Raw genomic sequence first — 55,317 nt, forward strand, 5'->3', positions numbered from 1 at the left:
TTAAACTGGATGATCTTGGCCTTGGATTACGTAATGACGACTAATTGTAAAACATCTTAGATTTGGAACAAGGCGCACGTTTCGAACATGACGCTGGCGCAAATGTTCAACAATAATTGTTACGAGATAATGTAATTAGTTCCTAGCAACTCAGAAAAGGGAGGGATAGTCCATGGCTAGAAAACTAGGTCGTACAACAGACCACCGCATGGCATTACTTCGCAACCTTGCCTCTGATTTAATTATTCACGAACGAATTGAAACAACAGAAGCAAAAGCGAAGGAATTGAAATCAGTTGTAGAGAAAATGATTACACTTGGAAAACGCGGCGATCTTCATGCACGTCGTCAAGCTGCATCATTTTTATATAATCAGGAAGCAAACGAAAACGAAAATGTTGTTCAAAAACTTTTTGATGACGTCGCTGCACGTTACGAAGATCGCCAAGGTGGATATACACGCGTTCTTAAATTAGGTGAACGTCAAGGCGATGGCGCCAAAATGGCAATCATTGAACTCGTTTAAGCAACATGCACAATGCTAAGGGCAGGACTGAATCTCTTCCACGAGGTGAATCCAAGCCCTTTTTTGTTAGAAAGAAAAATGCAGCGGGCTGCTCAGCGACGTTTGGTAAATTGAGCGAATATCGACATGAATATCGCATATTTTTAAGTGGGCATCGACCGAAAGCAATGTATCATCGACCCAGCAAGGTAAACATCGACCAAAAATGGAGCAGTATCGACCCAGCAAGGTAAACATCGACCGAAAACGCAGCAGTATCAACCCAGCAAGGTGAACATCGCCCGAAAACGCAGCAGTATCGACCCAGCAAGGTGAACATCGCCCAAAAACGGAGCAGTATCGACCCAGAGAAGTGAACATCGCCCGAAAACGCAGCAGTATCAACCCGGGCACGAGTAGATCAACCGAAACAAGATATCAGTCCAATTACATTGTGCAACCATACGAATACATATTATGATGCCAACGAAGGAGGATCCCATATCATGCAGCGACAAAAGATGATTGAATTTAACCATGTATCGTTCCGTTATGATGAAGATCAGCCATGGGTGTTAAAAAACTGCTCGTTTGCAGTCTATGAAAATGAGAGCTTGGCCATCATCGGTCATAACGGTTCAGGCAAGTCAACAATCGCCAAGCTGATGAATGGCCTCCTATTTCCGCAAGAAGGGGAAATTATCATTCGTGGGCGTCCTGTAAACGAGGAAACCATTTGGGATGTCCGCAAAGATGTTGGGATGGTTTTTCAGAATCCTGACAATCAATTTGTTGGCACGACGGTACAGGATGATGTGGCGTTTGGCATGGAAAACCGAAGCGTGCCAAGAAAAGAGATGGAGAAACGAGTTGATAAGAGTTTAACGGCAGTAGGAATGCAGGATTATCGGCTGACTGAGCCGCATCGACTTTCAGGTGGTCAAAAGCAGCGAGTGGCGATTGCTGGAGTATTAGCTGTTTCTCCTAATGTGCTTATTTTGGATGAGGCAACAGCAATGCTGGATCCTAAAGGACGTCTGGAAATTATGAATACTGTTTCAGACGTAAAACAAAAGAATAAGCTTTCCTTAATTACGATTACACATGATTTGCAAGAAGTGGTACAAGCTGACCGAGTGATTGTCATGAACAATGGTGAGATCTGGGATGAGGCCACACCGAGAATGATATTTTCAAAGAAAGATGCCTTACGTGAGATTGGGCTGGATGTGCCGTTTGTGGCCATTTTAACGGATGAACTGAAGAAAAATGGCTTAGGTATAGCTCAAGAACCGTTAAACCAAGAGGAATTGCTGGAGGAACTATGGACATTACATTCGAGAACGTAAGCTATATCTATCAACAAGGGAGTCCGTTTGCTCACAAGGCGATCGACGATTTGTCCTTGCATATTCCATCTGGGTCGTTTACAGCAATTATCGGCCATACGGGTTCTGGTAAATCGACGTTAATTCAGCATTTAAATGGACTGGTTCTGCCAACCGCTGGAACGGTAACCATTGGTGATTACCGCCTTACACATGATAAAAAGCCAAAAAACATAAAAGAATTACGGAGCAGGGTTGGTATCGTTTTCCAGTATCCGGAGCATCAGCTATTTGAAGAAACGGTGGAAAAGGATATCGCCTTTGGGCCGGAGAATTTTGGTGTGCCGAAAAACAGCATTAACCAGCGGATACAGGAAATCATTCCGGCGGTAGGGTTATCGAAGGAATTGTTAAAACGCTCTCCATTTGACCTCAGTGGTGGCCAAATGCGTCGGGTGGCGATTGCTGGAGTATTGGCTGTTAACCCAGATGTACTTGTCTTAGACGAACCGACAGCTGGATTAGACCCACGCGGACAAAAAGAAATGATGAACATGTTCTATGACTTGCATCAGCGACGAGGAATGACAACGGTGCTTGTGACACACAGTATGGAGGATGCGGTCACCTATGCAGATCAGGTGATTATTTTAAATAAAGGTAAGAAGTACATGGAAGGCAAGCCGGAAGATGTTTTCACCAAGCAAGCGGCATTAAAGCAAGTACAATTGGATGTTCCAGAGGCGGTACAATTTTTGAACCGATTTAATGAACGGTTCGGTGCGACAATTCCATTTCAGCGTCAAACAACAGAGGAAATTGCCAAAGAGGTTGGACGCTATCTAAAAGGGGGACAAGAGATAAATGAGTGACAAGCTGATTATTGGTCAATATGTCCCGGGAAATTCCCTCGTCCACCGTTTGGATCCACGGACCAAAATCACGGTGATTTTTTTCTTTGTTATTGTCGTATTCTTTGCCAACTCTTTCATCAGTTATGCGGTTCTGACCATTTTTGCAATAGCTTGTGTCATGACAACAAAGATTCCGATTCCGTTTATTATCAAGGGGTTAACGCCAATCTGGTTCTTAGTTATATTTACGTTTTTATTGCATTTATTTGTAACGAAAGAAGGAACCGTTTTATTCGAAATCCTCTCATTTAAACTGTATTCCGGAGCGATTATTCAAGGGATTGCTATTTCGATGCGCTTTTTCTTGCTGATTTTAATTACATCTCTATTAACTTTAACAACGACACCAATTGAAATTACTGATGCGATTGAGGATATGCTGCACCCGCTAAAAAGAATTAAGTTCCCCGTTCATGAGTTGGCACTGATGATGTCGATTTCACTGCGGTTTATCCCCACTCTAATGCAGGAAACGGAGAAAATTTCACGGGCACAGGCATCACGCGGGGTGGATTTTAGGACCGGTCCAGTAAAAGAACGTATTAAAGCGGTAGTACCTCTGCTGGTTCCACTATTTGTAAGTGCCTTTAAACGTGCAGAAGAGCTGGCAATGGCGATGGAAGCACGCGGATATCAAGGTGGAGAAGGCAGGACAAAATTACGGGAACTGCGCATTAAAAAAAGAGATATAGCGATTTACGTATTATTTATTTGTGTAATTGCAGCGTTATTTTTGACGCGCGATTATTAGGAGGGCTGGACGGAAGTGGAGAAGATTAAATGTATCATTAGCTACGACGGCGCTAATTTCTGCGGGTTTCAAATCCAGCCTCACAAACGTACTGTACATGGCGAATTAGAGCGGGCATTAATGAAAATACATAAAGGGGAATCCATTCGCCTTCATCCGTCTGGAAGGACCGATAAAGGAGTGCATGCAAAGGGTCAGACCATCCATTTTGAAACTCCCTTTACCATCCCCGAAACCAATTGGAAGCAGGCGCTTAACACACTTTTGCCGGGAGATCTCTACGTCAACAAGGTGGAAAAGGTCTCAGCAACGTTCCATGCAAGATACGATGTACGGGAGAAAGAATATCGCTATTATGTTTGGAATGAACGGGAAGTCGATGTGTTTAAACGAAATTATGCCTACCAATTTCCCTATGGATTGGATATACAAGCCATGCAGCAGGCTTGCAGCTATTTAGAGGGGGAACATGACTTTACTACATTTTCCTCGGCAAAAGCTACGACGAAAGGGAGCAAAGTACGAACGCTCTACCAGGTAACATGTGAAAAACGCGGAAGTGAGATTGAATTTATTTTCCGGGGGAGCGGCTTTTTATATAACATGGTACGGATTATGGTTGGTGTCTTGCTTGATATTGGGCAAGGCCGACGCACAGCCGATGATATTCCGGATCTTCTGGCGCAAAGGGACCGGCAGCTTGTCGGGGAAACGATACCACCTCAGGGGTTGTATTTGTGGAAGGTTACGTATTAATAGCAACTAATTCAAATGAAGCCGATTTTACCGGCTTTATTTTTTGGCAAGCCTAATTGTGTTATAATTTAAAATAGTAGTTATGTTTTATAAAACATCTCAATGCACAAGGTGCCATCATCTTTAGAAGGCTGTGCTCAGGATCGTGCATCGATATGTAGGGGGAAAGCTCATGGCGAGAAGGAAAAAGCGCAAAAGCGAATTGGTGCCAGCGTTGATAGCCATTGCGATTGTCTTGGCACTTTCCAGCTTTTTTGCACCGTTTGTATTTATTACCATTGTGCAAGATGCGTTTCATCAGCAAGTAAACGGGATTTGGATGTTTGCGGCACCGTTATCCAGTTATATTGTTGGAGGTGCAGCGTTACTTTATTTAGCTTTGGTTGTAGTAATATTGGCATTTTATCAATCAAAGGTGAAAGGAAAAAAGCTGCGCAAGGCAGTTGGTACCTTCGTTGCGTTTGTCCCCGGCATCATTTTTATTTACTTAAGCATGAACCAGTATTTTTATTTCACGGATCGAGGCATTTATCAAAATCATTTATTCGCCATGCACGAACATTTTTATCCTTGGAGTGAGATGGAGCAAGCACAAGCGGTTTCGAAAAATAAAGACGGGCAAGTTTCATTAGCGAGACTGGAATTAACAACAAAACAACACAAGGTGCTTCATTATCGCTATACTACGGATCTAATACATATTCAGCGTGACATTCGCGATGCATTGGATGAATATGATGTTGGACTGGAACAGAAATTGGAGGGAAAGGAAGCAGAATAGTGTTATCCTTACTCTCGATATACGAATAAAAGGTGCAAAATATCCGTTTTAACTTGACATTTACCCCACAATTGGTATACTATGATCTATGGCATTTTATTTCTAAAACCATGATTAGCCCCGGAAACTAATTATGTTGACTATAGGAATAACAACGGAAACGAATGAATATGGAGGGAAATCATCATGCGCACAACTTTCATGGCGAATGAAGCAAATATTGAACGCAAATGGCTTGTTGTGGATGCGGAAGGTGAGCGTCTTGGACGTTTAGCTAGTGAAGTTGCTGCAATCCTTCGTGGAAAGCACAAACCAACGTATACACCACATGCTGATACAGGTGATAATGTGATCATTATCAATGCTGAGAAGATCGAACTTACAGGAAATAAGATAAATGACAAGAAATACTACCGTCATTCAGGTTATGTTGGCGGCTTAAAAGAACGTAATGCATACGAAATGCGGACAAAGTACCCTGAGCAAATGCTTGAGCTTGCCATTAAAGGTATGCTTCCAAAAGGTCCACTAGGCCGTAAAATGGGTAAAAAACTGCACGTATATAGAGGTTCTGAACACAATCATCAAGCACAAAAACCTGAAAGCTATACGCTTCGTGGATAATTAAGAGGAGGTTAAACAATTGGCACAAGTACAATACTACGGCACAGGACGTCGTAAGAAATCAACTGCACGTGTACGCTTAGTTCCAGGAACTGGCCGTGTGGTAATTAATGGCCGTGACGCCCAAGAATATTTTCCATATGAAACACAATTATTAATTTTGAACCAGCCACTTGTCGCTACAGAAACACAAGGCACTTACGATGTGTTGGTAAAGGTTCATGGTGGAGGCTTTACTGGCCAAGCCGGTGCTATCCGCCACGGTATCGCTCGTGCGCTTTTAGAAGCGGATCCGGAATATCGCACTTCGCTTAAACGTGAAGGATACCTTACTCGTGACCCGCGTGCGAAAGAGCGTTATAAATACGGTCTTAAAAAAGCCCGTCGTGCGCCACAATTCTCAAAACGGTAAGATATTACAAATTACAAAACCCTCAACCTCGCATGGTTGGGGGTTTTTACTATTTATGCGGACGTTTAAAGGTGTCCAAAATCGCACACGTAATATACAGGTAATACACGGGTAATATACACAGATTTTAAAAGAAAGACAGCTTATTCAAGCGTATCTATCGCTATCAGAAGCTGCTCTATATCTTTGTGCGTGTAAACTTTATCCGTTATGTCTTTGCCAGCGTGACCCATGATGCGCTTGATGGAAAGTTTGTTTGCTCCAGCGTTGTCCATTAGAGTTGCAAATGTGTGCCTGCAATCGTGCGGTCTATGATTCAACTCCAATTGCTCCATGATCCTTTTCCATCTTTCGTGATAGTAGGTGTAATAGCTCATTTGAGTTCCCTCGTAGGTCGATATTAGGTACTCGTTGTTTAAACTCATCCGTCTTTCTATAAGATTATGTATTTTTTTATGGATAGGAATCACTCTGTTCGTTCCGGCTTCGGTCTTAAATCCACCTCTTAAAAATCTTTTATCAAGCTGCACTTTGTTTGTCTTGATTTCGACCAATTCTCCAGGTCTCAATCCGGTATAAATCATAATTAATGCGGAATCTATATCGTCCAATCTATCTACGTTTTCCCAAAGCAGATTAATTTCATTCATGGTGAATGGCTTTCTTGAACTTTTAGTATTATCCCGTGGTAGCTCAACGAATTTTGCATAGTCTTTATGTGTAAGGTCGTTTTCCATGGCATATTTGTATAATTGATTAAACAATACCCTGATTTTTCTTTTCGTTCCATGTGATTTTTCACAGTTGTCAATTATCGCCTGCATATGGGCTTTTCTTATCTCAATAAACTTCAAATTATGCAAAGACTCGGAGCGATTAAATGCCATTCTATATCCACTTTGGCTTGATTCTGTCATTTTAGGAAACTTCTCTTTTGAAAATCTCTCATACATTTCTTTGAATGTAATTTTTCCAGAAGACAGATCATAAGGATTGCTGTTATAGTCAGCCAATGCCATCATTGCTTTTTGTCTGGATGGGAAATACCCCAAATATTCATAAGTCTGTTTACCGTCATCACCCCATCCTGTTGTTATTCTAACTGCAAATGGATTTCGTCTATTACCCGATAGCTTGAATATGGATCCGTACCCATTTGGATTTTTCATGTATAAACCCCCATAGGAATGTATGTTCTTTTGTTGTTTATAAAAAGAGGCGCATGATCGCCGCGCCGCATTTATTAATTAGTCACGTTGGACACTGTCTCAAATCCTTTTGACGTATCACCGGGGACAAAAGGCAGTCCATTGAGTGCTTTATCTTTTATATTTTGATAAACGGACGGGTGCATCCAGTATCCGTTTGAAACTTCATAAAAACGACTAGGTTCCGTATAAACTTGGCCTGTGAAGTTTTTGAAATTAATATCATCATAGTTATCTTTGTCAAAATAAGTGATCATTGTTCTTTCAACGGATTCGTTTCCTTTTTTATCTGTCATATCCATCATTTGAACAAAGCCAATTCCGTTTATATTTTTATTACCTTTAAGTTCTTTCATAATAGAGGTTGAATCAATCGCGAAATCTTTAAACGCGGATGTCTCTGACCAAAAAGAACCATTAGAATAAACCACAATCGCAATCTCATTTTCTAATAAAACATTCTCGATTTGATCATAGTCCTTTTTCAGAAGAGTTGAGATGGAATCGGCACCCTTAGCATTACTCAAGTTTTCTTTTGGCGTTTCTTTTTTGTCCAGTTTATCTGCAGCAACATCAGTATCTTTTTTCTTGTTATCCTGTTTTTTCGGATTATCATCCTGCTTTTCTTTCTTTTTCTCTTTCTTTTTATCGTTACTAGGAATAGATTCTTTCTCTTTTTCCGAATTCTTTTCTTCTTTTTCCTTATTCTCTGCGACCGCCTTTTTCTTGTCTGCAATTTTTTGTTTTTCTTTTTCTTCTTGCTTAGCAATTGCGGCCTGTTCCTTTTCTGCTTTTCTTTGCTCGATTTCCGCCTTTTGCTCAGGTGATAATTCAGGAGCAGTAACAAGTCCAAGGATAAACAATATAAAAATAGCAGGTATTCCATAAGCCAAGACTCTTTTGCGGGATTTCATTCGAATTATTTTCGGACTTACTAAACCGATTACCAATATGATAAATGACAAAATTAACAATAAAGATATAATGACTATCAAGCTATCACTCCTGACGTAGAACTAGCGCTTATTCCTTAACTAAATGATTAATTTTTTTAAAGTGACTCATTTCTTCGGGTATTCCATATATTTGCGCTGCTTCTTTAAGTGTAGCACTTGTATCTTTATATTCATAAATATATTCGTCCGGAAGGAGTAGCTCAACCGCGAATGTATTAGCTTCTATTTCAATTTTCTTTGTCGAAAAAAGTGTTTTTCGTTTTAAAAACGGAGTGTTCTCATCTTTATGCAATAACGCGTGTCCTAATTCGTGAGCGCAAACAAATTTTCGTAATCTCTCATCAAGATCATTGTTTATATGAATAAATTGAATCCTTTTATAGCAATTGTAGTATCCCAAAGCACCCCCCAGAGCTTCATAAATAATAGAGATACCTTTCTGTTCCGCGATTTCAAAAGGACAATTGGATTCATATGTTTTAATGAGTTTGATTGCTGTGTTTTTTGGCATAGGCTGGCACCCTTTAAACAGACCGTTACCTTCTGTACTTCTTGGGGGTGAATTTTTGTTTTGCCATTCTCTTGGCCAATCGGAGAGAGTTTTCTAACGAAGCTTTCAACAACTCCCTGTCCTCCTCGTCCATTTCATCAATGTCCCGGCCATCAAATGCTGCATATCCGTCTTTAGAATTTAAGTTATTTAACATTTCTTCCAAATCTTTAGCGATATCCCGTTCGTCTTTCTCGGTCAGTTCTGGTAATTCGGGTTTTTCGCTATCGATATAACCGGCCACTTCCATAAGTTCTTGATACGGTATTTTTAACCCTTTAGCCAATTTTTTTAAAACATCGGGAGTAGGCGTTCCTCTATTTTCGCTCTCAATTTGAGATATGTACCCGGGAGACACCTCTGAATACAAAGCAAGTTGCCTTATAGACAGCTTTCTTTCCTTTCTTTTTTCAGTTATATATTCGGAAAACTTCATAATTAATCCCCTCATATGATTACAATTGATAACAATATCATAACATGTGTAAACACTCCGGATAGAAAAAATCAAAAGAATTTCATAAAAAGTGTTTGCAATTGGAAACGAACCGTGTTATTATGTTTACAGTAGCAAACAGAAAGGAGCGAGAAACTTTGATTATCAAAATAAAAGCAGATGAATTTAAAGCAACTCGAATCAAAAAAGGTTTCTCTCAAAGAGGATTAGGAAGAGCTGCTAATTTAAGCGGCGCCTTGATCAACCAGATTGAGAACAGTGAGAGAAATCCTAGTCCAGATTCAGCTAAAAAGATTTGTGATGCATTAGGCGTAGAATTTGATGTTATTTTTTTTACCGAAAGTGTTTGCAGTAGCAAACAAAAAGAACAGGTTATTTAATTAACGCCACATCACATCCGAGCATGAGTGCTTAAATCGAGCGGAGTACGCCAAGACCTGCTAATTGCAGCAGTGAGCGACAGCAATAGCCAATCGCCATGACGTTTAAGCGTTGATACTTGGATGTGATTACAAAAATGGCGAAAGAAAGGAGCGATCAATAATGGAAAACTTCTACTTCACTTTCGGAATTGGACATGCCTTTGGAGACAAATTCCAACCAATAGTTGCAGATGACATGGAACAAGCGAGAGACACAATGTGTAACGCATACGGTCATTCGTGGGCTTTTGGTTATACCCAACAAGAATTTCAGCAGTCCATAAATAACGGATTCTTCTTAAACCTAAAGCCACTTGAGCCAATCTATTCAAAGGAGGTTGTCTAATGAATCAATTAGTTTTTATTCAAAACAATAATGTTGTCACCGACACCCTAACGGTATCAGAGGTATTCGACAAACCGCATGACAAGGTTGTTCGGGACGTAAAAGTCCAAATCGCAAAATTATATGAAGCGAATGAGAAGGAATGGAGTGCCGCCAACTTTGGCGAAACCCAATACCAACATTCGCAGAACAAGCAGTGGTACACAAAGTTCGATTTAACAGAAGATGCATTCGCTATTATTGCAATGTCTTATACAACCCCGGAAGCAATGAGAATGAAAATAAAATTCTTGGATGAATTTAAAAAAATGAAAGAAAGTCTACAGCAACCGAGAGTTTTATCTGAAAAAGAACAATTAAAGGCATCTATGAAATTATCGCTTGAAGCTAGTGAGACATTGGAAAAGCATGACAACCGAATTTCCCATTTAGAAGAAACTATGCGCATTGACGGTGTGCAAGAATTTCAAATCAGGAAACTCGCAAACAAAAAAGTAGTAAAAGCACTTGGCGGTAAAAAGACTGCAGCATATAAAAATCTAAGCAACAAAGCGTTCTCAAGGTTTTGGCGTGATTTCAAAGAACATTTCACAATACCGCGTTATGGCGAATTGCCAAAAGTTAAATTTGGCGAGGCAATAAAATTTATCAACGCTTGGCAACCGGACACGACCACAAGATTAGAAATATCATCTGCGAATGAACAGCAGAACAACGTGAGAGGGGTGATCTAATGCCTGCGATTGAAACCAAGCAAGAACAAGACTTAAACATAAAGGTATCTGATGCAGCAAGAATTTTAGGTAAGTCAGAACAATTTGTTCGAGTGGGTCTACAAAGAAACATATTGCCCATCGGAACAGCTGTTCAAATGTCCAGCAAGTGGACGTACCATATTTCTCCTAAGTTGCTGCAGGAATATACAGGAATGAAAATCAGCGTTTAATTATCATCTTATGAATCTATCATACTGCAAATTTAGGTGCTAAGGGGTTTCAAAAATAGGACAAAGGAGGATTTAGAAATGAGCTTTGGGAAATCGTTAAAAAGTGTTAGGGAACGCAAAGAACTTTCGCAAAGCAATGTCGCGAATGACTTATTTGTAAACCAAACAATGATTTCTAAGATTGAAAAGGGCCAGAGAAATATGTCTGATGATCTGGCTCGGGCAAGTTCATCTTTATATGATGATGCGCAATACGGGTTTGAAGTTGCTAGGGAGATTTCAAAAGACTATATTACTCCACTTGTTACGGCAGAAAAAGCTGTGGAATTACACAGATTGGCGCTAGAAGAGGTTTTCAAACGCGAGGCAACAGAAGCAATAAACAAATTCAATGAGGTAAGCCTTGTCAAGCCGCCGCAGTATGTTGATGACACAGAAAAAGAACAGATTGCACAAGGAATAGGGGAGCTTTTGGACGTGCAAGCAGTAATGAATTCCTTTCTCATGAGGCTGGAACAAGAATACGGAATATCCATTAAAGCCTGCATGAGACAGAGAACTCCTAAATGGAAAGCAATGGGGTGGATTGAGTAATGGCCAAAATACCAACAGAAATCGCAACCGACAGATATTGGAAAGGTGTAATTCACTTATTTCAGAACCACTATAAATTACAACCATTGTTTACGACAAAATATTTCGATATGAAGAGTGGATCAATTAAAACCACAGCATTAAAAAGAATCGCTGCATCTTGGAGCCAAACAGAAAAATTCATGCTTTATCTAGCTTTGCACCTTTATAACGAAAGCAATAAAGTAAATCTCAGCGATATGGATTATTTAGATAATTATAACAAAAAGATAGCCATGGAGGCTATAACATTAAGGTTTTTATAGGAGTGTAGTTTATGGAAACTGAAAGATTCAAGGTTTGGTACAGGGCGAATGGAAAACCCATATCTGTTTATGTTGATGCAACTAGCTTTGTGGAAGCTTCACTGACTGCCAAAAGACGACTTAATGCGGAAATCATAAAAATCATTCACTGTGACAGCGGATTGGAAGATAGTCAGCTAGATAGGTACATGGAAATTCAAGCAAAGTGTTACGAAGCCCGTTGGTTCGGTGATGAAGAAAAAAGAAGCCAATCTTTAAAAGAAAGGGTCGACTTTGAATATCTGAACATGCCGAAACTGGAGTTCACTAACATCATTCAAGAGCAAATTTATATACCACCGTATCGAGACGAGTTGTTGCCCGATAACCTAAAAGAAGTCGTAGAAAGGCATTCATAAAAAGGAGGTAAAACCATGAGGGACTATGATGGCATTTATAGAGAAATGGACAAGCTGTCCAGCTTTGAAAAGAGTATGCTGCTGATGTCTATCTTCCATGAATTTGAAATATCAGAGCAGTGGGAAATGGAGTACACGCCCAAAAGATTTTTTGAAAACACCATACCGGAAGAATTAAATAGAAAAACAAAAAGCCACTCGTCGGAGAGTGACTAGTCGCAAAACCATCTTATAGGTTCATTATAACAACATCCATAGGTTAGGACAAGTTAGTCCTACCTTTGTGGGTGGGAACGGTATTCATCTCCCTCTGCCATGTTTGGCCGTTCCTGCTTACAAAGGTGTGACTGACACCCAAATTAATACACAGCATTAAAGAAAGGAGGAACTCATCATGATGATCAAAGCGGGAACTTGGAACAGTTTAAGTTCCGAAGAAAAAATGGACTTACTTATTCATTTTTCATATCACAATCCTATGAAACCTGCAGCAAAAGAAAAAGATCGCACGGCAATGCGATCAGTTGTTCAAAAAATATCTTAATTACATCCATTTTATCGCAAATGGGTGTGATTGACAAATGGAGGCAAGAAAGTATGGATCATCCAATGGTAGTGGACATCATGCGCACCGGTTATCCTGCGCATGTAAAAGAACCAGAACCCTATGGTGATGACGCTCTCGGAAATGAAGTGTTTAAAGGTGATGAAATATACGTTTTTGATGATGAGTTCTTTTTAAAAGAAACATTAATGCAAGAATCTATTGAGTTGCTTGAAGTAATCGGAGCCACGCTAACCGAAGCATAAAACTGACAGGAGGAATATCAATGAGTAATCAACAAAATCAGGTAGCAATTTTGGGGGAAAACGAAGTATTTATTCGCAGGAGTGCAAAAGGGAATATCAAGGCTGTTAAGGGTAAAGTGAACCTTTTGGAATCCAAAGGACATTTGGCAGAAATCCAAAACAAAGTGATGATCACGGAAGCTGGGTTTCGTGAAATGAACAAAATAGCCGGAATTTCCATCATCACACCGGAAACATTAACGCTTCCAGATGGAAATGTTGTTGTTAATCCTTATCCCATTGTTGACCCAGAATCCGGAACTATTTCTAAGGTATGGGTTAAGAAGGTGGGCGTTGGTTATTCACCTATCGGAAACATGGTTATCACGTCGTCAACCCTGCTTTATGACATTCAGATGTATCTTATTCAGGACTTGGCCAAAAAAGCGCAATACAACAAAGACCTTGGTCGTTTGTGCATGGAGCAAATGCTTACGGATGAGGATAAAAAGAAAGGCGCATTTTTCAAGATTGAAGGATCCATGGGGGTTTGGGTTGACTTAAGTCACAAGGACGTGATTAAAGCCTTTGACACCTACATCAATAACAAACTGTTTGCTGAACGGAAAGCGCAGACGATTTGCGAAAGAAACGTTTTGAAAAAGCACCCTGCATTATCAACAACCTATGTAGAGCCTAATGGAAATAAAGGAAATAGAAATGGGAAGGTAACTGTAATTGGTTTCACTACTGATTTATCAAAAGAAGAATTGATGCACATTGCTGAACAAGCAGAACGCGGCAAGGAAATATCAGTAGACAATGAAAAAGTCGAAGTTATCGACCATATGGATGAAATATCAGAAGAGGATATTGCTGCATCAACGGATGATGACGAGGTATCGCAGGGGGCGCCGGACAATAATTCCGCGCAACAAGGCAACCCGGATGAAAGCACATTATTCGATAGTGAGGTGAGGTTCTAATGGCTATTAAAAAAGTTGTGATTGAAAACGTAAAAGGAACTTCCGTTAAACAAGAATTAACAGGAGCTGACATTTTTGTCGGATCGAATGGAATAGGAAAAAGCACCAGAATTGAAGCGCTAGGGACAGCCCTTTTGGGTTATGTTCCCGGTGCTGGAAAGACACCATCTGAGACATTTAAATTGTCGTCAGATAACGATTCTATGAAGGTCGGATTAGAACTGGATGAGTTCAACTTCATTCGCACGTTCAGTCGAAATGAGCGCAAGAAAAAAGGTACAGGGGAAACCGAAGTAGGGTTTTCAGAGGCGGTCAATGTTTCTCCGTCAAAAGGAGAAAAAACCAACACGAAAAAGAAAGCGAGAATTGAACAGGAGGTTGGTTCATTTCCGGTAATGCTAGATTTTGAGCAATTCCTTGGCCTTAGTGATAGTAAAAGGCGCGATTTTATTTACTCATTATCAAGCAACAACGATTCATGGAATAAAGAACGGCTGCAGCACTTTCTTGAAGATGAGCTGTTAACGACTGAAATAGAAGTTAATGACCCAGATTATTATGAAACGTTACAAGAAATCATAAATGAATCGCTAGAACAGTTCCCGGATAGTTTTTCTTTTGAAGATGGCCTGACGGCTTTAAGTGATTACATTGACGACCAATTGAAGTACTGGAACAAAAATAAAAAGGACACAGAAGGTGCTGTTCGCTCATTGGCCGATTTAAAAAACCAAGAGAGAGAAACGGATCGCAACGCTCGGCAAAATAAAGATGAATTGAAAAAACTTCGTGAAAAACACATGGACTTAAAGGAGCAGTTGGCCAAAGACACTGTTAAAAAACAAGCCCATGACAAAAAAATGGCTCGTATGGAAACGTTAAAGTCTGAAATATCAAAGCTGAGAAGCGCTCCTAAACATTCGAATGAGGAATTCGAGAAACAGGTTGTAGAACTTCAGGAAAAAATGAAAGATGTTCCGGAAAGTAATTCTGCCAACTACATGGAGGAAGCAGATTGCCTTTCTAAGCAAAGCGAACAAGCCAAACAAGAGGCATGGAACTTCAAATCAGAGTACCAAAAATTAGAATCTCGACGTGATCAAATACAATCCACCGTGAACACAATCAATGAAAATAAAGGTGTTTGTGTTATTCAAAAGCAGATATCTTGTCACAAAGATTTTACGCCGTATGTTGAGCACGCGACTAAACAAATTGCGGAACTTGACGGGCGAATGAACGAACTTGAATCCCAAGGAATTAAGAAGCAGGAAGAATCACAAAAGTTTCAAGATGAAGCACAGAAAAAGCGTTTGGAAGCTCAAAAGGATAACAACCAATTCCGTGAAGTAGTCAATTTCAATAAACAGGTTACTGACCAGATCAATGCAATAAAAGAGGAAATATCCGCAAACAATCGCAAGAACGAAAACTTGCAAAACAACATTGACCAGTTGGAAAAGGAATTGACTGAACTAGAAAATGAACCGGTTGATGCTATCGCCCCACTTGATGTGCTAGAAAAACAGCAGAGCAGTGTTGCTGCACAAATAAGCGAGCTGGAAGAAAAAGTTCAGGAGCAGGAAAAAGTTAAGAACAAGCTCCAAACATTACGTCAAACAATGTTCGAAGGTAAAAAGGCGGCCATGAAGGCAGATTCTTACAAGGATATTAAAGCACAACTCGGTGCCAATGGCGTTCGTGGTCTGATTGTCAAAGAGCAACTGGAACCAATTAAGAAGGATATTGAAGCGAATCTAAAAATCATGGGAATTGATTACGAGGTCTTTTTCCAAACAACTAGCGATAGCGGTCAGGAAGTTTTCCAGTTCGGTTGGATCAAGGAAAGAAAAACAAACTTCGATTCCTTGTCTACAGGAGAAAAGCTTATCTATCTGATTGCATTCATGGTCACCATTTTAGAACGAGCAAATCCGGAATTGAAAGTGCTGGCTATCGACAATATCGAAAACCTTGACAAAGGCAACTTTAAAAACGCACTCGAGGGATTGATTAAACTGTCTGACAAGCTGGACAACATCATCTTGGCGGGTGTTGTTGATGCCCCAAATGTTGATGGTTGGAAAGTTTGGGACTTGAATGCTACTGCAGGTGGTGAAAAAGAACATGCAATTGCTTGAGGGATTAAACAAATCGCAGCACGAAGCAGTTATATCTGAATCTGACGTCATTCTTTGTTTAGCTGGTGCCGGTACGGGCAAGACGCGGGTTTTAACCCATAGAATTGCTCATTTACATCACGAGCACCGTGTAGGTACCAGCAATATGCTTGCAATGACATTTACAAGGTTGGCAGGAAAAGAAATGAAAGAACGGATTATGGATTTGGTTGGTGAAGCAGAAGGGAAGAAACTCTTCTGCAACACCTTCCATGCATTCTGTGTCCAGCTATTAAAAGAATACGGCCACAGAATCGGCATCGACCCAGCATTTATGATCTATGACCAATCAGATCGTGACAGCATTATCAAAAGAATCATATCGGAATATCACTATGATACCTCTCTAAACAAGGTGCTAAATGAAGCTAAAGAACCCTCAGGAAGGGATAACACAGAGAAGGACGTCTTGACCGAACTAAACTACCGTTTGAAACAAAATAATGCGGTTGACTTTGATGGATTGTTAAATAAAACAGAACAGCTATTAGCGGAATTCGAGGATGTTCGTCTGCATTATAAAAACTTGTATAAATACGTGTTTGTGGATGAATTTCAGGACACATCAGACGTTCAATTGAGGATTGTGCAGCTTATTAACCCAGACAATCTATTCGTCGTTGGTGATGACTTTCAAGCTATTTACGGATGGCGTGGTGCGGAGGTTAGAAATATTGTCGATTTCCCAAGCCATTTCCCGGGATGCAAAACTATTAAACTAACACGCAATTATCGTTCCACCTTTCCAATCGTTGATGCTTCAAATAGTTTAATAAAATACAACCCAAATCAGACAGACAAAGAACTGAATACAGATGTTCCCGGGGCATTGGTCGAGTTTGAGGAATATGATTCAGAGGACTTCGAAGCTGCAGGCATTGTTCAAAAAATAAAGAATATCGGCACTGACAGTTTATCCGACATAGCAATACTTGGCAGAACCAATAGACAAATTAAAAACATGGCCAATCATTTAAAAGAAAACGACATACCGTGTGTGGTTTTATCCAACAGCAATGACCCATTAAGAAACAGCGTTGTTCAGTCGGTTATTGGATTCATTGAATTGGCTGTAAATGAAAAGGATTCATGGAAAATAAAGCGGTTGGTTAACTTTCCGGAAAACAGATTACGGCCAATGCAGATAGAAGAAATAGAGCTTAATAGCGTGATGGAAGATCAGACGTATCTGGAGGCATTGGAAGACTATAAGAAAAAGGAACCGAAGCTAAATGATTTCTTTGAGGTGTTGTCAAAATTGCGTACCCAAATTAGTGATTTAGATGCCCATACAGCGTTTCGGGCTACAGTGCATACATTAGGTCTTATTCCTACTTATCAACGCATGGGGCTAGATAATAGGGTTCAGGACTTAGCGATTGCGAGAGACACTATAGAACGCTGGTGTCGAATCCAAAGGAGTTTAGGCGAAAGCGACAAATCAGATGCATTTCTAAGATATCTCGTCACTAAGGACATTCAAGAAAAAATGATGGAAGATATCGACGCTGTAAAATTGATGACCATTCATGGATCCAAGGGATTGGAATTTGAAAAAGTATTCATTGTTGGTGCGAATGAGGAGGTGTTCCCTAATCTAAGGGGCGACATTGAGGAGGAAAGGCGGTTGATGTATGTGGCTGCTACAAGAGCAAAAGATAAGCTGTTTATATCGAGACCCATTTTTGTTAAAGGTTATGGCGGCAACGAAGATATGAAAATGAGGAGTCGTTTTATCAGTGAGTTGGGATTGAATTGATAGACGAAAAAGACTTACACAGGGTTTTAATCAAAAAGGAATTATGGGACTTGCAACACCATGACGTTGAGAAGTTCAAAAAAGAAGTTAAGGCGTATCTTGAAAAAGGTTATCCGGGATATATTCCAGTCAGGGCCAGCAAAGGATTCATCCTGTGTAGGGTAGATAGGAGGTTACGGTAAATGGGAAACATCAAATGGATAAAGCTCAGTACCAATATGTTTGAAGATGAAAAAATAAGGCTCATTGAGAAGATGCCTGACGCAGATACAATATTAATCATTTGGGTAAAACTGCTTTCACAGGCAGGAAAAACAAACGCCAGCGGTTATATTTACCTAAGTGAAAATATCCCTTACACGGATGAAATGCTGGCCACTATTTTCAACAGACCTGTTTCGACAGTCAGATTGGCACTAAAAACATTTGAACAATTTGGAATGATTTCCATAGATGATGAACATTTTATAGCTATTGAAAATTGGGAGAAACACCAAAACGTCGAAGGGATGGAACGAATTAGAAAGCAGACGAGAGAACGAGTTAAGCGTCATAGAGAAAGGAAAAAACTTGAAGAAAACGGAGATGTAACGTTACCAGTAACGGAAGGTAACGCAACAGAAGAAGAACTAGAACTAGAAGAAGAACTAGATAAAGAAAGAGATAAAGATAAACCCGACAATCGCATTCGCGATTTATTCAATCACTATCTCTCAAAAAATATTATCAAACATAAAAAGATGACGAGTCCAATGAGGACTGCAGCAAATGCAAGATTAAGAGATTACCCATACGAGCAATTGATACAAGCTATTGATAACTATGCGGTTGTGTATCAAGGAAAGGAGTATTGGTTTTCTACGAAATACGGATTCGCCGATTTAATGCGGGATAAAGACATTAGAAAATTCATAGATGACGCGGATCCATTAAATAACTTTTTAGAAAGGGGTTTTAAAAACAATGGGGTTCACGGACATCGGAACGGCCATGCAGGAAGTGCTTCAGCGGGCACAAGCTATGAGCAAGCAATGCGAGAACTCGACGCAGCCAAGCGAGCGGTCGGACGTTGAATGCAAAGAATGCGACGACACCGGGCTTATCATTACTAGGGTTGAGCAGGAAATTGAAAAAAACGGGAAGCCGACAAAAGTATATAAGGATTTCGGCAGACCCTGTCCCTGCCAAGAAAGAAAAGCGTTGAAAAGTCGATTTAAAAACGCGTTAATTCCCAATGAATTTCAAAATGCCCGGTTTGATAACTACCAGCTGCATAACGAAACATCTGAAACGTTATATGAATCTACTAAAAGTTATCTGACAGCACTACAAAATATGCTTTACGAGCGAACAGAACACAATAGTTTAGGGTTTATCGCAGTGGTTGGGGAGACTCGCATTCGTGCTATGCAGGGAGAATCCCGGTACACGGCCAAGGCGAAACATAACAGCTTTGGCCTCGGGAAAACTCATTTGCAAATGGCTGCAGCAAAGTGGATTTTGAACAACATTAGAATTTACGACGAAATTGCTCCAGGGCAAAGGTCAACGTTCGACAGAGGGTGCAAGGTGTTGTGTGTCTCGGATATAACTTTTATGGACGACCTCACTAATGCACGCATGGCTGGTGATGGCGGAGAATCGTTAAACAGATTACTTGAGAGTGCTATAAAATCTGACGTTCTTGTGTGGGATGATCTGGGAAAAGCAAAGTGGTCGGAATCGAAAGAAGGGCTTTATTACAAAATTATAAACGAACGATACCTGCAGCAAAAGCCCATCATATTTTCTTCAAACGAGGATGAGGGCACGTTATCAGAAAAAATAGGGTACGCTGCGGCAAGTAGATTGTTCGGAATGTGCGGAGACAACCTACATGAGGTTGAAGGAAGAGACTACAGATTGAGAAAGGATGCATAGCAGTGCTAACCGATAAAGAAAAGAGTGTTTTGAGTGGCATGAAAAGCGTAATGGTGTTTGATCCAGATGATTCGCAGGAGGAAACAGAGCGGAAATGGGTTGAATGGAATTTACATAAAAGTTCAGTCCAAGACAAGGCTGTTCCTAATGCAGAAGAAACTAGAAAATATTTGCAAAAGTATGAGGTGAAATCCGTATGAGGAAACAATCAATCGGGATTGAATTGGCGGAAGAAATAGAAACAATGAAGCAACAAATGCCTTTAATTATTCAACAGGTCGTGCTGCAGGCGGAATTAAAGCATAAGTATTTCCGAGCTTTAGTTACAAATGGTTTTACCGAGGAACAAGCGTTGGAAATTATTAAATCGGAGGGTAATTAAAAATGAGTTTAAACAGAGTCGTTTTAGTCGGTCGTCTTACAAAGGATCCAGAACTTAGATATACGGCGAACGGAGTGGCAGTAGCAAACTTCACTATTGCTGCCAATCGTCCGTTTAAACAAGACGGTCAACAACAGGCTGATTTTGTCAATTGTGTCACTTGGAGGGGAACAGCTGAAAACCTTGCAAATTACATGAAAAAAGGCAGCCAAATCGGTGTAGATGGACGAATTCAAACAAGGACTTTTGAAGGGAAAGACGGCAAGACGGTATTTGTTACAGAGGTACTTGCAGAGAGTGTTCAATTTTTGGAAACAAAAGGATCATCAAGCGGAAATGGCCAAGGTTCGTCCAGCCAGCAAAACTACAACCGAAGTCAGAATCAAAATAGCAATTATACACAAAACCAAAGTGATGGGAACCAAGGTAATTCCACATCTGGACAACCCATCGATATTCAGGATGACGATCTCCCCTTTTAGCCAGCGGGTTAATTACAGATGTAAAAAACGACAGGAGGGCAATAAATGTTTACGGACAATAAAGATTTTTATCCGACGCCGCATAGCCTTTATAGGTTGTTGGTCAAAGGGAATCGTTATATATCGCACGGAAAAATACTAGAACCATCTGCAGGTAAAGGTAACTTGATAGATTACCTGCAGGAGGGCAATCGTAACCGGAAAGTTAAGGTAGACGCAATTGAGAAAGATTCATCACTGGCAAATGATCTCATGGCCAAAGGAATCAACGTGGTTTGGGATGACTTCCTAACATTTAGCACATACAAGGAATATGACGTCATTATCATGAATCCCCCTTTTTCGAGCGGGGTAGACCATTTGCTTAAAGCGATAGAACTGGCAGAAAACCAAATAAGCAATTGTGATATTTACGCTATTTTGAACAAAAATACGCTTGATAACACCTACACAGACAAAAGGAAAAGCTTGCTAAATAAACTAGATAGATACAATGCGGACGTTGAATATGTGCAAGATGGATTTGCGAACGCTGAGCGAAAGACAGGTGTTGAGGTAGCGCTAATCCGAATAAACATAACCTCCTATAAAGAACGAGGAAAAAGCATATATGACAGTATTCCATTTGTCGACTTTGCAAAAAATGATGCGGAACTATCTACAGCGTTATCTAATTATGTCAAATCTAGAAGCATTGAAGAGAAAATGAACGACATTGAACGATATGTTCTTGAATATGAGAAAGCGTGCGAGCTTACAAAAAATCACTTTGAAGCCTATCAAGAAAAACAGTCATTCTTGGACTATATCGGAAAAGTTAATCAAAGCAACGGGATCCTTTCGGATAAATTCACCCATGTCATTCGACATAAATATAGCAATGATGACATGAATGAAGAATTGAACAGGATTCGCCTTAAGTACTGGGAACTGATTCTTGATACCGATTCGTTCAGAGAAATATTAACGAATGAGGGTATTCAGCAGTTGAACAAGAGGTTATCTGCAGCAGAAGGTCTGGAGGTTAATCTAGCAAACATTAGAATGCTTTTGACTGCAATGGGTGTAAATAAAAATGACATGCTTATTGAATCCATTGTAAATATATTCAAAAAGATTACAGGGTACCACATGAATCAATACAGTACCAACATTCATTATTATGACGGTTGGAAAACGAATGATGCATATAAAATAAACAAGAAAATTATCATTCCCATAAAATATTCACCATTCGACGTGTGGGATTTGAAAGAAGAATACAGCAAGCTCAGCTTTGAAGTGAAAAATTTCATTGAGGACTTGGTCAAGGCGTTCCAAATGATTGACCCAAGGTTTAATAACGAATTCGAAACAGTCGGGAAATACGAGTTCGAGAATACGCTTTTGCGGTTCAAAATGTTTAAGAACGGCAACATCCATATTTGGTTCAATGATCTGGACGCTCTGAAAAAGATGAATTATATATGTGGCCAACATTTTAATTGGATCCCGTCAGATGATGAAATCAAAGCGAATAAAAAAGCCAGAGAGTTTGTGGTTAAAGAGTTTGGTGATTTTGATACAACAATCAAGCTTGCTGTATAGAAAATTTTAAAAAGCAGAGGAGGTATATACATGACTGAAATAATCATGAAAGAAGGTCTTGAGTACACGGCTTCAAACAACCGCATGAGATATAACCCTGAGTTTCACGAGAATCACGGAAACCCGTGGACTGTACAAGAATTGATATATTTATGCTCCAGTTGGGATGGAATGCATAAAGCGGATATCGCGGCAGCTCTCGGAAGGACACACAGCACTGTTTTATCAAAGGCTTACGAATTAAGGAGAGATGGTGAATTTAATTACTACAAAGAAATGGGGTGAATGACATGCCGGAGGTCGATAAAAACTCAAAAATATGTATTGAATGTAAGGAAAAGGTTGTCTATTTTCACCTCAGTTATTTCTGCGAAGACTGCATACGTGACTTTTTTAACCATTATGAAAAAAGCAGAGAGGGAAAGGAAAATGAACTTTAGGAAAATGTTAAAAATTCAAAGCGGATTAGATAACTATATTGGCCAATCAAAAAACATTGATATGGAGCAATACAAAACAGAAAGAATTATAGCTTTGCAAGTGGAGTTTAATGAACTGCTCAATGAGTTGCCGTTTTTATTTAAATATTGGAGCAACAAGGGAATGAATCGGAAGGCTGCATTAGAAGAATATGTTGATGGACTCCACTTTATTTTATCTATAGGAAATGATTTAGGTATAGAAAATTACCATTATACAGAACCATCTGTACATGACATGCGGAAACTTGTGTTAGGACTCAACAACATGATTAGTAGGCTAAATGGAGGTTCTTACAAAGAACTAGTAGATCACTTCATCCTGTTCGGGGAAAAATTAGGGTTCAGTCTTGAGGAAATCGAAAGCGCCTATATGGAGAAAAATAGAACAAACTACCGGAGGCAAGAGGCAGGCTATTGAGGAGGCGGGTTAATTGAAGTTGCCAGAAAAAATAACAGACATAGACCAGCTGCGAATTAATCGCAACATTGATAAAAAGTGCAAGTGTAAAAAACGTAAATTTGTTTTAGACACGACAAATAAACGCGTTATTTGCAATGGGTGTGGAGCGGAAGTTGATCCGTATGATGCTTTGTATGAAATGGCCACAAATAGCAACAGGCTGCAAGAGCAAGTAGAGCAGATTTTAGAACAACGCAAACAAATAGTGGACTACAAGCCGTGGTTAGTAACAATAAGGAAACTTGAAAAGCAATACAGAGGAAAGAAAATGTTGCCTAATTGTCCGGTGTGCGAGGAGCCGTTTTACTTAGAGGAATTGACGCACTGGACAGGAAAACCTTTCGCGGACGCTAGAATTAAAAGGAGAGTGGAACAAAATGAAAGATGAAATCGAGACATGCAATCGCTGTGGCAGAAAACTAAAAACAGTAAAAAGTATTGAGCAAGGATTTGGCCCTGTCTGCTTCAAAAAACATAAGAAAGAGCAGGCGGATGAGGAGTTCAGGAAAAACCAGATGACCATTGACGAAGTGGGGAACGTGGTTTGATTGGATTCATTATTCCGGGGGAACTTCCGACAACCAATGAAATTATCGATTTAAGCAAAAAACATTACATGCAGTATTCGGAAATGAAAAGAACATACACAGGTCTGGTATCCATGATTGCAAGAAGGCTGCCAAACGTAAAGAAAGCGGATTTCCAAATTACATGGCACTGCAAAGACAAGCGAAAGGACAAAGATAATATCATGGGTGGCCAGAAATTTATATTCGACGGACTCGTTCATGCTGGCGTTATTAAAAATGACGGTTGGTCACAAATAGGTGATGTTGACCACAGATTTAAAGTAGATAAGGGAAATCCTCGCATTGAGGTATTGCTGTTAAACGTTGAATAAAAATCTATTAATCTAGGCATCTACCAACTAGATTGCAAGACTACATACACGAAGGATGTCTGGATTCTATAAGGAGGAGTAGAGATGTCCAGATGTGTTGAATGCCAGAAATCCATTGATAAAAATGGAAAACACTTGTGTGATGAGTGCTTCGAAGAACAACTCAAAATCAAAATATCCGAGGACAGAGTGGTTGAGTCGCCGCATGATTCATGGTTCTAAGAATAGGAGGATGAGTGACGTTGAAGAAAGTAAAAGCTCACGAAATAAAACATGCGTTGGCCAAGAAGCATGAAAGAACGCAGGACTTCTTTCTTACAGAGGTTAAAAATGGGCCAACTCACATAAGCAAGGAACTGTATATTATGGACGGAATGGCCATTAAGAAAAGCTGGGTCAATCCTATGATAACTGGTTACGAGATAAAGGTATCAAGAAGCGACTTCTTAGCTGATGAGAAGTGGGGAGCCTATAAAAATTACTGTCATCGTTTGGATTTCGTTGTTCCAAATGGACTGATAAAGCCAGAAGAATTGCCGGACGATATTGGGTTGATTTATTACAATCCCGAAAAAAAGACACTAACAACCCGCAGGAAAGGACGGATAAGAGATATCGAAATGCCGTATGAAATGCTGTATTACATTATCATGAATCGGTTAGACAATGTGCAGCACCCTTTCTTCACAACAAAACGCGAATATTTTGAGGAATATATCAGAGGAAAATTAAACTCCCAACAACTTGGTCGTGAAGTGAATTCAAAATTAATTGATGAAGTGGCCAGACTAGAATCGGAAAACATGTCATTGAAACGAGAAAATGAAAAACTGAATGAAAACAGCGAAACTGTTAAGGAAATTGCAAAAGTTCTTCGGAAACATGGATTTAATTTTCGCTATCGATGGAAATTTGCTGAAGATATTGACCAAGCGTTGAGCACGGCTTTACCACCTCATCTAGAAAGAGGTTTAAGGGATATAAAAGCAATAAGTGATCGCCTGTATGACAATATTACGAAAAAAGAAGCGGCTAACTAAGGAGGTTTCTCCATTGAAAGCGGTTGTCGTAACAGATTCTCGCCCGAACTGGATAAAAAAAGAGGACAGGCATTATATGTGCAGAACATTTTGTAATCAATACAGAAGGTGTGCAACAAAGGCAGGTATAGATTGCAAGAAGTTTGGCGGGGACATCATACCAAAAATCAGAGGATGAATAAAGATGGAAAATAGATTGTTCGTATTTGCGTACAACGAAAACGATAAGTGCAATCCGTCTGTATGCTACAAAGGTCATTTTAATGGTGATCAATTCGTTCCTAAGCCCGGTTTTTGTTCGGGAACAAAAGATTTGTATGAATATGATTACGTTCAGTTATTCGGGGACGACGGATCCCTGGTGCATTCCCCAAAAAAATTTAACAAAAATTTAGAGAGGGAAATGCGCAGGGTATTTATTAAATCGTTTGGTGAGGTTGAGCAAGTAAAATTATTTTAAAGGAGAAGTGTTGATGGAACAAATAATTGAGAAATTAAAAGATGAAGCACGTCGTTCATGGGATGGAGAATTAGGTGTGCAAAGAGCAATAGATCTAGAAAGGTATTTAAGGGGTAAGTTAGAGGAATACTCAAGATCTTTAAAAATAGACCAAGAAGAAATTTTGAAGTCATGGGAAGAAGATCGAACGTACAGCGCTATTAATTATTATCAAGAAGCTAACCAACCATCAATTGAGTCTGAAAAGGTAATGGTATTTAACAATGTTGAGGAAATGCTGCAAGCAATAGGCGATAAGAGATTCCGTTGTCCTTCTTGTGGCGGGGTTTCTACAAACCCATACTCCTGTAATAGTGGTGAAGAAATGTCCAAGGGAAAAGTTTGCGATTGGAAGGTGGGCGGTCTATTTGGTGATTTAGGAAAAGGGGTCTACGTCTACGTAAAGGATCAGTTAAAAGGAGAAACCATTTTCATGCCTATTTCTTGGGAAAAGGTAAACGCCTAATTAATTGGAGGGTTATTAATTGCAAGTTGACGATATTGTGAAGCGGGTTTATGAAGAAAAAGCAAACTGGTACAGCCTGGGGATTGAACCGAACGAGATTTATCTCGGGACATACACACTCAACAGAATAATAGCTGCCAACATGCCTGTGACTACTCCAGTCGGTTCGATAAAGGCTCAAGGGGATTTAATGTTCATGGGATTGAAGGTGCACGAGGTACTAAAACCGGTCGACCATATTCGGGTTGGACACAAGTTTATGTAGGGGGTGAATAAAGTGACGGATCAGGAGCTAAAGGAATTCACAAAAAAGAGAATTGAAAAGCTGAAAGAAAGGATTAAGTCAGAACCTAATAGTGAGCTTATGTTACAGGAAAGGTTGGCCATCTATGAAGATATGCTGCAGTCATTTAAATAAAAAAAGTCAGGATTTCTCCTGACCCAACCAATTACATTATAACATAACTACATATAGGGAGGGATCCTGTTGGAATTAGAAGATATAGAGATAGACCACGAGACTATGAAGCTAGAAATTGATATAATGGATGTACCTTCCAATTGTGTGATAGTTATATCGGAAGGTAAGGCAAAACTAAGAGCACTACCAGCTCATGGAGAATATAAAATCATCACCCATAAGGGTAAGGTAAGCAGGATGAGGATTGAACAAGGAGAAGAATTTTAAATAAATATTAGTCCCCCCTGGCCAACCAGCGGACATCGAGACAGCGCTATGCTGTTTTGGTGTCCTTTTTTGTTTTTTAAACCAAATAAAGGAGAGGTTTATCGTGATCATTGTATTTCAGGTAGTTATGTTACTCATTGTTTTATTCACGTTGTTCGGGGTTGTTGGAGAAAAGAAAGATAGGGAATTACGGCAATTACTCGGAACCATCTGCATTATTTCAATCATGTTGTTTTTCGGAAGCGTGGTCTGGTGATGGCTGAATCAAATAAAAAGAGGTCAGCTCTGCCGGGTATGAGGTGGCGTGTGAGCGACTATCGAAAAGATAAAAGAACCGGAGCGATAGACCCAGTTGGTCGTAGCAAATACGTACAATCACTATTTGAGATGGGGTGGAAGGATGAACAAAAAACAGATAGAGAGTGCTCTCAGAGATTACAATTGGATGATGAATGAAATTAAAAGACAGCGCAAGTTCATTGATGAGGATATCCGGGTAAGGGTTACGGCTCAAATGGGGGAAGAATCGGATATGCCAAAAGCGCAGGGAATTACCAGCGATCCTGTAGCCAATGAGGTGGCAAGACGTGACGAGAAGTATTCATGGCTAAATAAGCTGGAGGCTAAGGTGTCCTTTATCCAAAAGCGTATGCATGTCATTACTGACGAAAGAGAAATAGCTGTTCTTGGCTGCATGTTAGATGGAATGAGCATGGCTGCCATAGGAAAGCATATGGGATTGTCTAGGACTAATATTTATGGAATTAAAGAAAGTATCGTCCATCAAATTTTACACTTTGAACACTTTGAACATATTTTACACAATGAACACATTGAACAAAGATTGCCAAATCAAAAATGCACAGTGTAGAATGTAAGGCAGGACGGCGAGGAAAAATTCCCCATCATAATACTTAGTAAATTTACCGCACTCACTTGCGTGAGTGTTTTTTTATGCGCAAATATAAATGAGGAGGTGACAATGTTGGAAATGGATATCAGGTCAATATCAATCAATAAAATAAATCCCGCACCATATAACCCGAGGATTGATTTACGTCCGGGAGACGAGGAATACGAAAAATTAAAGCGTTCCCTAGATGAGTTCGGTTACGTCGAGCCGTTAGTTTGGAACGAGCAAACCGGTAACCTCGTGGGCGGCCATCAGCGTTTCAAAATATTGATGGAGCAAAACCCCACGGAAGTAGACGTATCCGTTGTCGACCTAAGCCTCACGAAAGAAAAGGCGTTAAACATTGCGCTTAATAAAATTAGTGGCCAGTGGGATGATGAAAAACTCGCAACATTACTACAAGAGCTGACTGATACCGATATAGGAATGGAAATCACAGGGTTTGATTCTGGTGATCTTGATGAGCTGCTCGACAATTTGCCGCCGGACACAGGCATTGATGATCCTGTCGAAGAGGATGACTTTGATGTTGATGCTGCAGTTGAAAACATAAAAGAACCAGAAACAGAATATGATGACGTCTGGAAGTTAGGTAATCACCTTCTTGTTTGCGGTGACGCTACAAAAAGAGAGGATATTGACAAGCTAATGCAAGATGATAAAGCTGATTTAGTTGTCACGGATCCACCATATAATGTTGCTGTAACAAGTGAATCAAAAGAATTGGGCGGTTCAGGACGTGATTCTATTATGAATGATGACATGTCTGACCATGAATTTGATGACTTTTTGCTCGGTGTTTTTAAGAGTTATTCACATCTGATGAAAGACAATGCGGCAATTTACATATTTCATGGTTCCTCATATCAAAGGGAATTTGAAAACGCCATGAATAAGCACGGAATCGTTACAAGGTCACAATGTATATGGGTGAAAAATTACCCCTCATTCGGTTGGAGTCAATATCGTTGGCAACATGAACCGATATTTTACGCTTTTAAAAAAGGTCATTCTCCAAGTTGGTACGGAGATAGAAAACAATCCACCGTGTGGAAAGCTGGCTTGCTTGAAGATGTTCCAGAGCCAGCAACAGTTTGGGAAATAAGCAGAGGAAATGTGAACGGATATGTTCATCCCACCCAAAAGCCATTGGAGTTAATTGCTATTCCTGTAAAAAATAGCAGTGTAAAGAAAGACATTGTTGTTGATTTATTTGGAGGTAGCGGTTCAACTTTAATGACATGTGATCAGACAGAAAGAGAATGCAGAACAATGGAGCTTGACCCTGTTTTCTGTGATGTTATTAAACAAAGGTACTTTGAGTCTACTGGCATAGAACCTGTACTTGTTAATAAATAAGAGGTTGAGTTGCCTATAAAGGGGTGCAATCTAAATGAAGGCAAGTGATACAAACAAACGTTCTAATGATGATTTGATACTGGAACATGAAGCCAAAACAGTTAGTGGGCTATTAGAATCAAAAGAGAAGTACAGAAAAATAGTTAACGCGGGCATAACTCGCTGGGTAAAGGATTTCCAAGATGGTCGAATCGAGGTGAACACTGTTGATGATTTGAAAAAGTTAATTGAAATTGACTTGGCGCTGCAAAAGCATGATTTCTGAAAACAACTCAACTCAAATGATTAATTAAAACTTGGAGGTGGCGGTGATGTAAAGATGGCCAATTGGGATGACATTCGAGAGGAATGGGAAAATAATAAAATCACGTTAAAGTCTTTAGCGAAAAAGCACGGTGTAAAATTAGGGACTTTAAAAAGCAGAAAAAGCCGTGAAAAATGGTCGCGGGAAAAAACTGAAAATAAGGGTGCAACCGATAAAGAAAAAGTTGCAACCAAAAATAAAAAGGATGCAACCTCGAAAAGAGGGGCGCCAAAGGGAAATAAGAACGCTGTCGGTAATGAGGGCGGCGCTCCTAAAGGTAACAAGAATGGCGTGGGTAATAGCGGCGGGGCACCAAGAATGAATAGGAATGCGGTCACTACTGGCGAATACGAAACCATCATGTGGGACTATCTGGATGATGATGAGAAAGAGTTATTCGAATCTATTGAAACAGACCCTTTATACCAGATTGATATTAAAATAAGGGAATTGTCTTTGCGTGAACGTCGGATGATGAAACGGATCCGTGCGCTTGAAGATGGATTGACGGAAAAAGAGCGGCGCGTGTTGCAGGAATTAAAAGATTCTAAAGACATTCATGTTATAGAAAATAAAGATGGCGTTGAAATGCATGTTCCTGTTCCTAAATCAGCACTTGTTATTACCCAAATAGAAGAAACGGAATACAGAAAGATTGATGATGTACTTAATTTGGAAGATGCTTTGACAAGAGTTACCAACCAGCTTGTGAAAGCTATTAAACAAAAACACGATATGGACAAGGCTTATAATAAACACCCACTTGAGCTTGAGTTGTTAGAAGCCAATATCGAAAAGATTAGGGCGGAAGCGGATAACTTAGAAGATGATACCGACGAACAACCAATTGAAGTTGTCATCAAGAGAAAGGGTGACAACTGATGGGCGCTGCTTTAGTGATTGAAAAAGAAGTCAATCCCCATTTTGATGATTTTCTATTTGATTGGAATGAGAAGTTCCAGCTGCTTGTTGGTGGATATGGTTCAAGTAAAAGTTATCATGTGGCTCTCAAGATAATCCTTAAATTGCTGGCAGAGAAGCGAACGGCTCTCGTTGTCCGTGAAGTCTATGAAACTCATAAAGACAGTACATTCTCTTTGTTTACAGAGATTATAGAGGATTTAGGGTTGCTTGACGATACGGGGCGCAGGAAGATTGCCAGAGGAAAGATAAGGCCAAAGGAAAGTCCATACGAATTACGGTTTTCCAATGGGTCTAAGGTTATTTTTAAGGGAATGGATAAGCCTGCAAAGTTAAAATCTATTCATAACGTGTCGCTAATCTGGCTGGAAGAGTGTTCCGAAATTAAGTATGAGGGATTTAAAGAGCTTATTGGCCGGTTAAGGCACCCGACGCTGGATTTATACATGATTCTATCAACAAACCCTGTTTCTCAGGAGAGCTGGACATATAGACACTTTTTTAAAGATGAATTGAACGAAACGTTTATATTAGATGATTATGAGTTGTATGAAAAGCGAACCATTGTGATTGGCGATACTTATTACCATCACTCTACTGCAGATGATAACTTGTTTTTGCCGGCAAGTTATATTGACCAGCTTGAGGACATGGAAAACTATGACCCAGACCTTTACCGTGTAGCTCGGAAAGGTCATTTTGGCGTGAGTGGCACAAGGGTTTTACCTCAATTCACGGTAGAAGCTCACGGCACGGTCATGGAAGCGATAGAAAACATAAAGAAGCCCATCAAGCGTACTGGCATGGACTTTGGGTTTGTAACATCTTACAACGCGGTTATCAGAATGGCAGTCGACCCCGAAAAGAAATACCTTTACATTTATTGGGAATATTACAAAAACAACATGACTGATGACCAAACGGAAGAGGATTTAAAAGAACATGATCTGCATAAAGAAAAGATTATTGCTGACTCTGCCGAACCGAAAACCATTCAATATTACAGACAACAAGGTTTTAGCATGTTTGGAGCTAAAAAATATCAAGGTTCACGGCTGCAAAACACCAAGAAGGTTAAGAGATTCCGAAAAATCATCTGTTCTGATGAATGCAAGAACACAATTCGCGAATTAAAAACACTCACTTATAAAAAAGATAAGCAGGGCAAGACAATATATGATGAATTCAATATCGACCCCCACACATTTGAAGCTATCTGGTATGGGTTGGATGGTTATGAAGTCGCTGATTTGAAAGAAGAGGCAAAAGGCAGACCGTCTACTAAAAGACCTGCGGGAAGGAGGAGATAATCTATGGCAGAACAAACAGTCAGGGCAAGGGTGATAAAAGCTTCTGTGTCAGAGGAATCAAAACAGATATATGAAGATGATTTCGCAGGAGCTTATGGCGGCCAAGGTGAAATAATCGAACCACCATATAACATGCAAGAATTAAAGTTGATGGGTGATTATTCTTCCATCTTGCAGCAATGTATTGATGCCTACAAGACAAATATCATTGAGTTTGGTATTGAGCCTGACTTTAAAATAGACATAAACTCAGAAGAAATAAAGGACGAACTCAAAGAATCGGCTCGAAACGAATGGAGAAGATTAGATGAGTTTATCAGGTACCTTAATTTAGATGAGTCGCCAGAAGTCATTTTGGGGCATATTCTGGACGATAAAGAGAAAACAGGTAACGGATATATGGAAATCATCAGAAACACGCTAGGACAGCCAGTTGGCATTGAATACGTGGACGCACAGCATATGCGTGTGTGTAAAAAAACAGATTACACGGATGTAAAATATACAATCCTTGAAAACGGCGAGAAAAAAGAGGAGACTCGCTCGAAGCAATTCAGGCGTTTTGTACAAAAGATTGACGGAAAGAAGGTCTACTTTAAAGAATACGGAGACCCACGCATCATGAACATGTCGAACGGCAAGTTTGACGAGAATACACCGGATAACCTTAGGGCAAATGAAATCGTCCATTTCAAGATTGGCAGCGGCACTTATGGGAAACCGCGTTGGATAGGTACATTGATCAGCCTATACGGTGCAAGGAAGGCCGAGGAACTCAATCTTATGTACTTCAAAAACGGACGACACATTCCAGCTGCGGTAACAGTTTCTAACGGCAAGCTTGATGATGATTCTTATGAGAAACTGCAGGAATACATGAATGATTTAGAGGGTACAGATGGCGCTCATAAGTTCTTACTGCTTGAAGCAATGGGAGCTGCAGAGGAAACGGCCGTTCATGGTGAAGAAAAGCTGGTTCCTGCCAAGGTGGAAATCAAATCACTTGCAGAAATATTGCAGCAAGACGCCTTGTTTCTTGAATATGACGAAAATACAAGGAAAAAAATACGTTCGGCATTCCGTTTGCCGCCACTTTATACGGGAGAAGCGCAGGAATTTAGCCGGGCAACAGCTGATACAGCTCGAAAAGTGACAGAGGAACAAGTATTCCAGCCCGAAAGAAAGGGATTGGCTAGGGTGTTAAACACTTTATTTTTGGAGCCATTAGGGTTTAGTTATGTGAAATTAGCTGTAAAAGGTGCTGATTTCCATGATCCAGTTGAAATTTCAAAGGTTTTAGACCCATTTATCCAAGCTGGTGCTGTTGCTCCAAACGATTTGCGGCCATTATTAGAAAAAGTTCTTGGTGCAAAGCTAGACCCGTTCCCTGATGAATACAATGTTCCACTGCAAGTGCTCATGCGTGAAGCGAATGACCCTTTGTCGGGCTTATTAAACATCCAAAAGTCAGGTAACGACCGAACTGAACTTGTCAATCTATTAAAAGATATGAGGGATGTTCTCGAGGGGATTCAGTCATGACAAAAATTGAAAGTTTATTAAAGAGTTTGAATGCTTTCATAGAAAAAGAGGATGATGACATTGCGGATCTTGTCACTGATTTCCCAGGACTTGAAAAAATACAGGACTTGGTGGAAGAGTACGAGAAAATAGTGGCTAGATTGCTAAGGGAGCAGCGCAAATGGTATTTAGATGCGTTCGATACATTTGTATCAAAAAGCGATTCAATTACGTTAGAGGCATTCCTGCTTTATTTGAAAGGTGATTTGTTCGCTGCGGATGATTTCGTGGATGAATTTGGTGACGAAACAGCAAGTTTTTTACAAATGACCACAGAGGAACTGGCGAAAGTGATGATGGAATCGATTGATCCCGACGTCATATTCGAGGTTCTTTCCGAGAAAACCACCAATTGGATTAAAAACTGGTCAACTGATCTGGCGGATATTATGGAGCTAACCACGCATGAAGCGCTCGAAAAAGAGTTATTGGACGCCATTTCGGATGGTGATTCTATTGCAGATGTTGAATTAAGAATGAAAGATATGCCGCAATTTGACAGGAATAGGGCTAGGACAACAGCCAGAACGGAAATTCTTACAGCTTCCAGTCGTGCTCACTGGGAATCTTTCATGCAAAGCCCTTCTGTTGTCATGAAAAAATGGAAGCATAGCGGCACTAAGAACATTGATGCAAGGGAAACTCATATCGCAATGGATGGAGTAGAAATACCGGTTAATGATTATTTCCAAGTTGATGGTGAAGAGGGGTTATTTCCTAGAGACCCATCATTCAGTCCTAAAAACAGAGTTAACTGTGGGTGTGTATTAGGGCCAGTTGTCGACGAGGATATTTTAAGGTTGAGTAAAGAAGAAAAAGAAGCTATGAGACAAGAAGCTTTGGACGAATTAGCTAGTTAGGAGGGTTAACGTGAATAAGGAAAAAATAAGAGATTGGGCGATTCATGCATTAGAAAATCTTGACCTAAATGAAGTTGAAAAGATAGGGATGTCCGAAGATGAGTATGCAGATGGCGCTCCTTACTTAGAAATATCGATTGAATACAAACTGAAAGGGGGTGAACAGTAAATGCCACGCGAATTAATTAACGCAAATATCACCCACGTTTCATACGTAGACAAAGGCGCTAACCAGAAACAGTTTTTCTTCACGAAGTCAGATAAACAACCCGACTTCAAGAAAGAGGTTAAGGTCTTTATCGATAAAGAAGATGAGGAGCAGCAACTTGTCTATGGGGTTGTGTATGAACCTGATGTTGAGGACTCTCATGGTGATGTTATGACTGCTGCTGAGATTGAAAAGGCGGCACACGGATTTGTCAAAGATGCCCGCAATATTGATAAGCAGCATGACTTTGAATCTGGCGTCGGTGAAGTGGTCGAGTCATACATTGCCCCTGCTGATTTCGACATTGGAGAGCATTCCATTGCTAAAGGTTCATGGGTTTTGGTTACTAAGGCCAGTGATGAAGTCTGGGAAGACATTAAAAAAGGTGAAATAACAGGTTATTCAATGGCTGGCACGGCTGAAACGGTTGAAAAACAGAATAAAAACAATGGTAAAAAGCCTACTTCCAAGTCTGATGAAGGAAATGACGAGGAAATGAAGGGCTTTTTTGATTTGTTGAAAAGCTTTTTCACGAAGGGTGAAGTCCGTGATCGTTATGAAGATAACCAAAAACGTCGCAATATATGGGCTGTGTGGGACGGAATGGAAGATACGTTCTATGACTCCATTTGGGATAATCGAACCCCAGAGGTAGTAGATTTTGAACGATTGGAGGCAGGTGTACAAGACTTCCTCGACATTGTGCAAGAAATTAAAACGTCTGGTGATGTCCAGAAGGCACTTGAAGGCAAGCCAGAAACTTTAAGAAAGGGTGATACCGAAATGAAAAAAGAAGATATTGAAAAGCTGCTTGATGACAAATTGGATCCCATTAACAAGCGGTTAGATGAATTTGAAAAAGAGGATTCGGAGGGCAGTTCCGAGGGAGAAGGAGAAGGCGACCAAGGTCAATCCGACGAACTGATGGAGCAGTTCTCAAAGGCTCTGGATGAAAAATTAAGCCCAATCAACAGTCGCTTGGACACTATTGAAAAGGCAAGGGGTATTTCTAAGCAAGTTGATCATGATGAATCGGGCGAGGGTTCCGGTGAAGAGGAAGTTCAGAAAGGTTACATGCGCCATTTCGGCTAAGGCAAAATATAAGGAGGAGAATTGAACATGCCTATGAAAACAAATAAGCAAATTATTAACAAAGAAGCGGCCATTGCTTCAATCAAGAAAAATCTTGATATTCCAATGGCTGTGAAGGATGCGGAGGCATTCCTAGTAGATACAATCAATAACGCTACTACACTCCCGTCCTTGTCACCAATTTATCGTGATGTACCTGCAGGGAATATTGACGCACTGAGTGTTGGGCGCCGTAAACTACGTCAAGCAGGAAAGAATGACGAACCAACAGGTACTGGCTCTATTGATAATCGTCAAATCCCTTACAACGTTCGTAAAGTTCGTTGGGATGAGTGGTTACAAAATGATGATGTATTCTATTCCCAGACTGCACGTGGAGATAACGCGGAACAAAAGGTTGTCGATATGATTCAGAAGCAGTTTGCGGTTGATTTGCAAGACCTAATCTTTAATGGCGACACAGACGCAACAGGAGATGACGCGGATTTTCTTGGTATTCTTAATGGTTTTGTTAAAAAGATGAAAGAATCCAAAAACAAGACTGATTTAGCTGACCAAGAATTGAAAATCACGGACTTCGTGAACCATATTCAGGTATTGCCAGAACGGTTCAAGAGCCATACGGACATTTCATGGTTCTTTACTCAAGCCACTAATGACCGACTTGTTTCGCTTGTATCTGAACGTAAAACAGGGTTTGGCGACGCAGTTCTGCAAGATGGTAAAATCACTCGCATAGCTGGATATCCAGTGGAAATTGTAGCTGAAATGCAAGGCGGCTTTGCTGCATTAACACCAAAGTCCAACCTTAAGCCAGTGTTTACCCGTCAATTACGATACATTCGTACTGCTGATGGTGCAACTGCTGCGGCCAAGGACGCAACATACCATGTACTTTACGCTTATTTAGATGCAATTGTACGTGAAATCGACGCTGTTGCATGGATGACTGGCGATAATCTATAAGAAAGGAGGTACTTTCTGTGGGAAAAGTACAGTATAAAGCTGATAAAGGCGTTCTACACATTGGTGGCGGACGCTTTTTTCATGCCAAAACACCCAAAGAGGTGGAAAACAAAGCGGATTTGCTCTCGAAATTCGTTGATTTAGAAGATGCGGGCGGAGATGAGCAGACAAACAATCCGGAAAACGGCGGGGGTCAAGGCTCTGAAAATAACGAAAACCCGGATAAACATACCGAATCCTCTCTGAAAAAGCTTAATGCAGATGAGCAGAAAGCATTGATTGAGGAATTAGGTGGCAATGTTGAGGAAACAAGTAATCAAGATGACCGAATTGCTTTAATCCTACAGCTGCAGGAAGATGGTCAAGAAGAGGGCGAGTGATATAAATGTCAATTACCCCCAAGGATTTAAAATCGTATTCCGTTTTTGAAGATGTGCTAGAAAGAAAAGACGATCTACTCGAAATGGACATTTTAGAAGCGGAAACTTATATCGACAGCAAGTTAAAAAAACCAATCGAAAAACATGATCCATTACCCGAAAAATTAAAGCTGGCGCTATTGAAAGTGGCACAGTTTTTCGCGCTTATCAACAGCGACGAGTCTATGGCCAAGGGCTATAAGTCAGAGAAAATAGGCGATTACTCTTATACGCTGCAGGACGGTTCAAAAATGACCATGCCTGATATATCGGGATTGATTAGCGGTTATATCGAAAATGATGAACAGAAAACCGACGGTGTGTTCCTAAGGGTTCGGTCGCTATGAGTTACAAAAAACTACTGACTGACCGTTGTGACATTTATCATTTACAAGCGGAGGATACAGAAAATCCGACATTCGGTGTGCCAGTCGAAGATATGCAGCGGAATCATTACTTTCCAGATGCCCCAGACCATAAAGACGTGCATAGTTATTTTGTCGAGAACAATCAAACGGTTGTTCAAGCAGAACCTAATCAGGTCATCACAGAGGTTTATGATGTTCACTTTCTAAAGTCAACGGATATTCGGCTTGGTGATAAAGTCGTTTGGGGTGGGATTGTTTATAAAGCCCGAAAGCCAAGACTTATTAAAAATCACCATATCGAAGTGGTTGTTTATAGGAGTGAAAACATATGAAATTCGAAATTGATGGCCTAGATGACTTCATTAATGCATTGGACAGTGCTGCTGGAGGCGGATTGGCTAAGAAATTTGGAGAGTGGCTTGAAGCTATGGGTATGGAGTTCCTTGACTTGGTACAGGACGAAATCATTAGAACGAAAACGGTGGACACCAGAAGGCTATTAAATTCCTTTGGTAAAGGCGACAGCGAAAACATGTGGTCTATTTCAAATGGCGGCATGACACTCGATATTGGAACTAACGTACATTATGCTTCATACGTCAATGACGGACATTTCACGATTGACCCAAGCAAGGGACTGGATAGGCGTTGGGTTCCGGGTCATTGGGAAGGCGATCGCTTTAAATACGTTCCCGGTTCTGATACCGGAATGTTATTGAAATTCACGTGGGTAGATGGAACAGGGTATTGGGATACTGCGTTGGCTATATTCGACAAGTTATTCGAAAAAGGACTTGATCGCTTGCTGCAAGAATGGATTGACGCTGAATTTTAGGAGGTGGTTAGTTGAATCCGGAGGTAGGCTCTATAATGAGGTATTTTCATAACCTGTTTCCTGTAAAGGTGTATAAAAAAGAAGTGCCGTCGGATTTCGCGGTTCCTTCTTTGTATTTTCCTATTCCGACTGCGTTTGATAGTAACGATACAAACATGACGTTCACCAAAACGTATAGCCTTTCTGTGAAGTTGTTTCATGAGGATTCAGTAATCGCCAATGACAGGGCTGAAATGATTGCAGATGAGGTCAGGTCAAGCAAAAACGTTATCCCTATGGTGAACCCAGAAGGTGAATTAACAGGAGACTATATTCGTATATCGAAAATCGAGACCAGAATCGGAGACAACGGTGTGGCCACTATTATTGTGGGCTGGGATAGCAACTATCATTACAGCCGTGAAGAGTGGCCAGCGTTACGGAATTTAGAACTTTATAGCGAGGTGAAATAGTTGAGCGATAAAACGAAAAAACCACAGCCGCAAAAGCAAACAAAAACAGCGGAAAAAGAACAAACTTATTATTTACATGACCTTAGGGCGCATAGTCAAGAGCTGTTTGGCGTTAAGCCAGAGGTGTTTGACGGCGCCTTTTATCATGAAAAAGAACCACAAATAACCAAATCATATGCGGAAAACCGCATAAAAACATTTTTAAACAAGGAGGTTAAACAATGAAGGGCGGAACATTTACACCAGGTCAAGAAAAAGTAAGGCCGGGTATTTACTTTAATTTCACAGAACGCGCCAACGATAGAGTTACTGTCGGTGAGCGCGGGCGTGCTGCAATCCCTTTGATTTTATCTTGGGGAGAACCTAAGAAAATCATTGAAATTAAACGAGAGTCAGATGCAAGTGATAAATTAGGACTCGACCTTGCAGAACCATCTCTTTTATTGCTAAGAGAGGTGAGGAAGCGAGCAAATGAAGTGCTTGTTTATCGCGTGAACGAGGGCGAAAAAGCGAAAGCAGACCTCACGGAAGGCGTAAAGGTAGAAGCTAAATACGGCGGTTCCAAGGGTAATGACATCAAGATTCGTGTAGCCAACAACGTCATTGATGATGAAGCAATGGATGTTACTACATTCTTTGGTGCGCGTGAAATTGAAACCCAAACCGTCAAAAATGCTGATGAATTAAAGGGGAATGAATGTGTCGCTTTCTCTGGATCCGGAGTATTGGAAGAGAAGGCTTCTGTTTCGTTATCTGGCGGTAGCGACAAGGAACCTATTACAGGGGCGTACACTGATTTTCTATCTGCGTTGGAAACAGAATCATTCGACGTTGTCGCTTTGCCGGTTGATGAAGAGGAATTAAAAGTAACGTTCACATCATTCATCAAACGTTTACGTGAAGACCAAGGCATTAAAGTTCAGGGGGTTGTCGCTGATTACGACGCCAATTATGAAGGTGTAGTCAACGTCACAAACGGTGTAGTGCTGGAAAATGATAAAACGTTAAGTCCTGCAGAAACAACTGCATGGGTAGCGGGTGCTATTGCTGGCGCTTCATTGAAACAATCACTTACGTTCATGGAATACGAGGGTGCTGTGGATGTTGAACCCCGTTATGATCATGATGAAACAGTAAAACGTCTCAAAAAAGGTGAGTTTTTGTTCACTTTTGATGGTCGAGACAAGACTGTTACGGTTGAAAAAGACCAAAACTCACTGGAATCTGACGCCAAGTTCTCATTGAACAAAGTGATTCGCATTATTGATGCGTTCCACAATGATGTTTTCCGTAGTTTCAAAGACATCATTAAGAACCGCAAGCGCACGGGCGAAGATATTCCTGTGTCACCAGACGGAGTGTCGATTGTCCAAACCGCAGTAGCTCTGTACTTAAACCTATTACAGGATGACGGCGTGGTTATGGATTTCGATCCAAAAGAGGATATCGAAATAGAAATCACAGCTGCGGGTGATGGTTTCATTGTAAATGTCGGTATCCAGCCTGTTGGAAGTGCAGAGAAATTCTACTTTGCAGTGGAGGTGAGATAATCTATGGTATTCAGAGCACGAAACACCATAAATGGTAAAGAGGGGCGACTGTTTCTTGAAGGCGAGGAACTGGCGTATATTAAAACGTTTGAAGCAAACGTCGAAAAGAACAAAGAAGAAACCCCGATTATGGGGCGACGCATGATGGGTCATAAAACTTCAGGAGCGAGCGGTACGGGTACTGCGACGTTCTATAAAGTGACGTCACGATTCATTGAAATCATGTCGGAATATATCAAAACAGGTAAGGATCCGTATTTTACTATGCAGGCTGTCTTGGATGATAAAACGGCAGACCGTGGAACTGAACGAGTTTCACTTTATGACGTTAACTTCGACAGTGTCAAGGTGGCTGGATTAGACATTGAAGCGGCGTCATTGGAAGAGGAAGTTCCGTTTACGTTTGAGGACTTTGACCTCCCAGAAGCATTGAAAGACTCATTCGAATAAGAGAGCGACTAACCCTCGCTCTTTTTTTATTTACTTATAAACATTAGGAGGAAATTACATGTCAAATACTGAACAGCAAGTCGATTTATCATTTTTTATGCCGGGGAAAGCAGCAGAGGTTGAGGAGTTCACTGCGCCAATTTCAAAACGATTCAAGGACAAAGACGGGAATGTGATTCCTTTCAAATTTAAACCCATTACAACGGAGCGTGTGGATGAATTAGAGAAAACGAGCATGAAAAACGTTGTTAAAAACAACAAGGTAGTAGGAAAAGAGCTGGATAACTCACGCTTTATGGCTCGTATTGCGGTTGAATCAACCACTTATCCAGACTTCAAAGCATCCGAAATGCGTAAGGCTTATAAAACAGAGGATCCAGTAGAAATTGCCAAAAAGGTTCTTCATGTTGCTGGTGAGTACGCAAATTGGATTGCAAAAGCTGCCGAAATAAATGGGTTTGAAGATGATCTGGACGACTTGGAAGAAATAGCAAAAAACTAATAAGAGATGGGGATAAAGAGTCCATTTATATGTACTATGCAATGCATGAACTTAAGTATTCCCCATCTCAATTATTAGAAATGTATGAGGCGGACTACCGTTTCAAATCATTTTTGTATGGTTCCATATCCATCAAATTGGAAGAGTTGGAGAAAGAAGCAAAAAGGAGTAAGGGAGGGAAATAAGCATGGCTAAACTGACAGCGCGTTTTGACTTAGAGGATCGTATTTCTAAAAAGCTAAAAACAATCAGCGGTAACGCAAAAGCCTTAGAGCAAAGCAGGGATAAATTAAACAAGCCTATGGTGCTTAAGGTAAAAGATCAAGCGACAAAAAGCCTTACAAAAGTTCATAAGTTTGTTCTGAAAGACATTGCTAAAACACACACAATGTACGTTGCTCTTAAAGATAAAGCCACAAAACCTTTAAATAAGCTGAATTCATTCATGAAACGAAAAATGCCAAGAACACACGACATCATAGTCAAGGCGCAAGACAAGACAAAGTCAGTGCTTGAAAAAATAAGACGCTATGCAGGAAGGCACCTCTCCAAACCCTACATGCTTATGGTTGCCGCAAGGGACAGAGCAATGCCTACTTTGCATAAAATAGCTAATTATGCAAAAAGGGCGCTGTCCAAAGGGTACAACTTTTCCGTCCGTGCTATCGACATAGCTACTAAAACGGTAAGTCGAATAGCTTCGTTTGCTCGAACGGCCATCCCGCGTTATCGCGACTTCACTATTAGGGCGTGGGATCGTGCTACCAAAATAGTGGGTACGGTAAGGCGGGCTTTGTTTAGTATTCCGACAATGATTACGGTCACTTTGGGCGTTATCGGTGCCGGCAAACTGAAAGATGCCACCTTGGGTGCGGCTATGGATTTCGAGGGGTATCAGATAGCCACGGAGCATTGGCTAGATGGTAACAAGAAGAAAGCGGACGAGCTTGTTGAATGGATGAGGGATTTTACAAACAAGACACCGTTTGATTCACCAGATTTATTCCCTGCTTTAGCACGTGGAATTGGCGTTGCTGACGGTGATGTAGGTCAAGCGAAACGGCTGCTAAATATAGCCACAGATATGGCTGCATTAACTCCTAATCGAACTGTAGAAGATGCAATGGATGCCTTGGCAGATGCTAATATGGGTGAATTCCAAACGTTAAAAGGTTTTAACGTTAAGATGACTCAAGATGACTTTGAATCATGGGAAGGATTCCAGTCAGATATGGAGGACATGTTCTCGGGCGGTGCCGAACGTTTTTCGCAGACATCCAGAGGTTTGTTTAACAAAATTGGTGGATATATAACTGCGAGTTTCCGTGAAGCCGGAGAAGGTATGCTAGAATCCATGAAGCCACGTCTTGATAAAATCAGCACATGGATAGATAACAACCAAGATAAGTGGATGGAGTGGAGAGATACTGTTCAAAAAATGGGTGAACAGGGTGCAGAATGGGTTCTTTCCAAACTTGAAGGTGCATTTTTCTATATACGTGACAACTACCTTGAAAATGACGAGTTCAAAAAACTAGATTTCGAGGGAAAAGTTAAGTTCATCATGGAAGACCTCGGGAAATGGTGGAATGACAAAGGCAGACCGATAATGGCCAAGGTCAGCAAAGATGTTGGTGCTGCAATTTTCGAGGGAATTAAATGGGGTATCAAAGAAGGTTTTAAAGGTGTTGGATCCATGTGGATGGAAGCCTTTAAAGACCCAAGCGTAGAAGGTTTTGCAGGTGCTGGTATTGCTACAGCCATTGCAGGATCTATTCTTTCCTTGGTTTTGAGTCCATTATTCAAAGGTATAAGGGGAATATTTAAAACAGGGAAATGGTTCTGGGATCAAGGTAAAAAAGTAGCGGGGTTATTCGGAAAAAGAAAACCGCCAAAAGTACCGCCTGTTGTTCCGCCGGGAGGAGGTAAAACTCCTAAGGGTTCGAATAAACCCAAAGGGAAACCCACATATACTCAACCTTGGTTCAATAAGGGGGACAAAGTAAAAACCCCTAAACCAAATGATTTTAAAAATGTATCGAAAATATCAAAAATATTTAAGCCTTTAAGTAAAATCGCAAAGAGAATACCCGTAATTGGCCCAGCGTTAGGCGCGTTATCATTGCTCGGCACCGATAAAAAAGACATGGCTGGAGCTGTCGGAGGAATGGGCGGCGGCATACTAGGTGGTGCAGCTGGTGGGGCGGCTGCCGGTGCTGCATTTGGTGGCGTTGGCGCAATACCCGGAGCAATTATAGGTGGTATTGCTGGAGCGTTTGGCGGTGAAGCCCTTGGTGATTGGCTGTCAGATAATTGGAGTGCAATCAAAACCAAGGCAAGCGAAACGGGTCAATGGATTTCGGATACATTTGTAGGAATAAAAGACAGTATTGCAGAAACCATTTTCAGCGGTGAATGGTGGGGAGAAAAATGGGACGGAGTTAAGAATTGGACGTCTGAAAAACTATCCGACACTGCGGAATGGTGGAACAACATAAAGCAAACCGCATCCGAAACATTCTTTAGCGCTGACTGGTGGCTTGAACAAGCTGGTTTCATTTATGGTTACCTTGAAGAGACCATTTTTTCAGGTGAATGGTGGTCTGATAAATGGGAAATCGTCAAAGAATGGACAGAGGGCACCATATTCGACGGAGAATGGTGGAGTGACAAGTGGGGTTCCGTGATGGAATGGACTTCCGAAAAATGGGACTCTGCGGTTGAAATATGGCAATCTGTCAAAACGGCCTTTGCAGAAACGGTATTTAGTGCTGACTGGTGGGCTGGGAAATGGGAGTCTGTGAAAGGATGGACTCAAGAAAAGTGGGATTCCGCAGTATCTGTTTGGAATTCTGTAGTAGATAAAATTTCCGAGACCATTTTCAGCGGCGATTGGTGGCTCGAAAAATGGGAAGGCGTTAAAGGTTGGACTGCTGATAAGTGGGATTCAGCCGTTTCTATATGGAATTCCGTCACAGACAAGATAAGTGAAACCATTTTCAGTGGCGAATGGTGGAAAGGCAAGTGGGAATCTGTCAAAGACTGGACGAGCGATAAATGGGATACGGCTAAATCCATTTGGAGCGACGTGAAAACCTCTATTTCAGAAACATTGTTCAGCAAGGATTGGTGGACTGGTAAGTGGGACAATGTTGTCGAGTGGGGTAAAGGGGTAATGAGCGGCATTGGCGGATGGGTTTCAGGTCTAATTGATGACGTGAAAGATTCATTCGGAAAAGGGCGCGAAAAAGGTAAGAATGCAGCTAACCCTAAAACCGCAAGTGATCACATTACCCGAAACACATCAGTAAGGTCAAAGAAATATGCATCTGGTGGTATAATCGACAGACCTCATATGGGTCTTGTTGGTGAAGCGGGGCCAGAAGCAATTATTCCATTGTCTGCAAACAGGCGCAGTCGTGCATTAGATTTGTATAACCAAACAGGAAAGATGCTGGGCGTTCGTCCTTATGCAAATGGTGGGATTGCCGGCGGTTCGGTAACTACACCGAAACAATCTACTGCACAGGCGTCATTGAATGTTGACTCTATATCAGTAAAAGGTACAGACCAAGAGGCTGAAAAATACGGAGAGGCATTTTCAACATCTGTCGCAAGCGGAATAAATGAAAAGGTTGTTCCTATTGACAACTGGCGTAAAGCCAATATCGACAACCCAATGCAAAATGTTGTTAGAGATGCCGCAGGGTTTGGTTCCAATACCGTGAGGTCATTTTCTGGTGCGCAGAATGAAACGCCTACGCACACACGCGAGCATTTACAGAACCAAGTAAAACGTCCATTCGAAGTAATTAAAGGCGGAGCATCTGAATGGGGTTCCGGAACTATTTCCAGATTCCGTTCAGGTCAGAACGAAACAGAAACCGGCACAAGGCCATATCTTGTTTCAAACGTTCATACGCCATTTAACGACACACGAGCCAAAGCATCAGGTTGGGGCTCTGGAACAATGTCAGAGTTTATTTCTGGAATGAATTCTAAGTCCAATGGTGTGGAAAGTGCTGCAAAAACACTGGCCAAGTTGGTTGATAAAACGTTCCGAGAAGAACTAGGGATTGCATCCCCTTCTAAAGTCATGATGAAAAATGGTATGTGGACGTCCATGGGTATTGTAAAAGGTTTGAATTCTGTTGACATTAAGGCCTTTACCGAGAAGCGCATTAACGACATGATGTCGGCGTTTAGTGGTATGGGGTCTGGTAGTGGAAATGTTAAGAAGTGGCTAATGGCGGCTATGATGGCTACTGGCGCACCGGCTGAATGGTTGGCGCCACTAACTACTATCGCTATGAAAGAGAGTGGCGGTAGAACAGGGCCATCTACTATTAACAAATGGGATTCCAATTGGGCACGTGGAACGCCGTCCATGGGTCTTATGCAGACGATTATGCCGACATTCCAAGCAAATAAAGTGTCTGGCATGAACGATATTATGAATCCTATCCATAACGCAGCTGCAGCAATAAATTACATCAAGAGTCGTTATGGTACGCCGTTCAACACACCGGGTATTCGCTCGATGGCAGCCGGTGGCCCATATAAGGGTTACTGGAAAGGTACAGATGGGCCATTAAGAAGTGCCGAAACAGCATGGGTAGGTGAACGTGGCCCAGAATTAGTTCATCTTCCAAGAGGTTCGGAAGTATTTTCGAACAGAGAAAGCAAGAAAATATCATCCGGTCAATTATCGGCCGTTACTGGTTCCGGAACAATAAGTGCATCTAAAGGAAGTAACAAAGGTGACGTTATTGTTCAATTTAATGGCGATAACCACTTCCAAAGTGAAGAGGATATGGATAAATTCACAGATAAAGTTAAAAAGGCTATTGAAAAGGTATTGGATGATGAATATGACGAGGGAGGAGAGTGGGTAGCCTATGAGTAAAAGTGTATATCAATTTTGGTTATCAACAAATGATAATAAAGAGAGATTGAGGTTACCTGTTCTCCCCAGCTCTCTCGACATGAGTAATGGTTCAAAAAACGAATCTGTCGATATATCCAATTTAGGAGAAGTAACCATCTTGCAAGATCCGGCGGCAAAGATTGTTCAGTTTTCGTCATTTTTCCCATTGCACGACAGCACACTATCAGAGTATAGCAATCCACCAAAGCCGTGGGATGCTGTTAAAAAAATAGAAAAGTGGAAGAAAGCGAAGGTTCCATTACGATTTCTGGTTACTGGAACATCCATCAATCTGCCAGTGTCCATAGATAACTTTAGTTATGGTGAGGAAGGCGGGGCTGTTGGAGACATTACGTATGATTTAACTTTAAAGGAATACCTTTTCGTAAGTATAAGGCAAATCAAAGTAAAGGTACCCAAGAAAAAGAAAACAAAGAAAAAATCAAGACCTGCAGTTAAGCCAAAAGCAAAGACTCACAAAGTTAAAAGTGGAGATACGTTATGGCATTTGGCCAAACGCTATTATGGTAACAGCTTAAAATGGCGAAAAATATGGAATGCTAATAAATCCATGATGATCAAACGAGACCGCAGGAATATTAAGCAGCCCGGTCACTGGATATTTCCCGGACAGGTGTTGAAGATACCATGATTGAGTTATATCTTGTTAAACCTGGACTAATGACTGAAATACCGACCAAATCTATTAATTGGACAGGTCAACGTTTCAAATCAGCCAGAAAAATAACTGCAGAGGTTCTTTATACGGATAAAGGTGGACTGAAATTCACAAAGGTCAATGAAGGAGATACTGTTCTCTTTAAGTGGAAAGAAAAAGAATTATTCCGTGGTACTGTTTTTAATCGAAATAAGACTAAAAGCGGAACAATAACGATAATAGCCTATGACATGCTTCACTATCTTTTGACCAATAAAGATATATATGTATTTTCGAAAAAGAGAGTCACTGACATGGTAGTGCGAATTTGTAAGGATTTCCAAATCCCTCGAGGAACTATCGCAAACACTGGTGTTCGATTAAATGAAATATACACCAATGAAACAACGCTTTATGACATCATTTTAAAAGGCATTGTTAATACCGAAAAGCAGTCCGGTAGAAGGTTTCAACTGTCGTCATCTAAAGGAAAACTTCACTTGAAGGAATGGAAGGAAATTGAAAAACAGTGGGTTCTGGAAACAGGCGTAAACATCACTGATTATAATTTCGCAACCAACTTAGACGACACTGCAACAAGGGTGAAGCTGGTATCTAGCGTAGATAAAAAGACAACAACAGCCGTTGTAAATAATGGTTCTGGCCAGAAAAAATACGGTGTTTTACAACATTTTGAGCGAGTCAATGAGGAATTGACTCAAAACCAAGCGAATAGCAGGGCTAAAAAGCTACTGAAACAGAAAAAAGGAATACAAAAGAATTTGGAAGTTGATGCGCTCGGAATTGACGAGGTTGTTAGTGGTATGCCTGTATATGTAATTGAAAAAGATTTGGGTATAAAGGGTACCTATTATGTTGATTCTGACACTCATTTTTTCATGGGAGATTACCATGACATGAAACTTAAGTTGCTAGAAAAAAATACTATGGCGGAGGTGGATTAATGAGTATTGCCCAAACAATCAAAAAGATGGCCAATGATGCAGTTAATGCTAACAACCCTTTGCAATTTGTGGAAGGTGTGGTTCACAGTCCACCTCCAAACATTCAACTAAGGCTGAAAAGCAGCTCAAAATTAATAATTCCTAGTGAATTTATTATTGTATCGGAGCATTTGACGAGGCATACCCGGACTGCGAACATAACTAGTTCTAATATCAGCAGTTCAATGGCGAGCGCGGGCGATCCCTCGCACACGCATGGTATAAACTCATTGACGCTCCGAAGTGCAAAAATAGAATTTACTGACGAACTAAAAAAAGGCGATAAAGTGATGGTTGCTGCCGTTCAAGGTGGACAATCATTTTTTATTATCGACAGATTTAAGGGGTGATTAAGTAATGGCTTTATCACCAGAAGTTGATGTTGAGTTACCTGATGAAGATGTGGAAATAGAAACACTAAGAACATATAAAATTGATTACGAAACCATGACTATCACGAAAGAAATAATCGAAGGTATGGAAGCGATTAGGCAATTCATCTACATGGTTTTACGTACACAACGTTATGAGCATTTTATTTATTCTACAGATTACGGTAGTGAAATAGATGCCCTGTTATCTGATAGTGAGGTTACGCAGGAGTTCAAAATAATGGAACTGCCACGCTTAATAACAGAGGCATTAATCTACGATGAACGAATAGATGATGTTACCGATTTTGACATTAAACAAGAGTTTGATGCGTTCCGCGTTAGTTTTGCAGTCCATACCGTAGAGGGAATTCTTGAAATAGAGGAGGTGCTAGAATAAATGTTTGATAATATTTCGCCAGAATCACTATTAGAAGACATGTTAGATGAAGTTTCAGACGAATATGACAAGCGAGAGGGATCTGTAATATTTAACGCGCTTGCACCTGCGGCTGTAAAGCTATTTGAAACGTATATTTCTCTGGAACAGGTATTGGTTCTTGCTTTCCCTCAAACAAGTGAAGGGGAATACCTTGAAAAGATTACTGCAGGTGAAGGCGTGGAAAGAATTCTAGCAACTCCATCTACAAGACATTTCAAAGCGGAGGGAACAGACGGAGAAATAGAACAAGGAACTCGTTTTTTCGTTGATGGCATCTATTTTGTTGCGCAAAAAACAGTTGAATTGCCAGTAACTTTCAAAGCTATATCAGAGGAAAAAGGTGCTGACACAGCTATTTATGACCCGGATACCATTTTACCTGTAGATGCCGATATTGACGGTCTTGAATCAATTTCCATGGTCAGTGATCACGAAAATGACGTTGATGGCATTGATGATGAATCTGACAGTTCGCTACTCAAGAGATACTGGGAAAAGATTGAGAATTCACCGGGGCCAGGTAATGTTGCAGACTATATTAGGTGGTCGAAAGAGATTGCCGGGGTTGGGAATGTTCTTGTCGAGCCATTATGGAAAGGCGACGGCACTATAAGAGTTGTTATTCTTACTCCAGACGGAAAGCAAGCAACACCAGCACTAATAGAAGAGGTTCAAGAACTAATTGACCCGGATTCAAAGGGTGTAGGTGAAGGAAAAGCCCCTGTTGGCGCAAAAGTGACTGTTGCCACTGCGAAGGTCATGTATATTACTGCTACAATTCCAGATTTACAAATAGAACAGGGTTATACTGCTGATCAAGTTCAGTCGAATATTGAAGATGCGTTGCACGAATACCTATCTGAAATAAATCCGGGTGGTGTAGTGCGAATTAAAGAGGCTGTCTCTGTTGTTATAAATGCTTCTGGTGTACTTGATATCGGGGATATCCTGTTGAATGAAAAACGCGAAAACATCACGCTCGATATCACTGAACTTGCGAATCTTGGTGAGGTGACATACCCATGAAAGAACAATTACTAGACTTGTTGCCGGAGCATTTCTCTATATTGAAAGAAATGCAAGAGATTGCACGTATAGAGGGGAAACAATTCAATGACTTACATGATTCGGTTGATGATCTGTTAGACCAGATGTACATCCATACAGCTACGTGGGGTCTTAGTTATTGGGAAAAGAGATACTTACTACCTGTTTTAAGTGAAGATACTGACTACAAAAAGCGTAGGCGCCGTATTTTGACAAAGAAACGGAGCAACAAAGCAAACCTAATAGTCATATTAAGGGCTGTTGAACCTAATATAAGTCTTGCTTGGGGAGGATTGGTGCTGCCGTTCACCGTTGAAACGAATGTTGATTACTATGATTTTGGTGAATTAATAACCATATTAGAGACAGAAAAGCCATCTCATTTAACGTATTCATTCAATTTGATTCCAAACGGATATACTGTCAAAGCTAATCGAAATGACCGGTATTCTGTTGCACTGAATCTTTTATCAGGTACAGCAAATGCAGGGAGATTTCCGAGAGCGAATACCCGAGGTGAATCACTTCATACCATTTTACAAATACACAGCAAAAAAATAACCGGAGTTTCAGAACTACAACGGACTGCAGGTCTAGTCAGTGGAGGTAAAAATACACCAACGGCTTTTAGTAGTTCAGAAAGGTCATTTTTCAACATATCTATCAAGAACATAGGTGGAAAATCAAGGTTTAATCCATCTGGTAAATATGAATCCGGACAAATATTTTATGATGCTGCGGGTGCTTCTCGTCAATCAACATTAAATCACAAGTCTGAATCCATTACAGGTATTTCTGATTTGAAATCTGGCCAAGTCAATACCAAGTCGATTGGTGTTACTGTCATAGAAGAAACAATCATTAACTCTGTTGCTCCAACGGGAGTAGCCACCCCCATTAGATGTGGGACAATATCTGCTAGTAAGGAGGTGGCATAATTGCTAAAAATAATCAATGAAATAGTAGATTACATTGATGAACGGGCTGTCAAAGCAGACTACACCATCAACGGAAAAACGTATCCGGCCAAGATTAGGCGTTCTCTTGTTAAGGGAAATACGTTAAGAAAACATATATATTTAACTCATAAAGACCCGACGGGAACCGTTACAAGAGCTAGGCTACTTGATGAAGATGGAGGGGTTGTCGCTGAACGAAATGACAGCCAAGAACATGAGGAAAATAAGGGTTTGCTGTTAGAATTTAAAATCACTATTCAGGAGGTGTGAGTATGTCAGTTAAAGATTACCGTGATCAATCATATGTACCTACAGAGTGGGAAGACCAAGTCGTTGATAAAGATTCGGGAGATGTGTTAGTTGAAGGTACGCCAGTCGCAGAGACAACCTTAGGAAACTTAGAAACAGGCGTCATGCTATCCCACTTCGATATTGGCATGCTACTGGCATTCGCGAATCAGTTGGGTACGTTAAACCAAAAAGAGTTAGACAAAATCAAAAATCAACGTATTCTACAAGGAAGCGGGACAATAACCAATACAATCAGTGATAACGGATATTTTAGGTCATCTGAGCCGTTTAAAACAATTTCCTTAGAAGGGTATTCACAAGTAAATGCGCCAAATTATGATGTAATATTAACGCCTAAACCGACTGATGAATCGACTGGTTGTGTTGGAAAGTTGATTGCTTATGATAAAACAAGAAATGGCTTCAAGGTAAAAATGACGGGATCTGCAGATTCGGTCTCTTTTTTATGGACTTTAATCAACCCAAACGTATAAAAGGAGGAAAAATCAATGATTATAACAAGCGCAAACAGTGGCCGCAAAGCAAATTATTCTTTGAGCGGTACTAAATTAACCATTGAAAATCAAATAACTATTGACTTGCAAGATAAAGAACGCACGGTTGAAAGGGTTATAGATGTTTGTCTGGACAGACAGTTAGTAACCATTCGGGAGGGGTTGGGCGCATGGTATGTCGCTAATATCATCATCCCACCAAGACGCTATTCTTATCAACCCAGCGGAGAAAAAGACGAAAATGACGAGAAAATCATGGAAGAGGTAGAACTTCCGGTGGATCCGTCATTGGTTGAATTAAGATTGTGGGGGCTTCCTACGCAGTACTTTGAAAATGAAGATGAAGAAAGCGAAGACGAAACAAACGAATCGGAGGATGATGAATAATGTCATTTATTTTATCGGTAAAAGACACATATAGACAAGCTGTAGAAGCGGCAAGCGGTGGGAAAAACACTGTTATGTATGACGACAAAGGAAACCCATCAATTATGGTGTGCATCCCTCGTTTCAACTTGAGTGATGTGATTGACGGCGCGCCTAACACACCACACCCAGCATTTATTGTTGATGGTGTTGTTAAAAAGGAAATTTGGGTATCTAAGTTCCAGAATATTGTCCACGATGGCCGCGCATATTCGATTCCGGGTGTAGACCCTAAAGCATCTATTAATTTCAATGACTCAAAAGATGCATGTACCCGGAAGGGAGAAGGTTGGCACTTAATGACTAATGCTGAATGGGCTGCATTGGCTTTATGGTCTAAGAAAAATGGAACAATGCCACGCGGAAACAATGATTATGGAAAAGACCACTCTGCATCATATGAACGAGGAGTTGAAACCTATGAAACAGGGGGCAGAACAGGTCGTGTGGCAACTGGATCAGGGCCAGCAACTTGGAGTCATGATCATACGCCGTTCGGAGTGTTTGATTTAAACGGTAACGTCCGTGAGTGGGTAGACGGTTTACGCCTTATTGACGGTAAGATATACGTACATCAAGATAATGACTTTAATACGCCGGATTCGTTGTCTAATTGGGTGGATACCGAGATATATGTAGATAACTCGGAAAAAGGCAATGACAGAAAAGAGTCCAATACTGTTAGCGGAAAACCTATTTTGAACAGCAAAAGAGAGAATCCGATGTACACAGGTGGAGACGTTGATGATTATTACGGTTACAACTACACCGGCTTTGAAGACCTCGAAACAAAGAGCGGGGTTAGTACACCAGATTTACTAAAATATTTGGCTATTGCGCCTACCGAAGGAGACCATGGCGGTGACAGATTCTATGCACGTAACTATGGTGAGCGTTTCGCGCTCCGTGGAGGCCATTGGAGCCACGGTGCTAATGCTGGTGTGTTCTACCTGTACTTGCACAACCGTGCTTCGCGTTCGCTTACGCTTCTTGGCTTTCGCTCGTCGCTGGTTTTATGAGTTCTGTAATCTGATAACTGATAATCTGTTAGGCTCTGCGATAGCGGAGCCTTTTACTTTAAGGGGATAGAAACATTGAATAGGGAAGACTTGAAAATACTGCAGAGAGCAAACGATATGATCGAATATGGTTACAAGGCGTTGAGGCAGTACCCAAAATCAGAGCGACACACTCTTGCGGCAGACACCAAGCAGTGTATGTACAATATTTTAAAATTGATCATACGTGCGAATAAGCGTTATTTCAAAAAGACGACCTTACAGGATTTGGATATAGAAATAGACACATTAAGACATTTTATAAGGTTAGGCCAATCATTGGGTTTTCTTCCGTTTCGTAAATATGAAATATGGTCAAAGCAAATCAACGAAATTGGAAAAATGCTAGGTGGTTGGATAAAATCTAACCCGAAATAAGTGTCCTTAGGGAATTGGTCATTTTTGTGAGCGTTTCGCGAACCGTGGAGGCAATTGGAACAATGGTGCTAATGCTGGTGTGTTCTACCTGAACTTGAACAACCGTGCTTCGAATTCGAATACGAATCTTGGCTTTCGCTCGTCGCTGGTTCTCTCTGTCAGAAGTTACAAGCGTACTCGCTTGTATCCAGAATTGAAGAAAACGGACTGATTTCCTTGCCAATGGCGGCTAAAGATATAAATTGCCGGCAAATCAGTTAGTATATTGAATTGGAAAAGTGATACGGCCGGCCAACATAGAGAAAAAAGGTGAATAAAAATATGAAAAGGGTAGGTCAGTTATTTGAAAAAATAATTGATTACGAAAATCTCTTTGAAGCATATTTAATGGCCAAAAAAGGGAAACGTTATAGAGGAGAGGTTTTAGATTTCAGCTATAATGCTGAGGAAGAATTAATACAAATACAAAATGATTTAATATACGGAACTTATGAAGTTGGTCGATACCGTGAATTTTATGTGTACCATCCGAAAAAGAGATTAATTATGGCGTTACCGTTTCGTGATAGAGTAGTTCAATGGGCGATTTATAAAGTGCTTTATCCAATTTATTTCAAAAGGTTTATAAAAGATTCTTATGCCTGTATAAACGGAAGAGGTTCACATAGTGCTGCAGCAAGAATCCAGTATTGGTTGCGGCAATTAGAAAGACAACCGGGTAAAACCTATTATCTGCAGATGGATATGTCGAAGTATTTTTATAGAATCAACCACGACATTTTATTGTCGATAATTTCTAGAACAATAAAAGATAAAGACCTCATGGTTTTGTTGGCCAGAATTATAAAAAGTGAACATACAAAGTTTGGAATACCGCTAGGTGACCATTTCTATGAACAAGAAAGAGTTGATGGTGTTGGCATGCCAATCGGTAATCTAACAAGTCAACTGTTCGCCAATGTCTATCTTAATGAAATGGATCAGTATGCTAAACATGATATGAAGGTACGTCATTATATACGTTATATGGATGACATAGTTATTCTTCATAAGGATAAGAATGAATTGAAAGAAATATTGATAGAATCAAATTTGTTTCTGCAACATGAATTACATCTTCAAATTAACAACAAGACAAGAATCGACAACACTAACCACGGAGTGGATTTTGTCGGAAAAAGAATATGGCCAACCCACATGAAATTAAGAAAAGAAACTGTGAAAAACATGAAATCAAGGCTAAAGTACATACAAAAACAATTTGCCTTTGGGGAGGTGAGTACAGATGAAGTGAGGTCTGTTTTATCGTCTTATCTTGGATTAATGAAGCACACAGATTCGCATAATCTGAGAAAGAAGATATTGAAAGAATTTGTATTAACAAGAGGCGCCGAATAGGGCGTATTTTTTATGGATGAATACGAGGATGTCTAAAGTCAACACGAGAGGGAGATTTTATGTTTAGACATTACAATGAAGCAAAGTTTTTAGCGAACATGTATATATTAACCATATCGCTATTTAATTTTATGACGGGCATATTTTTTATTACTGCGGATCCGCGAATATCGTCGCCAACATATACAAAAATGCAAGATTTGATGCCCCTGTCAGTCTACGGCCTGATAATGCTGACATCATCCATTTTGCTGTTTTCTTGTATTTTCCAGCAAGGGAAAATAAGATGTATTTTTATGATGATTGGCGGGTTTTTAGGTGCTATTAGCATTGGTTTATACGCCAGTGCAAGCTCTATAGGAGCGGTCAATATAATGTTGCCTTCAAGATATAGTTTGATTAGTATATCATGTTTGCTCATATCGATCGCTGGAGGTTTTAGTTTATGGCGAATGAGGATGAGTATGTAACAAGACTGGAATTAATAAAAACACAAAACGATTTAAAAAACGATGTGACAGAGCGGATAGACAACGTACGCAAGAAAGTTGATACCTTGAACGATATAGTTCTACCGTTGGTGGAATCATCAAAACAAACAGCAAAAAACACAGATAGAATGGCCACTGTACTTGACGAGTTTACGAACGACCAAAGGAAGCGAAACGGCGACTTTTATGACCGGCTTCACGAGCATGATAGGGCTATAGATAATCTGGGTTTAAAAACGAAATATAGAACAGAGGACAAAAAGCAAATGGCGAAAATTATAGTAGCCGGTATTGGCCTGGTTGCCGCTATAGTGAGTGGTATATTCGGGCTTGCGCCGTTGTTTTTTAACTAGGAGGGGTAAAGTGGAATCACTAACAAGTAGTTTAA

General features: G+C 40.5%; 78 protein-coding genes (1 of these 78 running past the window's edge). 74 read left to right on the plus strand and 4 right to left on the minus strand.

The features are described 5' to 3' along the window. The first annotated feature begins 172 nt into the window (after positions 1–172). The 8 genes from rplQ to rpsI all read left to right on the plus strand — a co-directional run bounded on the left by rplQ (position 173) and on the right by rpsI (position 6,071). The gene (gene rplQ / locus WMZ97_RS12780) at positions 173–526 is read left to right on the plus strand and encodes a 50S ribosomal protein L17 (RefSeq protein ID WP_343272478.1); all 354 of its coding nucleotides are present in this window, start codon (positions 173–175) and stop codon (positions 524–526) included. Between the two features lie 485 nt (positions 527–1,011). Continuing rightward, positions 1,012–1,854 carry an energy-coupling factor ABC transporter ATP-binding protein gene (locus WMZ97_RS12785; protein WP_343272479.1) on the plus strand — a complete coding sequence of 281 codons (843 nt, stop codon included), beginning with the start codon at positions 1,012–1,014 and terminating at the stop codon, positions 1,852–1,854. Next, complete coding sequence (locus WMZ97_RS12790) at positions 1,830–2,705, plus strand: energy-coupling factor ABC transporter ATP-binding protein (protein ID WP_343272480.1); 876 nt, start codon at positions 1,830–1,832, stop codon at positions 2,703–2,705. The genes WMZ97_RS12785 and WMZ97_RS12790 overlap by 25 nt, the downstream gene beginning before the upstream one ends. Beyond that, positions 2,698–3,498 (plus strand): energy-coupling factor transporter transmembrane component T family protein, encoded by an 801-nt coding sequence (locus WMZ97_RS12795; protein WP_343272481.1) that lies wholly within the window; start codon positions 2,698–2,700, stop codon positions 3,496–3,498. Before WMZ97_RS12790 ends, WMZ97_RS12795 begins: the two co-directional genes overlap by 8 nt. 15 nt (positions 3,499–3,513) lie before the next feature. Next, complete coding sequence (truA, locus tag WMZ97_RS12800) at positions 3,514–4,254, plus strand: tRNA pseudouridine(38-40) synthase TruA (RefSeq protein ID WP_343272482.1); 741 nt, start codon at positions 3,514–3,516, stop codon at positions 4,252–4,254. Positions 4,255–4,426: 172 nt separating this feature from the next. Continuing rightward, positions 4,427–5,035: an ABC transporter permease gene (locus WMZ97_RS12805; RefSeq protein WP_343272483.1), complete on the plus strand. Its 609-nt coding sequence runs from the start codon at positions 4,427–4,429 to the stop codon at positions 5,033–5,035. A 186-nt stretch (positions 5,036–5,221) separates the two neighbouring features. After that, entirely contained in the window at positions 5,222–5,659 is a 438-nt protein-coding gene (rplM, locus tag WMZ97_RS12810; RefSeq protein ID WP_343272484.1) for a 50S ribosomal protein L13, read from the plus strand. Positions 5,660–5,678: 19 nt separating this feature from the next. Beyond that, on the plus strand, positions 5,679–6,071 hold the full coding sequence (gene rpsI, locus WMZ97_RS12815) for a 30S ribosomal protein S9 (RefSeq protein ID WP_343272485.1): 393 nt from the start codon (positions 5,679–5,681) through the stop codon (positions 6,069–6,071). A gap of 143 nt (positions 6,072–6,214) precedes the next feature. On the opposite strand, the gene WMZ97_RS12820 is transcribed toward rpsI, so the two are convergent. The 4 genes from WMZ97_RS12820 to WMZ97_RS12835 all read right to left on the minus strand — a co-directional run bounded on the left by WMZ97_RS12820 (position 6,215) and on the right by WMZ97_RS12835 (position 9,221). Then, positions 6,215–7,240 (minus strand): tyrosine-type recombinase/integrase, encoded by a 1,026-nt coding sequence (locus WMZ97_RS12820; RefSeq protein WP_343272486.1) that lies wholly within the window; start codon positions 7,238–7,240, stop codon positions 6,215–6,217. 74 nt (positions 7,241–7,314) lie between these two features. Continuing rightward, positions 7,315–8,274: a hypothetical protein gene (locus WMZ97_RS12825; protein WP_343272487.1), complete on the minus strand. Its 960-nt coding sequence runs from the start codon at positions 8,272–8,274 to the stop codon at positions 7,315–7,317. A gap of 28 nt (positions 8,275–8,302) precedes the next feature. After that, positions 8,303–8,746: an ImmA/IrrE family metallo-endopeptidase gene (locus tag WMZ97_RS12830; protein ID WP_343272488.1), complete on the minus strand. Its 444-nt coding sequence runs from the start codon at positions 8,744–8,746 to the stop codon at positions 8,303–8,305. A 25-nt stretch (positions 8,747–8,771) separates the two neighbouring features. Beyond that, positions 8,772–9,221 carry a helix-turn-helix domain-containing protein gene (locus WMZ97_RS12835; RefSeq protein WP_343272489.1) on the minus strand — a complete coding sequence of 150 codons (450 nt, stop codon included), beginning with the start codon at positions 9,219–9,221 and terminating at the stop codon, positions 8,772–8,774. A gap of 158 nt (positions 9,222–9,379) precedes the next feature. Between WMZ97_RS12835 and WMZ97_RS12840 the strand changes: the two genes are divergently transcribed. From WMZ97_RS12840 to WMZ97_RS13165, 66 genes are all read left to right on the plus strand, one after another. Then, on the plus strand, positions 9,380–9,622 hold the full coding sequence (locus tag WMZ97_RS12840) for a helix-turn-helix transcriptional regulator (RefSeq protein WP_343272490.1): 243 nt from the start codon (positions 9,380–9,382) through the stop codon (positions 9,620–9,622). 163 nt (positions 9,623–9,785) lie between these two features. Beyond that, complete coding sequence (locus WMZ97_RS12845; RefSeq protein ID WP_343272491.1) at positions 9,786–10,010, plus strand: hypothetical protein; 225 nt, start codon at positions 9,786–9,788, stop codon at positions 10,008–10,010. Next, positions 10,010–10,744, plus strand: a complete 735-nt coding sequence (locus WMZ97_RS12850; RefSeq protein ID WP_343272492.1) for an ORF6C domain-containing protein — start codon at positions 10,010–10,012, stop codon at positions 10,742–10,744. Before WMZ97_RS12845 ends, WMZ97_RS12850 begins: the two co-directional genes overlap by 1 nt. Next, the gene (locus tag WMZ97_RS12855; RefSeq protein ID WP_343272493.1) at positions 10,744–10,956 is read left to right on the plus strand and encodes a hypothetical protein; all 213 of its coding nucleotides are present in this window, start codon (positions 10,744–10,746) and stop codon (positions 10,954–10,956) included. Before WMZ97_RS12850 ends, WMZ97_RS12855 begins: the two co-directional genes overlap by 1 nt. A 78-nt stretch (positions 10,957–11,034) precedes the next feature. After that, entirely contained in the window at positions 11,035–11,550 is a 516-nt protein-coding gene (locus WMZ97_RS12860) for a helix-turn-helix transcriptional regulator (RefSeq protein WP_343272494.1), read from the plus strand. Next, a complete protein-coding gene (locus WMZ97_RS12865) occupies positions 11,550–11,855 on the plus strand; it encodes a hypothetical protein (protein WP_343272495.1) in 306 nt (101 codons plus the stop codon). The genes WMZ97_RS12860 and WMZ97_RS12865 overlap by 1 nt, the downstream gene beginning before the upstream one ends. Before the next feature lie 11 nt (positions 11,856–11,866). Then, complete coding sequence (locus WMZ97_RS12870) at positions 11,867–12,253, plus strand: hypothetical protein (RefSeq protein WP_343272496.1); 387 nt, start codon at positions 11,867–11,869, stop codon at positions 12,251–12,253. A 15-nt stretch (positions 12,254–12,268) separates the two neighbouring features. After that, positions 12,269–12,469 carry a hypothetical protein gene (locus tag WMZ97_RS12875; RefSeq protein ID WP_343272497.1) on the plus strand — a complete coding sequence of 67 codons (201 nt, stop codon included), beginning with the start codon at positions 12,269–12,271 and terminating at the stop codon, positions 12,467–12,469. Between the two features lie 178 nt (positions 12,470–12,647). Then, positions 12,648–12,797, plus strand: coding sequence for a hypothetical protein (locus WMZ97_RS12880; protein ID WP_343272498.1), 150 nt, complete (start codon positions 12,648–12,650; stop codon positions 12,795–12,797). A gap of 53 nt (positions 12,798–12,850) precedes the next feature. Further along, positions 12,851–13,063: a hypothetical protein gene (locus WMZ97_RS12885; RefSeq protein ID WP_343272499.1), complete on the plus strand. Its 213-nt coding sequence runs from the start codon at positions 12,851–12,853 to the stop codon at positions 13,061–13,063. 20 nt (positions 13,064–13,083) lie between these two features. Then, a complete protein-coding gene (locus tag WMZ97_RS12890) occupies positions 13,084–14,028 on the plus strand; it encodes a hypothetical protein (protein ID WP_343272500.1) in 945 nt (314 codons plus the stop codon). Continuing rightward, positions 14,028–16,169 carry a hypothetical protein gene (locus WMZ97_RS12895; protein ID WP_343272501.1) on the plus strand — a complete coding sequence of 714 codons (2,142 nt, stop codon included), beginning with the start codon at positions 14,028–14,030 and terminating at the stop codon, positions 16,167–16,169. Before WMZ97_RS12890 ends, WMZ97_RS12895 begins: the two co-directional genes overlap by 1 nt. Further along, entirely contained in the window at positions 16,156–17,967 is a 1,812-nt protein-coding gene (locus WMZ97_RS12900) for an ATP-dependent helicase (RefSeq protein WP_343272502.1), read from the plus strand. The genes WMZ97_RS12895 and WMZ97_RS12900 overlap by 14 nt, the downstream gene beginning before the upstream one ends. 182 nt (positions 17,968–18,149) lie before the next feature. Further along, positions 18,150–19,040, plus strand: coding sequence for a phage replisome organizer N-terminal domain-containing protein (locus WMZ97_RS12905; protein ID WP_343272503.1), 891 nt, complete (start codon positions 18,150–18,152; stop codon positions 19,038–19,040). After that, positions 18,931–19,887, plus strand: a complete 957-nt coding sequence (locus tag WMZ97_RS12910; RefSeq protein WP_343272504.1) for an ATP-binding protein — start codon at positions 18,931–18,933, stop codon at positions 19,885–19,887. The genes WMZ97_RS12905 and WMZ97_RS12910 overlap by 110 nt, the downstream gene beginning before the upstream one ends. A 2-nt stretch (positions 19,888–19,889) precedes the next feature. Continuing rightward, complete coding sequence (locus WMZ97_RS12915; protein ID WP_343272505.1) at positions 19,890–20,087, plus strand: hypothetical protein; 198 nt, start codon at positions 19,890–19,892, stop codon at positions 20,085–20,087. Continuing rightward, complete coding sequence (locus WMZ97_RS12920; protein ID WP_343272506.1) at positions 20,084–20,269, plus strand: hypothetical protein; 186 nt, start codon at positions 20,084–20,086, stop codon at positions 20,267–20,269. Before WMZ97_RS12915 ends, WMZ97_RS12920 begins: the two co-directional genes overlap by 4 nt. 2 nt (positions 20,270–20,271) lie before the next feature. Next, positions 20,272–20,751: a single-stranded DNA-binding protein gene (gene ssb, locus WMZ97_RS12925; RefSeq protein WP_343272507.1), complete on the plus strand. Its 480-nt coding sequence runs from the start codon at positions 20,272–20,274 to the stop codon at positions 20,749–20,751. Between the two features lie 45 nt (positions 20,752–20,796). Continuing rightward, positions 20,797–22,338, plus strand: coding sequence for a DUF4942 domain-containing protein (locus tag WMZ97_RS12930; protein WP_343272508.1), 1,542 nt, complete (start codon positions 20,797–20,799; stop codon positions 22,336–22,338). A 30-nt stretch (positions 22,339–22,368) separates the two neighbouring features. Then, a complete protein-coding gene (locus WMZ97_RS12935; RefSeq protein WP_343272509.1) occupies positions 22,369–22,623 on the plus strand; it encodes a DNA-entry nuclease in 255 nt (84 codons plus the stop codon). Between the two features lie 144 nt (positions 22,624–22,767). Then, complete coding sequence (locus WMZ97_RS12940) at positions 22,768–23,238, plus strand: dUTP diphosphatase (protein ID WP_343272510.1); 471 nt, start codon at positions 22,768–22,770, stop codon at positions 23,236–23,238. A gap of 13 nt (positions 23,239–23,251) precedes the next feature. Beyond that, positions 23,252–23,668 carry a hypothetical protein gene (locus WMZ97_RS12945; protein ID WP_343272511.1) on the plus strand — a complete coding sequence of 139 codons (417 nt, stop codon included), beginning with the start codon at positions 23,252–23,254 and terminating at the stop codon, positions 23,666–23,668. Further along, positions 23,658–23,828: a DUF6011 domain-containing protein gene (locus WMZ97_RS12950; protein ID WP_343272512.1), complete on the plus strand. Its 171-nt coding sequence runs from the start codon at positions 23,658–23,660 to the stop codon at positions 23,826–23,828. Before WMZ97_RS12945 ends, WMZ97_RS12950 begins: the two co-directional genes overlap by 11 nt. Further along, positions 23,825–24,181 (plus strand): RusA family crossover junction endodeoxyribonuclease, encoded by a 357-nt coding sequence (locus WMZ97_RS12955; RefSeq protein WP_343272513.1) that lies wholly within the window; start codon positions 23,825–23,827, stop codon positions 24,179–24,181. The genes WMZ97_RS12950 and WMZ97_RS12955 overlap by 4 nt, the downstream gene beginning before the upstream one ends. Before the next feature lie 242 nt (positions 24,182–24,423). After that, complete coding sequence (locus tag WMZ97_RS12960; RefSeq protein ID WP_343272514.1) at positions 24,424–25,221, plus strand: MmcB family DNA repair protein; 798 nt, start codon at positions 24,424–24,426, stop codon at positions 25,219–25,221. 184 nt (positions 25,222–25,405) lie between these two features. Next, positions 25,406–25,681: a hypothetical protein gene (locus WMZ97_RS12965; protein WP_343272515.1), complete on the plus strand. Its 276-nt coding sequence runs from the start codon at positions 25,406–25,408 to the stop codon at positions 25,679–25,681. Positions 25,682–25,694: 13 nt separating this feature from the next. Then, positions 25,695–26,186, plus strand: a complete 492-nt coding sequence (locus tag WMZ97_RS12970) for a hypothetical protein (protein WP_343272516.1) — start codon at positions 25,695–25,697, stop codon at positions 26,184–26,186. A gap of 19 nt (positions 26,187–26,205) precedes the next feature. Then, positions 26,206–26,451: a hypothetical protein gene (locus WMZ97_RS12975; protein ID WP_343272517.1), complete on the plus strand. Its 246-nt coding sequence runs from the start codon at positions 26,206–26,208 to the stop codon at positions 26,449–26,451. Positions 26,452–26,463: 12 nt separating this feature from the next. Then, positions 26,464–26,604 (plus strand): hypothetical protein, encoded by a 141-nt coding sequence (locus WMZ97_RS12980; protein WP_343272518.1) that lies wholly within the window; start codon positions 26,464–26,466, stop codon positions 26,602–26,604. A 69-nt stretch (positions 26,605–26,673) separates the two neighbouring features. Continuing rightward, positions 26,674–26,874: an XtrA/YqaO family protein gene (locus WMZ97_RS12985; RefSeq protein ID WP_343272519.1), complete on the plus strand. Its 201-nt coding sequence runs from the start codon at positions 26,674–26,676 to the stop codon at positions 26,872–26,874. A 103-nt stretch (positions 26,875–26,977) separates the two neighbouring features. Continuing rightward, positions 26,978–27,130 carry a hypothetical protein gene (locus WMZ97_RS12990; protein ID WP_343272520.1) on the plus strand — a complete coding sequence of 51 codons (153 nt, stop codon included), beginning with the start codon at positions 26,978–26,980 and terminating at the stop codon, positions 27,128–27,130. 144 nt (positions 27,131–27,274) lie between these two features. Beyond that, positions 27,275–27,745 (plus strand): DNA-binding response regulator, encoded by a 471-nt coding sequence (locus tag WMZ97_RS12995; RefSeq protein WP_343272521.1) that lies wholly within the window; start codon positions 27,275–27,277, stop codon positions 27,743–27,745. A 120-nt stretch (positions 27,746–27,865) separates the two neighbouring features. Further along, positions 27,866–29,146 carry a site-specific DNA-methyltransferase gene (locus WMZ97_RS13000; RefSeq protein WP_343272562.1) on the plus strand — a complete coding sequence of 427 codons (1,281 nt, stop codon included), beginning with the start codon at positions 27,866–27,868 and terminating at the stop codon, positions 29,144–29,146. Between the two features lie 34 nt (positions 29,147–29,180). After that, entirely contained in the window at positions 29,181–29,411 is a 231-nt protein-coding gene (locus WMZ97_RS13005; protein ID WP_343272522.1) for a hypothetical protein, read from the plus strand. Between the two features lie 54 nt (positions 29,412–29,465). Then, complete coding sequence (gene terS / locus WMZ97_RS13010; RefSeq protein ID WP_343272523.1) at positions 29,466–30,332, plus strand: phage terminase small subunit; 867 nt, start codon at positions 29,466–29,468, stop codon at positions 30,330–30,332. Positions 30,333–30,349: 17 nt separating this feature from the next. Next, the gene (locus WMZ97_RS13015; RefSeq protein ID WP_343272563.1) at positions 30,350–31,681 is read left to right on the plus strand and encodes a PBSX family phage terminase large subunit; all 1,332 of its coding nucleotides are present in this window, start codon (positions 30,350–30,352) and stop codon (positions 31,679–31,681) included. Between the two features lie 3 nt (positions 31,682–31,684). Next, positions 31,685–33,223: a phage portal protein gene (locus WMZ97_RS13020; RefSeq protein WP_343272524.1), complete on the plus strand. Its 1,539-nt coding sequence runs from the start codon at positions 31,685–31,687 to the stop codon at positions 33,221–33,223. Next, a complete protein-coding gene (locus WMZ97_RS13025; RefSeq protein WP_343272525.1) occupies positions 33,220–34,122 on the plus strand; it encodes a phage minor head protein in 903 nt (300 codons plus the stop codon). Before WMZ97_RS13020 ends, WMZ97_RS13025 begins: the two co-directional genes overlap by 4 nt. Positions 34,123–34,132: 10 nt before the next feature. Continuing rightward, a complete protein-coding gene (locus WMZ97_RS13030) occupies positions 34,133–34,291 on the plus strand; it encodes a hypothetical protein (RefSeq protein WP_343272526.1) in 159 nt (52 codons plus the stop codon). Then, a complete protein-coding gene (locus WMZ97_RS13035; protein WP_343272527.1) occupies positions 34,292–35,422 on the plus strand; it encodes an XkdF-like putative serine protease domain-containing protein in 1,131 nt (376 codons plus the stop codon). It abuts the gene before it with no gap. 33 nt (positions 35,423–35,455) lie between these two features. Beyond that, the gene (locus WMZ97_RS13040; protein ID WP_343272564.1) at positions 35,456–36,388 is read left to right on the plus strand and encodes a phage major capsid family protein; all 933 of its coding nucleotides are present in this window, start codon (positions 35,456–35,458) and stop codon (positions 36,386–36,388) included. 17 nt (positions 36,389–36,405) lie between these two features. Further along, a complete protein-coding gene (locus WMZ97_RS13045) occupies positions 36,406–36,768 on the plus strand; it encodes a hypothetical protein (protein ID WP_343272528.1) in 363 nt (120 codons plus the stop codon). 5 nt (positions 36,769–36,773) lie between these two features. Next, positions 36,774–37,154 carry a protein YqbG gene (yqbG, locus tag WMZ97_RS13050; RefSeq protein WP_343272529.1) on the plus strand — a complete coding sequence of 127 codons (381 nt, stop codon included), beginning with the start codon at positions 36,774–36,776 and terminating at the stop codon, positions 37,152–37,154. After that, complete coding sequence (locus WMZ97_RS13055; protein ID WP_343272530.1) at positions 37,151–37,507, plus strand: DUF3599 family protein; 357 nt, start codon at positions 37,151–37,153, stop codon at positions 37,505–37,507. Before yqbG ends, WMZ97_RS13055 begins: the two co-directional genes overlap by 4 nt. Further along, complete coding sequence (locus WMZ97_RS13060; protein WP_343272531.1) at positions 37,504–38,010, plus strand: HK97 gp10 family phage protein; 507 nt, start codon at positions 37,504–37,506, stop codon at positions 38,008–38,010. Before WMZ97_RS13055 ends, WMZ97_RS13060 begins: the two co-directional genes overlap by 4 nt. A gap of 11 nt (positions 38,011–38,021) precedes the next feature. Beyond that, positions 38,022–38,462 (plus strand): phage portal protein, encoded by a 441-nt coding sequence (locus tag WMZ97_RS13065; protein ID WP_343272532.1) that lies wholly within the window; start codon positions 38,022–38,024, stop codon positions 38,460–38,462. After that, positions 38,463–38,687, plus strand: a complete 225-nt coding sequence (locus tag WMZ97_RS13070; RefSeq protein ID WP_343272533.1) for a hypothetical protein — start codon at positions 38,463–38,465, stop codon at positions 38,685–38,687. Continuing rightward, entirely contained in the window at positions 38,684–40,012 is a 1,329-nt protein-coding gene (locus WMZ97_RS13075; RefSeq protein WP_343272534.1) for a phage tail sheath family protein, read from the plus strand. Before WMZ97_RS13070 ends, WMZ97_RS13075 begins: the two co-directional genes overlap by 4 nt. A gap of 3 nt (positions 40,013–40,015) precedes the next feature. After that, complete coding sequence (locus tag WMZ97_RS13080; RefSeq protein ID WP_343272535.1) at positions 40,016–40,462, plus strand: phage tail tube protein; 447 nt, start codon at positions 40,016–40,018, stop codon at positions 40,460–40,462. Between the two features lie 58 nt (positions 40,463–40,520). After that, positions 40,521–40,964, plus strand: coding sequence for a phage tail assembly chaperone (locus WMZ97_RS13085; protein WP_343272536.1), 444 nt, complete (start codon positions 40,521–40,523; stop codon positions 40,962–40,964). A 23-nt stretch (positions 40,965–40,987) separates the two neighbouring features. Next, entirely contained in the window at positions 40,988–41,149 is a 162-nt protein-coding gene (locus tag WMZ97_RS13090; RefSeq protein WP_343272565.1) for a hypothetical protein, read from the plus strand. 2 nt (positions 41,150–41,151) lie between these two features. After that, positions 41,152–45,870 (plus strand): transglycosylase SLT domain-containing protein, encoded by a 4,719-nt coding sequence (locus WMZ97_RS13095; RefSeq protein ID WP_343272537.1) that lies wholly within the window; start codon positions 41,152–41,154, stop codon positions 45,868–45,870. Beyond that, entirely contained in the window at positions 45,863–46,543 is a 681-nt protein-coding gene (locus WMZ97_RS13100; RefSeq protein WP_343272538.1) for a LysM peptidoglycan-binding domain-containing protein, read from the plus strand. Before WMZ97_RS13095 ends, WMZ97_RS13100 begins: the two co-directional genes overlap by 8 nt. Next, positions 46,540–47,514 (plus strand): XkdQ/YqbQ family protein, encoded by a 975-nt coding sequence (locus WMZ97_RS13105; RefSeq protein ID WP_343272539.1) that lies wholly within the window; start codon positions 46,540–46,542, stop codon positions 47,512–47,514. The genes WMZ97_RS13100 and WMZ97_RS13105 overlap by 4 nt, the downstream gene beginning before the upstream one ends. Then, entirely contained in the window at positions 47,514–47,903 is a 390-nt protein-coding gene (locus WMZ97_RS13110) for a DUF2577 domain-containing protein (protein WP_343272540.1), read from the plus strand. The genes WMZ97_RS13105 and WMZ97_RS13110 overlap by 1 nt, the downstream gene beginning before the upstream one ends. Positions 47,904–47,910: 7 nt before the next feature. Continuing rightward, positions 47,911–48,324 (plus strand): DUF2634 domain-containing protein, encoded by a 414-nt coding sequence (locus WMZ97_RS13115; protein ID WP_343272541.1) that lies wholly within the window; start codon positions 47,911–47,913, stop codon positions 48,322–48,324. Then, the gene (locus tag WMZ97_RS13120; protein ID WP_343272542.1) at positions 48,325–49,392 is read left to right on the plus strand and encodes a baseplate J/gp47 family protein; all 1,068 of its coding nucleotides are present in this window, start codon (positions 48,325–48,327) and stop codon (positions 49,390–49,392) included. Next, entirely contained in the window at positions 49,389–50,351 is a 963-nt protein-coding gene (locus WMZ97_RS13125) for a putative phage tail protein (protein WP_343272543.1), read from the plus strand. Before WMZ97_RS13120 ends, WMZ97_RS13125 begins: the two co-directional genes overlap by 4 nt. Next, positions 50,352–50,642, plus strand: a complete 291-nt coding sequence (locus tag WMZ97_RS13130) for a hemolysin (protein ID WP_343272544.1) — start codon at positions 50,352–50,354, stop codon at positions 50,640–50,642. A gap of 2 nt (positions 50,643–50,644) precedes the next feature. Further along, positions 50,645–51,157: a signal transduction protein gene (locus WMZ97_RS13135; protein WP_343272545.1), complete on the plus strand. Its 513-nt coding sequence runs from the start codon at positions 50,645–50,647 to the stop codon at positions 51,155–51,157. Between the two features lie 15 nt (positions 51,158–51,172). Beyond that, the gene (locus WMZ97_RS13140) at positions 51,173–51,565 is read left to right on the plus strand and encodes an AAA family ATPase (RefSeq protein WP_343272546.1); all 393 of its coding nucleotides are present in this window, start codon (positions 51,173–51,175) and stop codon (positions 51,563–51,565) included. Next, positions 51,565–52,623: an SUMF1/EgtB/PvdO family nonheme iron enzyme gene (locus WMZ97_RS13145; RefSeq protein WP_343272547.1), complete on the plus strand. Its 1,059-nt coding sequence runs from the start codon at positions 51,565–51,567 to the stop codon at positions 52,621–52,623. The genes WMZ97_RS13140 and WMZ97_RS13145 overlap by 1 nt, the downstream gene beginning before the upstream one ends. 75 nt (positions 52,624–52,698) lie before the next feature. Beyond that, positions 52,699–53,040, plus strand: a complete 342-nt coding sequence (avd, locus tag WMZ97_RS13150; RefSeq protein WP_343272548.1) for a diversity-generating retroelement protein Avd — start codon at positions 52,699–52,701, stop codon at positions 53,038–53,040. 321 nt (positions 53,041–53,361) lie between these two features. Beyond that, on the plus strand, positions 53,362–54,438 hold the full coding sequence (locus WMZ97_RS13155) for a reverse transcriptase/maturase family protein (protein WP_343272549.1): 1,077 nt from the start codon (positions 53,362–53,364) through the stop codon (positions 54,436–54,438). 445 nt (positions 54,439–54,883) lie between these two features. Next, positions 54,884–55,282, plus strand: a complete 399-nt coding sequence (locus tag WMZ97_RS13160) for a hypothetical protein (RefSeq protein WP_343272550.1) — start codon at positions 54,884–54,886, stop codon at positions 55,280–55,282. 10 nt (positions 55,283–55,292) lie between these two features. Beyond that, positions 55,293–55,317, plus strand: partial view of a phage holin gene (locus tag WMZ97_RS13165; protein ID WP_343272551.1) — the 5' portion only. Its footprint extends 317 nt past the window's final position; only the first 25 of its 342 coding nucleotides appear in the window; it begins with the start codon at positions 55,293–55,295; its stop codon lies beyond the right edge, outside the window.

Source organism: Lentibacillus songyuanensis (assembly GCF_039548255.1).
Classification (GTDB): domain Bacteria; phylum Bacillota; class Bacilli; order Bacillales; family Amphibacillaceae; genus Lentibacillus_C; species Lentibacillus_C songyuanensis.

Bases quoted from the DNA above. Each gene is read 5' to 3' on its own strand.
- WMZ97_RS12935 (WP_343272509.1), top strand. From the start codon at position 22,369: ATGACTGAAATAATCATGAAAGAAGGTCTTGAGTACACGGCTTCAAAC.
- terS (WP_343272523.1), top strand. From the start codon at position 29,466: ATGGCCAATTGGGATGACATTCGAGAGGAATGGGAAAATAATAAAATC.
- WMZ97_RS13005 (WP_343272522.1), top strand. From the start codon at position 29,181: ATGAAGGCAAGTGATACAAACAAACGTTCTAATGATGATTTGATACTG.
- WMZ97_RS13135 (WP_343272545.1), top strand. From the start codon at position 50,645: ATGTCAGTTAAAGATTACCGTGATCAATCATATGTACCTACAGAGTGG.
- WMZ97_RS13035 (WP_343272527.1), top strand. From the start codon at position 34,292: ATGCCACGCGAATTAATTAACGCAAATATCACCCACGTTTCATACGTA.
- WMZ97_RS13160 (WP_343272550.1), top strand. From the start codon at position 54,884: ATGGCGAATGAGGATGAGTATGTAACAAGACTGGAATTAATAAAAACA.
- WMZ97_RS12930 (WP_343272508.1), top strand. From the start codon at position 20,797: ATGTTTACGGACAATAAAGATTTTTATCCGACGCCGCATAGCCTTTAT.
- WMZ97_RS12795 (WP_343272481.1), top strand. From the start codon at position 2,698: ATGAGTGACAAGCTGATTATTGGTCAATATGTCCCGGGAAATTCCCTC.
- WMZ97_RS13000 (WP_343272562.1), top strand. From the start codon at position 27,866: ATGGATATCAGGTCAATATCAATCAATAAAATAAATCCCGCACCATAT.
- WMZ97_RS12890 (WP_343272500.1), top strand. From the start codon at position 13,084: ATGAGTAATCAACAAAATCAGGTAGCAATTTTGGGGGAAAACGAAGTA.
- WMZ97_RS13060 (WP_343272531.1), top strand. From the start codon at position 37,504: ATGAAATTCGAAATTGATGGCCTAGATGACTTCATTAATGCATTGGAC.
- WMZ97_RS12905 (WP_343272503.1), top strand. From the start codon at position 18,150: ATGGGAAACATCAAATGGATAAAGCTCAGTACCAATATGTTTGAAGAT.
- WMZ97_RS13095 (WP_343272537.1), top strand. From the start codon at position 41,152: ATGGCTAAACTGACAGCGCGTTTTGACTTAGAGGATCGTATTTCTAAA.
- rplQ (WP_343272478.1), top strand. From the start codon at position 173: ATGGCTAGAAAACTAGGTCGTACAACAGACCACCGCATGGCATTACTT.
- rplM (WP_343272484.1), top strand. From the start codon at position 5,222: ATGCGCACAACTTTCATGGCGAATGAAGCAAATATTGAACGCAAATGG.
- WMZ97_RS12900 (WP_343272502.1), top strand. From the start codon at position 16,156: ATGCAATTGCTTGAGGGATTAAACAAATCGCAGCACGAAGCAGTTATA.
- WMZ97_RS12995 (WP_343272521.1), top strand. From the start codon at position 27,275: ATGAACAAAAAACAGATAGAGAGTGCTCTCAGAGATTACAATTGGATG.
- WMZ97_RS13120 (WP_343272542.1), top strand. From the start codon at position 48,325: ATGTTTGATAATATTTCGCCAGAATCACTATTAGAAGACATGTTAGAT.
- WMZ97_RS13110 (WP_343272540.1), top strand. From the start codon at position 47,514: ATGAGTATTGCCCAAACAATCAAAAAGATGGCCAATGATGCAGTTAAT.
- WMZ97_RS13140 (WP_343272546.1), top strand. From the start codon at position 51,173: ATGATTATAACAAGCGCAAACAGTGGCCGCAAAGCAAATTATTCTTTG.
- WMZ97_RS13075 (WP_343272534.1), top strand. From the start codon at position 38,684: ATGAAGGGCGGAACATTTACACCAGGTCAAGAAAAAGTAAGGCCGGGT.
- WMZ97_RS12950 (WP_343272512.1), top strand. From the start codon at position 23,658: ATGAAAGATGAAATCGAGACATGCAATCGCTGTGGCAGAAAACTAAAA.
- WMZ97_RS12790 (WP_343272480.1), top strand. From the start codon at position 1,830: ATGGACATTACATTCGAGAACGTAAGCTATATCTATCAACAAGGGAGT.
- WMZ97_RS13115 (WP_343272541.1), top strand. From the start codon at position 47,911: ATGGCTTTATCACCAGAAGTTGATGTTGAGTTACCTGATGAAGATGTG.
- WMZ97_RS12820 (WP_343272486.1), bottom strand. From the start codon at position 7,240: ATGAAAAATCCAAATGGGTACGGATCCATATTCAAGCTATCGGGTAAT.
- WMZ97_RS12965 (WP_343272515.1), top strand. From the start codon at position 25,406: ATGGAAAATAGATTGTTCGTATTTGCGTACAACGAAAACGATAAGTGC.
- WMZ97_RS12870 (WP_343272496.1), top strand. From the start codon at position 11,867: ATGGAAACTGAAAGATTCAAGGTTTGGTACAGGGCGAATGGAAAACCC.
- WMZ97_RS12830 (WP_343272488.1), bottom strand. From the start codon at position 8,746: ATGCCAAAAAACACAGCAATCAAACTCATTAAAACATATGAATCCAAT.
- WMZ97_RS12805 (WP_343272483.1), top strand. From the start codon at position 4,427: ATGGCGAGAAGGAAAAAGCGCAAAAGCGAATTGGTGCCAGCGTTGATA.
- WMZ97_RS13080 (WP_343272535.1), top strand. From the start codon at position 40,016: ATGGTATTCAGAGCACGAAACACCATAAATGGTAAAGAGGGGCGACTG.
- WMZ97_RS12885 (WP_343272499.1), top strand. From the start codon at position 12,851: ATGGATCATCCAATGGTAGTGGACATCATGCGCACCGGTTATCCTGCG.
- WMZ97_RS12865 (WP_343272495.1), top strand. From the start codon at position 11,550: ATGGCCAAAATACCAACAGAAATCGCAACCGACAGATATTGGAAAGGT.
- WMZ97_RS13145 (WP_343272547.1), top strand. From the start codon at position 51,565: ATGTCATTTATTTTATCGGTAAAAGACACATATAGACAAGCTGTAGAA.
- WMZ97_RS12940 (WP_343272510.1), top strand. From the start codon at position 22,768: ATGAACTTTAGGAAAATGTTAAAAATTCAAAGCGGATTAGATAACTAT.
- WMZ97_RS13040 (WP_343272564.1), top strand. From the start codon at position 35,456: ATGAAAACAAATAAGCAAATTATTAACAAAGAAGCGGCCATTGCTTCA.
- WMZ97_RS12875 (WP_343272497.1), top strand. From the start codon at position 12,269: ATGAGGGACTATGATGGCATTTATAGAGAAATGGACAAGCTGTCCAGC.
- ssb (WP_343272507.1), top strand. From the start codon at position 20,272: ATGAGTTTAAACAGAGTCGTTTTAGTCGGTCGTCTTACAAAGGATCCA.
- WMZ97_RS12785 (WP_343272479.1), top strand. From the start codon at position 1,012: ATGCAGCGACAAAAGATGATTGAATTTAACCATGTATCGTTCCGTTAT.
- WMZ97_RS12835 (WP_343272489.1), bottom strand. From the start codon at position 9,221: ATGAAGTTTTCCGAATATATAACTGAAAAAAGAAAGGAAAGAAAGCTG.
- WMZ97_RS13020 (WP_343272524.1), top strand. From the start codon at position 31,685: ATGGCAGAACAAACAGTCAGGGCAAGGGTGATAAAAGCTTCTGTGTCA.
- WMZ97_RS12850 (WP_343272492.1), top strand. From the start codon at position 10,010: ATGAATCAATTAGTTTTTATTCAAAACAATAATGTTGTCACCGACACC.
- WMZ97_RS13125 (WP_343272543.1), top strand. From the start codon at position 49,389: ATGAAAGAACAATTACTAGACTTGTTGCCGGAGCATTTCTCTATATTG.
- WMZ97_RS13155 (WP_343272549.1), top strand. From the start codon at position 53,362: ATGAAAAGGGTAGGTCAGTTATTTGAAAAAATAATTGATTACGAAAAT.
- WMZ97_RS12970 (WP_343272516.1), top strand. From the start codon at position 25,695: ATGGAACAAATAATTGAGAAATTAAAAGATGAAGCACGTCGTTCATGG.
- WMZ97_RS12860 (WP_343272494.1), top strand. From the start codon at position 11,035: ATGAGCTTTGGGAAATCGTTAAAAAGTGTTAGGGAACGCAAAGAACTT.
- WMZ97_RS13100 (WP_343272538.1), top strand. From the start codon at position 45,863: ATGAGTAAAAGTGTATATCAATTTTGGTTATCAACAAATGATAATAAA.
- WMZ97_RS12910 (WP_343272504.1), top strand. From the start codon at position 18,931: ATGGGGTTCACGGACATCGGAACGGCCATGCAGGAAGTGCTTCAGCGG.
- WMZ97_RS13105 (WP_343272539.1), top strand. From the start codon at position 46,540: ATGATTGAGTTATATCTTGTTAAACCTGGACTAATGACTGAAATACCG.
- WMZ97_RS12855 (WP_343272493.1), top strand. From the start codon at position 10,744: ATGCCTGCGATTGAAACCAAGCAAGAACAAGACTTAAACATAAAGGTA.
- WMZ97_RS13025 (WP_343272525.1), top strand. From the start codon at position 33,220: ATGACAAAAATTGAAAGTTTATTAAAGAGTTTGAATGCTTTCATAGAA.
- WMZ97_RS12920 (WP_343272506.1), top strand. From the start codon at position 20,084: ATGAGGAAACAATCAATCGGGATTGAATTGGCGGAAGAAATAGAAACA.
- yqbG (WP_343272529.1), top strand. From the start codon at position 36,774: ATGTCAATTACCCCCAAGGATTTAAAATCGTATTCCGTTTTTGAAGAT.
- WMZ97_RS12880 (WP_343272498.1), top strand. From the start codon at position 12,648: ATGATGATCAAAGCGGGAACTTGGAACAGTTTAAGTTCCGAAGAAAAA.
- WMZ97_RS12845 (WP_343272491.1), top strand. From the start codon at position 9,786: ATGGAAAACTTCTACTTCACTTTCGGAATTGGACATGCCTTTGGAGAC.
- WMZ97_RS12895 (WP_343272501.1), top strand. From the start codon at position 14,028: ATGGCTATTAAAAAAGTTGTGATTGAAAACGTAAAAGGAACTTCCGTT.
- WMZ97_RS13085 (WP_343272536.1), top strand. From the start codon at position 40,521: ATGTCAAATACTGAACAGCAAGTCGATTTATCATTTTTTATGCCGGGG.
- WMZ97_RS13055 (WP_343272530.1), top strand. From the start codon at position 37,151: ATGAGTTACAAAAAACTACTGACTGACCGTTGTGACATTTATCATTTA.